At 69.5% G+C, this 55,129-nt stretch carries 53 protein-coding genes (1 of these 53 cut by a window edge); 29 read left to right on the top strand and 24 right to left on the bottom strand.

The window, feature by feature from the left end; translation table 11 throughout:
- Nucleotides 1-366 precede the first annotated feature (366 nt).
- Nucleotides 367-2,325, bottom strand: a complete 1,959-nt coding sequence (locus ACK4S2_RS03960; RefSeq protein WP_409620541.1) for a methylmalonyl-CoA mutase family protein — start codon at nt 2,323-2,325, stop codon at nt 367-369.
- A gap of 196 nt (nt 2,326-2,521) precedes the next feature.
- Here ACK4S2_RS03960 and ACK4S2_RS03965 point away from each other — a divergent pair, with 196 nt between their 5' ends.
- From ACK4S2_RS03965 to clpB, 8 genes are all read left to right on the top strand, one after another.
- Nucleotides 2,522-3,706 carry a 2OG-Fe(II) oxygenase family protein gene (locus ACK4S2_RS03965; RefSeq protein WP_409620543.1) on the top strand — a complete coding sequence of 395 codons (1,185 nt, stop codon included), beginning with the start codon at nt 2,522-2,524 and terminating at the stop codon, nt 3,704-3,706.
- Between the two features lie 16 nt (nt 3,707-3,722).
- Nucleotides 3,723-4,256: a sigma-70 family RNA polymerase sigma factor gene (locus tag ACK4S2_RS03970; RefSeq protein WP_409620545.1), complete on the top strand. Its 534-nt coding sequence runs from the start codon at nt 3,723-3,725 to the stop codon at nt 4,254-4,256.
- Nucleotides 4,246-5,025 carry a hypothetical protein gene (locus ACK4S2_RS03975; RefSeq protein WP_409620547.1) on the top strand — a complete coding sequence of 260 codons (780 nt, stop codon included), beginning with the start codon at nt 4,246-4,248 and terminating at the stop codon, nt 5,023-5,025. Before ACK4S2_RS03970 ends, ACK4S2_RS03975 begins: the two co-directional genes overlap by 11 nt.
- 52 nt (nt 5,026-5,077) lie before the next feature.
- On the top strand, nt 5,078-6,469 hold the full coding sequence (locus ACK4S2_RS03980) for a 1-acyl-sn-glycerol-3-phosphate acyltransferase (RefSeq protein ID WP_409620549.1): 1,392 nt from the start codon (nt 5,078-5,080) through the stop codon (nt 6,467-6,469).
- A 123-nt stretch (nt 6,470-6,592) separates the two neighbouring features.
- Nucleotides 6,593-7,885, top strand: coding sequence for a crotonyl-CoA carboxylase/reductase (gene ccrA / locus ACK4S2_RS03985; protein ID WP_409620551.1), 1,293 nt, complete (start codon nt 6,593-6,595; stop codon nt 7,883-7,885).
- Between the two features lie 111 nt (nt 7,886-7,996).
- Nucleotides 7,997-9,538 (top strand): ATP-dependent RecD-like DNA helicase, encoded by a 1,542-nt coding sequence (locus ACK4S2_RS03990; RefSeq protein ID WP_409620553.1) that lies wholly within the window; start codon nt 7,997-7,999, stop codon nt 9,536-9,538.
- A gap of 73 nt (nt 9,539-9,611) precedes the next feature.
- Nucleotides 9,612-10,379, top strand: coding sequence for a hypothetical protein (locus ACK4S2_RS03995; protein ID WP_409620554.1), 768 nt, complete (start codon nt 9,612-9,614; stop codon nt 10,377-10,379).
- Between the two features lie 234 nt (nt 10,380-10,613).
- Nucleotides 10,614-13,232: an ATP-dependent chaperone ClpB gene (gene clpB / locus ACK4S2_RS04000; protein WP_409620556.1), complete on the top strand. Its 2,619-nt coding sequence runs from the start codon at nt 10,614-10,616 to the stop codon at nt 13,230-13,232.
- Nucleotides 13,233-13,293: 61 nt separating this feature from the next.
- Here the strand turns inward: clpB and ACK4S2_RS04005 are convergent, their stop codons facing one another.
- Entirely contained in the window at nt 13,294-14,904 is a 1,611-nt protein-coding gene (locus ACK4S2_RS04005; RefSeq protein WP_409620558.1) for a GMC family oxidoreductase, read from the bottom strand.
- 141 nt (nt 14,905-15,045) lie between these two features.
- Between ACK4S2_RS04005 and fabA the strand changes: the two genes are divergently transcribed.
- Both fabA and ACK4S2_RS04015 read left to right on the top strand, forming a co-directional pair.
- Nucleotides 15,046-15,579, top strand: coding sequence for a bifunctional 3-hydroxydecanoyl-ACP dehydratase/trans-2-decenoyl-ACP isomerase (gene fabA / locus ACK4S2_RS04010; RefSeq protein WP_409620698.1), 534 nt, complete (start codon nt 15,046-15,048; stop codon nt 15,577-15,579).
- A gap of 25 nt (nt 15,580-15,604) precedes the next feature.
- On the top strand, nt 15,605-16,198 hold the full coding sequence (locus ACK4S2_RS04015) for an NAD(P)H-dependent oxidoreductase (RefSeq protein ID WP_409620560.1): 594 nt from the start codon (nt 15,605-15,607) through the stop codon (nt 16,196-16,198).
- 11 nt (nt 16,199-16,209) lie between these two features.
- Here the strand turns inward: ACK4S2_RS04015 and ACK4S2_RS04020 are convergent, their stop codons facing one another.
- Nucleotides 16,210-18,648, bottom strand: a complete 2,439-nt coding sequence (locus ACK4S2_RS04020) for an FAD-dependent oxidoreductase (RefSeq protein ID WP_409620562.1) — start codon at nt 18,646-18,648, stop codon at nt 16,210-16,212.
- A gap of 151 nt (nt 18,649-18,799) precedes the next feature.
- Here ACK4S2_RS04020 and ACK4S2_RS04025 point away from each other — a divergent pair, with 151 nt between their 5' ends.
- The 3 genes from ACK4S2_RS04025 to ACK4S2_RS04035 all read left to right on the top strand — a co-directional run bounded on the left by ACK4S2_RS04025 (nt 18,800) and on the right by ACK4S2_RS04035 (nt 21,781).
- Entirely contained in the window at nt 18,800-19,669 is an 870-nt protein-coding gene (locus tag ACK4S2_RS04025; RefSeq protein ID WP_409620564.1) for a LysR substrate-binding domain-containing protein, read from the top strand.
- Nucleotides 19,670-19,750: 81 nt separating this feature from the next.
- Complete coding sequence (fabB, locus tag ACK4S2_RS04030; protein WP_409620566.1) at nt 19,751-20,980, top strand: beta-ketoacyl-ACP synthase I; 1,230 nt, start codon at nt 19,751-19,753, stop codon at nt 20,978-20,980.
- A gap of 12 nt (nt 20,981-20,992) precedes the next feature.
- On the top strand, nt 20,993-21,781 hold the full coding sequence (locus tag ACK4S2_RS04035) for an enoyl-ACP reductase (RefSeq protein WP_409620568.1): 789 nt from the start codon (nt 20,993-20,995) through the stop codon (nt 21,779-21,781).
- 97 nt (nt 21,782-21,878) lie between these two features.
- Here ACK4S2_RS04035 and ACK4S2_RS04040 read toward each other — a convergent pair whose 3' ends face one another.
- From ACK4S2_RS04040 to ACK4S2_RS04050, 3 genes are all read right to left on the bottom strand, one after another.
- A complete protein-coding gene (locus ACK4S2_RS04040) occupies nt 21,879-22,313 on the bottom strand; it encodes a lipocalin (protein WP_409620570.1) in 435 nt (144 codons plus the stop codon).
- 71 nt (nt 22,314-22,384) lie between these two features.
- Nucleotides 22,385-22,717, bottom strand: coding sequence for a hypothetical protein (locus ACK4S2_RS04045; RefSeq protein WP_409620571.1), 333 nt, complete (start codon nt 22,715-22,717; stop codon nt 22,385-22,387).
- On the bottom strand, nt 22,717-23,760 hold the full coding sequence (locus ACK4S2_RS04050) for an aldo/keto reductase (protein ID WP_409620573.1): 1,044 nt from the start codon (nt 23,758-23,760) through the stop codon (nt 22,717-22,719). Before ACK4S2_RS04050 ends, ACK4S2_RS04045 begins: the two co-directional genes overlap by 1 nt.
- A gap of 94 nt (nt 23,761-23,854) precedes the next feature.
- Here ACK4S2_RS04050 and ACK4S2_RS04055 point away from each other — a divergent pair, with 94 nt between their 5' ends.
- Nucleotides 23,855-24,484: a hypothetical protein gene (locus tag ACK4S2_RS04055; protein WP_409620575.1), complete on the top strand. Its 630-nt coding sequence runs from the start codon at nt 23,855-23,857 to the stop codon at nt 24,482-24,484.
- On the opposite strand, the gene uvrB is transcribed toward ACK4S2_RS04055, so the two are convergent.
- The 4 genes from uvrB to mnmD all read right to left on the bottom strand — a co-directional run bounded on the left by uvrB (nt 24,481) and on the right by mnmD (nt 29,161).
- On the bottom strand, nt 24,481-26,661 hold the full coding sequence (uvrB, locus tag ACK4S2_RS04060) for an excinuclease ABC subunit UvrB (RefSeq protein ID WP_409620577.1): 2,181 nt from the start codon (nt 26,659-26,661) through the stop codon (nt 24,481-24,483). The genes ACK4S2_RS04055 and uvrB overlap by 4 nt on opposite strands.
- Nucleotides 26,662-26,733: 72 nt before the next feature.
- On the bottom strand, nt 26,734-27,618 hold the full coding sequence (locus ACK4S2_RS04065; protein WP_409620578.1) for a DMT family transporter: 885 nt from the start codon (nt 27,616-27,618) through the stop codon (nt 26,734-26,736).
- Nucleotides 27,619-27,621: 3 nt separating this feature from the next.
- Nucleotides 27,622-28,494 carry a DMT family transporter gene (locus tag ACK4S2_RS04070; protein ID WP_409620580.1) on the bottom strand — a complete coding sequence of 291 codons (873 nt, stop codon included), beginning with the start codon at nt 28,492-28,494 and terminating at the stop codon, nt 27,622-27,624.
- A 1-nt stretch (nt 28,495) separates the two neighbouring features.
- Complete coding sequence (mnmD, locus tag ACK4S2_RS04075) at nt 28,496-29,161, bottom strand: tRNA (5-methylaminomethyl-2-thiouridine)(34)-methyltransferase MnmD (protein WP_409620582.1); 666 nt, start codon at nt 29,159-29,161, stop codon at nt 28,496-28,498.
- Between the two features lie 109 nt (nt 29,162-29,270).
- Here mnmD and ACK4S2_RS04080 point away from each other — a divergent pair, with 109 nt between their 5' ends.
- Complete coding sequence (locus ACK4S2_RS04080) at nt 29,271-30,287, top strand: NAD(P)/FAD-dependent oxidoreductase (RefSeq protein ID WP_409620584.1); 1,017 nt, start codon at nt 29,271-29,273, stop codon at nt 30,285-30,287.
- A 6-nt stretch (nt 30,288-30,293) separates the two neighbouring features.
- Here the strand turns inward: ACK4S2_RS04080 and ACK4S2_RS04085 are convergent, their stop codons facing one another.
- Entirely contained in the window at nt 30,294-31,178 is an 885-nt protein-coding gene (locus ACK4S2_RS04085; protein ID WP_409620586.1) for a cation diffusion facilitator family transporter, read from the bottom strand.
- 67 nt (nt 31,179-31,245) lie between these two features.
- Nucleotides 31,246-31,809 carry an SH3 domain-containing protein gene (locus ACK4S2_RS04090; RefSeq protein WP_409620588.1) on the bottom strand — a complete coding sequence of 188 codons (564 nt, stop codon included), beginning with the start codon at nt 31,807-31,809 and terminating at the stop codon, nt 31,246-31,248.
- 166 nt (nt 31,810-31,975) lie between these two features.
- On the opposite strand from ACK4S2_RS04090, the gene ACK4S2_RS04095 reads away from it, so the two are divergent.
- Entirely contained in the window at nt 31,976-32,962 is a 987-nt protein-coding gene (locus ACK4S2_RS04095) for a 2-hydroxyacid dehydrogenase (RefSeq protein WP_409620590.1), read from the top strand.
- Between the two features lie 4 nt (nt 32,963-32,966).
- Here the strand turns inward: ACK4S2_RS04095 and ACK4S2_RS04100 are convergent, their stop codons facing one another.
- Nucleotides 32,967-33,932, bottom strand: coding sequence for a hypothetical protein (locus tag ACK4S2_RS04100; protein ID WP_409620592.1), 966 nt, complete (start codon nt 33,930-33,932; stop codon nt 32,967-32,969).
- On the bottom strand, nt 33,929-34,690 hold the full coding sequence (locus tag ACK4S2_RS04105; protein ID WP_409620593.1) for a hypothetical protein: 762 nt from the start codon (nt 34,688-34,690) through the stop codon (nt 33,929-33,931). Before ACK4S2_RS04105 ends, ACK4S2_RS04100 begins: the two co-directional genes overlap by 4 nt.
- A gap of 163 nt (nt 34,691-34,853) precedes the next feature.
- Here ACK4S2_RS04105 and dnaN point away from each other — a divergent pair, with 163 nt between their 5' ends.
- From dnaN to ACK4S2_RS04150, 9 genes are all read left to right on the top strand, one after another.
- Nucleotides 34,854-35,972, top strand: coding sequence for a DNA polymerase III subunit beta (gene dnaN, locus ACK4S2_RS04110; RefSeq protein WP_409620595.1), 1,119 nt, complete (start codon nt 34,854-34,856; stop codon nt 35,970-35,972).
- Nucleotides 35,973-36,045: 73 nt separating this feature from the next.
- Complete coding sequence (recF, locus tag ACK4S2_RS04115) at nt 36,046-37,101, top strand: DNA replication/repair protein RecF (RefSeq protein ID WP_409620597.1); 1,056 nt, start codon at nt 36,046-36,048, stop codon at nt 37,099-37,101.
- Nucleotides 37,098-37,523 carry a VOC family protein gene (locus ACK4S2_RS04120; RefSeq protein WP_409620599.1) on the top strand — a complete coding sequence of 142 codons (426 nt, stop codon included), beginning with the start codon at nt 37,098-37,100 and terminating at the stop codon, nt 37,521-37,523. The genes recF and ACK4S2_RS04120 overlap by 4 nt, the downstream gene beginning before the upstream one ends.
- Nucleotides 37,520-38,140 carry a LysE family translocator gene (locus ACK4S2_RS04125; RefSeq protein WP_409620601.1) on the top strand — a complete coding sequence of 207 codons (621 nt, stop codon included), beginning with the start codon at nt 37,520-37,522 and terminating at the stop codon, nt 38,138-38,140. Before ACK4S2_RS04120 ends, ACK4S2_RS04125 begins: the two co-directional genes overlap by 4 nt.
- 80 nt (nt 38,141-38,220) lie before the next feature.
- Nucleotides 38,221-40,665, top strand: a complete 2,445-nt coding sequence (gene gyrB / locus ACK4S2_RS04130; protein WP_409620603.1) for a DNA topoisomerase (ATP-hydrolyzing) subunit B — start codon at nt 38,221-38,223, stop codon at nt 40,663-40,665.
- A 213-nt stretch (nt 40,666-40,878) separates the two neighbouring features.
- The gene (locus tag ACK4S2_RS04135) at nt 40,879-41,997 is read left to right on the top strand and encodes a cupin domain-containing protein (protein WP_409620605.1); all 1,119 of its coding nucleotides are present in this window, start codon (nt 40,879-40,881) and stop codon (nt 41,995-41,997) included.
- 7 nt (nt 41,998-42,004) lie between these two features.
- Nucleotides 42,005-42,925, top strand: a complete 921-nt coding sequence (locus tag ACK4S2_RS04140; protein WP_409620607.1) for a fumarylacetoacetate hydrolase family protein — start codon at nt 42,005-42,007, stop codon at nt 42,923-42,925.
- 87 nt (nt 42,926-43,012) lie between these two features.
- Entirely contained in the window at nt 43,013-43,942 is a 930-nt protein-coding gene (locus tag ACK4S2_RS04145; protein ID WP_409620609.1) for a carbon-nitrogen hydrolase family protein, read from the top strand.
- The gene (locus tag ACK4S2_RS04150; RefSeq protein ID WP_409620611.1) at nt 43,939-44,562 is read left to right on the top strand and encodes a flavin reductase family protein; all 624 of its coding nucleotides are present in this window, start codon (nt 43,939-43,941) and stop codon (nt 44,560-44,562) included. Before ACK4S2_RS04145 ends, ACK4S2_RS04150 begins: the two co-directional genes overlap by 4 nt.
- A 15-nt stretch (nt 44,563-44,577) precedes the next feature.
- Here the strand turns inward: ACK4S2_RS04150 and ACK4S2_RS04155 are convergent, their stop codons facing one another.
- From ACK4S2_RS04155 to ACK4S2_RS04180, 6 genes are all read right to left on the bottom strand, one after another.
- Nucleotides 44,578-45,963, bottom strand: a complete 1,386-nt coding sequence (locus tag ACK4S2_RS04155) for a glutamine synthetase family protein (protein ID WP_409620613.1) — start codon at nt 45,961-45,963, stop codon at nt 44,578-44,580.
- Between the two features lie 4 nt (nt 45,964-45,967).
- Nucleotides 45,968-47,338: an aspartate aminotransferase family protein gene (locus tag ACK4S2_RS04160; protein ID WP_409620615.1), complete on the bottom strand. Its 1,371-nt coding sequence runs from the start codon at nt 47,336-47,338 to the stop codon at nt 45,968-45,970.
- Between the two features lie 68 nt (nt 47,339-47,406).
- Nucleotides 47,407-48,351 (bottom strand): DMT family transporter, encoded by a 945-nt coding sequence (locus tag ACK4S2_RS04165; protein WP_409620617.1) that lies wholly within the window; start codon nt 48,349-48,351, stop codon nt 47,407-47,409.
- Nucleotides 48,348-49,421 (bottom strand): DUF6902 family protein, encoded by a 1,074-nt coding sequence (locus ACK4S2_RS04170; protein ID WP_409620619.1) that lies wholly within the window; start codon nt 49,419-49,421, stop codon nt 48,348-48,350. Before ACK4S2_RS04170 ends, ACK4S2_RS04165 begins: the two co-directional genes overlap by 4 nt.
- A gap of 99 nt (nt 49,422-49,520) precedes the next feature.
- On the bottom strand, nt 49,521-49,868 hold the full coding sequence (locus tag ACK4S2_RS04175; protein WP_409620621.1) for a hypothetical protein: 348 nt from the start codon (nt 49,866-49,868) through the stop codon (nt 49,521-49,523).
- A gap of 136 nt (nt 49,869-50,004) precedes the next feature.
- On the bottom strand, nt 50,005-50,607 hold the full coding sequence (locus tag ACK4S2_RS04180) for a TetR/AcrR family transcriptional regulator (protein ID WP_409620623.1): 603 nt from the start codon (nt 50,605-50,607) through the stop codon (nt 50,005-50,007).
- Between the two features lie 204 nt (nt 50,608-50,811).
- Between ACK4S2_RS04180 and ACK4S2_RS04185 the strand changes: the two genes are divergently transcribed.
- Genes ACK4S2_RS04185 through ACK4S2_RS04200 form a run of 4 tightly spaced genes read left to right on the top strand, consistent with a single transcriptional unit; the run spans nt 50,812 to nt 53,344 of the window.
- On the top strand, nt 50,812-51,030 hold the full coding sequence (locus ACK4S2_RS04185) for a hypothetical protein (protein WP_409620625.1): 219 nt from the start codon (nt 50,812-50,814) through the stop codon (nt 51,028-51,030).
- Nucleotides 51,027-51,281, top strand: a complete 255-nt coding sequence (locus tag ACK4S2_RS04190; protein WP_409620626.1) for a hypothetical protein — start codon at nt 51,027-51,029, stop codon at nt 51,279-51,281. The genes ACK4S2_RS04185 and ACK4S2_RS04190 overlap by 4 nt, the downstream gene beginning before the upstream one ends.
- Nucleotides 51,278-52,519 (top strand): NAD(P)/FAD-dependent oxidoreductase, encoded by a 1,242-nt coding sequence (locus ACK4S2_RS04195; protein WP_409620628.1) that lies wholly within the window; start codon nt 51,278-51,280, stop codon nt 52,517-52,519. The genes ACK4S2_RS04190 and ACK4S2_RS04195 overlap by 4 nt, the downstream gene beginning before the upstream one ends.
- Nucleotides 52,520-53,344: a DMT family transporter gene (locus tag ACK4S2_RS04200; RefSeq protein WP_409620630.1), complete on the top strand. Its 825-nt coding sequence runs from the start codon at nt 52,520-52,522 to the stop codon at nt 53,342-53,344.
- An 11-nt stretch (nt 53,345-53,355) separates the two neighbouring features.
- Here ACK4S2_RS04200 and ACK4S2_RS04205 read toward each other — a convergent pair whose 3' ends face one another.
- The 4 genes from ACK4S2_RS04205 to rnhA form a co-directional block, all read right to left on the bottom strand.
- The gene (locus tag ACK4S2_RS04205) at nt 53,356-53,535 is read right to left on the bottom strand and encodes a CTP synthetase (RefSeq protein ID WP_409620632.1); all 180 of its coding nucleotides are present in this window, start codon (nt 53,533-53,535) and stop codon (nt 53,356-53,358) included.
- 84 nt (nt 53,536-53,619) lie between these two features.
- Nucleotides 53,620-54,111, bottom strand: coding sequence for a transcriptional regulator (locus tag ACK4S2_RS04210; RefSeq protein WP_409620634.1), 492 nt, complete (start codon nt 54,109-54,111; stop codon nt 53,620-53,622).
- 40 nt (nt 54,112-54,151) lie between these two features.
- Nucleotides 54,152-54,772 (bottom strand): trimeric intracellular cation channel family protein, encoded by a 621-nt coding sequence (locus ACK4S2_RS04215; protein ID WP_409620636.1) that lies wholly within the window; start codon nt 54,770-54,772, stop codon nt 54,152-54,154.
- Nucleotides 54,769-55,129, bottom strand: the 3' portion of a protein-coding gene (rnhA, locus tag ACK4S2_RS04220) for a ribonuclease HI (RefSeq protein WP_409620638.1). It continues 104 nt past the right edge of the window; 361 of the gene's 465 nt are visible here — the last part of the coding sequence; its start codon lies off the right edge, out of view — the gene reads right to left on this strand; the stop codon is at nt 54,769-54,771. Before rnhA ends, ACK4S2_RS04215 begins: the two co-directional genes overlap by 4 nt.

The raw sequence follows: 55,129 nt of genomic DNA on the forward strand, positions 1-55,129 counted from the left end.
TGCACCGGCGCCTGCTACCTCGTCGGCCCGGCGGCGGAAACCGCCCTTTCCACCCGCTTCGCCGCCCGCGGCCTGCCGCTGGTGACCGCCGGCCAGGCCATCCGCACCGCGCTCGCCGCGCTGGCACGGGCGCCACGGCCAGCGCTGTCGTCGAACCTGTGCCTCGCCCGGGCGCTGCACCACACCGCCACCGCCACCCTGCCCGAGGCCGCCATGCTGCACGCCTGGCCGACACCCTGCCCGTTTCACCTTGACCCAAATATCCCCGCCGGAGGCCCCGGCCCGCCGCCCCGCGCCACGGCAAGGCCGCCGGTCCGCGGCAGCGGCCGGTGCCGGGGGTTCGATGCCCCCGGCGCCGGCGCCCCCTCAGGCGGCCAGGGGCGCGCGGTCCACGAGGCCCACGATATCCATCATGATCCGGTTCAGCTCGAAATCCTTGGGCGTATAGACCGCGGCAACCCCCATCGCGCGCAGCCGAACCGCATCCTCCTCGGGGATGATCCCGCCCACGACCACCGGCACATGCCCAAGGCCGGCGGCGCGCATCCGCTCCATCACCTCGGCGATCAGCGGCAGGTGGCTGCCCGACAGGATCGACAGCCCCACGACATGCGCGCCTTCGGCCTCGGCCGCCGCCACGATCTCGGCCGGGGTCAGGCGGATGCCTTCGTAGGTGATGTCCATGCCGCAATCGCGCGCGCGCGCTGCGATCTGTTCGGCGCCGTTGGAATGGCCATCCAGCCCCGGCTTGCCGACCAGGAACTTCAGCCGCCGGCCGAGGCGGCTCGATACCGCATCCACCGCGGCGCGGATCGGCTCCAGCCCTTCGGTGCGGTTCGAGGGGTTGCGCGACACCCCGGTGGGCCCGCGGTAAAGGCCGAAGACGCTGCGCACGGTTTCGCCCCATTCGCCGGTGGTCGCCCCGGCCTTGGCGGCGGCGATCGAGGCCGGCATGATGTTGGCGCCCGAGGCCGCATCGGCGCGCAGCCGCGCCAGCGCGGCCTTGACCGCCGCCTCGTCGCGCCCGGCCCGCCAGGCCTGAAGCCGCGCGATCTGGTCGGCCTCGGCCTCGGCATCGACCACCATGATGGCGCCTTCGCCGGTGGTCAGCGGCGAAGGTTCGGTCGAGGTAAAGCGGTTCACGCCGACCACCACGGTTTCGCCCGATTCGATCCGGGCCAGACGTTCGGCATTCGCCTCGACCAGGCGCGATTTCATGTAGTCGATGGCGGCCACGGCGCCGCCCATCGCGTCGATCTGCGCCAGTTCGGCGCGGGCGCCTTCCTTCAGCGCGGCAACCTTGCGGTCGATGGCGGGGTTGCCGTCGAACAGGTCGTCGTATTCCAGAAGGTCGGTTTCATAGGCGAGGATCTGCTGCATCCGCAGCGACCATTGCTGATCCCAGGGGCGCGGCAGGCCCAGCGCCTCGTTCCAGGCCGGCAGTTGCACCGCGCGCGCCCGCGCCTTTTTCGACAGGGTCACGGCCAGCATCTCGATGAGGATGCGGTAGACGTTGTTTTCCGGCTGCGGCTCGGTCAGGCCCAGGCTGTTGACCTGCACGCCATAGCGGAAGCGGCGGTATTTCGCATCCTGCACGTCGTAACGGTGAAGGCAGATTTCGTCCCACAACTCGACGAAGGCGCGCATCTTGCACAGTTCGGTGACAAAGCGGATGCCGGCGTTCACGAAAAACGAGATCCGCCCCACCATGTCGGGAAAATCCTGCGGCGCGACCTTGCCCTTGAGGTCGTCCAGCACCGCCTGCGCGGTGGCCAGCGCAAAGGCCAGTTCCTGTTCCGGCGTCGCCCCGGCCTCTTGCAGGTGATAGGAACACACGTTCATCGGGTTCCATTTCGGCAGGTGTTTCTGCGTATAGGCCGCCACGTCGGTTATCATCCGCAAGGACGGCTTGGGCGGGCAGATATAGGTGCCGCGGCTGAGGTATTCCTTGATGATGTCGTTCTGCACCGTGCCTTGCAGCGCGGCGATGTCGGCGCCCTGTTCCTCGGCCACCGCGATATACAGCGCGAGCAGCCAGGGGGCGGTCGCGTTGATCGTCATCGAGGTGTTCATCTGGTCCAGCGGGATGCCGTCGAACAGCATGCGCATGTCGCCCAGATGCGCGACCGGCACGCCGACCTTGCCCACTTCGCCGCGGGCCAGTTCGTGATCGCTGTCATAGCCGGTCTGCGTGGGCAGGTCGAAGGCGACCGACAGGCCGGTCTGCCCCTTGGACAGGTTGGTGCGGTAAAGCGCGTTCGACTTGGCGGCCGTGGAATGGCCGGCATAGGTGCGGAACAGCCAGGGTTTTTCCTTGTGGGTCATCGCGGGCCTCCGTGCAACCGCAGCGCAATATTGTTGCACAAGACCAATAGGCAGACGAAAGATAATGTCAACCCGAAAATCGCTGCGCTGCGGCGTCGGGCAAGGGCGGCGAAAGGGCGAAAAATCGTGGCGGGCCGGGGGATGCAGGGGGCGGCCGGGTCCGTCTACCCCCGAAACAGCAGATGGCAGGCCCGGCATGACCACCCTTGCGATTCCCCCGCTTTCCCCCTTGCCGATGGCAGGCGACCCTGCCCCCGGTTTCATCCAGCGCAGCCCGCAGAACCCGCGTTACAACTTCGATTCGGCGGCGGGGCGGTATCTGGTGCTGTGCTTTCTGGGCTCGGTCGCCGATCCGCTGGCGCAGGCGGCCTTGCGCGCGGTGGCCGGGCGGCCCGACCTGTTCAACGATGTGCACGCCAGCTTCTTCGGCGTGTCGAACGACCCGGCGGACGAGGCGCAGAACCGCGTGGCCAACCGCGTGCCGGGGTATCGGTTCTTCTGGGATTTCGACCTGACGGCGGCGCGGGCCTGGCGGGCGGTGCCCGACGATGCGGTGCCGGGCGGCAGCTCGCTGGCGCTGGTGCGGTTCTGGGCGGTGATCGACCCGACGATGCGGGTGATCGCCAGCGTGCCCTTCCGCCCCGACGGGTCGGATGCGGCCGAGGTGCTGGCGCTGCTGGCCGCCTTGCCGCCGCCCGACCGGCACGCGGGCTTTGCGGTGCAGGCGCCCATCCTGATTCTGCCGCGGGTGTTCGAGCCCGAGCTGTGCCGGCAGCTGATCGCGCTCTATGAGGCGGAGGGCGGGCGCGAAAGCGGCTTCATGCGCCAGATCGACGGGCGCACGGTGGGGGTCAGCGACAAGTCGTTCAAGAGCCGGCGCGACTGCGACATCACCGACCGCGACCTTGTGGCGGCCTTGCAGGCGCGGTTCATGCGCCGCGTGGTGCCGGAGATCGCCAAGGTGCACCAGTTCAAGGCGACGCGGATGGAACGCTACATCGTGTCGTGCTACGACGCCGCGGAAGGCGGGCATTTTTCGCCGCACCGCGACAACACCACCGCGGGCACGGCGCATCGGCGCTTTGCGGTGTCGATCAACCTCAACGACGATTTCGAGGGCGGCGAGGTGAGCTTTCCCGAATACGGGCCGCGCAGCTACAAGGCGCCGACAGGGGGGGCGGTGGTGTTTTCCTGTTCGCTCTTGCACGCGGTCAGCCGGGTGACACGCGGGCGGCGCTATGCCTTTCTGCCCTTCCTTTACGACGAGGCGGCGGCGCGCATCCGCGAGGCGAACGCAAGGTTTGTCGGCGACAGCGGCATCGGCTATCGTGCGGCAACCGCCGAGCCGCAGGCCCAGGCGCCGCAGGGGGCTGCCGGCTGACGATGGAGCTTGCGCGATGACCCGCCGCCGCCCCGACCTGACCGCGCATCTGGAGGCCCTGCGGCGCTATGCCCGGGTGCTGGCGCGCAACGGAATGGAGGCGGACGACCTGGTGCAGGGCGCCTTGCTGCGCGCGGTGGAACGGCTGCACCAGTGGCGCGAGGACGGCAACCTGCGGGTGTGGCTGCTGTCGATCCTGCACAACCACTTCGTCGATACGGCGCGGGCGCAGGCGGCGGCGGCGGCGCGCGATGGCGCCTGGGCCGGGCTGGCGCCGGCCTCTGCCCCCGCGCAGGGCGAGGATGCGGCGCGGCTGGCGCAGTTGCGCGCGGCGGTGGCGGCGCTGCCCCACGACCAGCGCGAGGCACTGCACCTGGTGGCGCTGGAAGGGCTGGCGGTGGCCGAGGCGGCGGCGGTGCTGGGCGTGCCGCCCGGCACGGTGATGTCGCGGCTGGGGCGCGCCCGCGCGGCCTTGCGCCGGTTCGAGGAGGGCGGCAGCCCGGCGGGGCGGCCGCATCTGCGCGTGGTCGGAGGCAGCGATGGCGCCTGACCAGCCCCCGAGCGCCGCCGAACTGGAGGATTTCGCCAATGGCGGGCTGAGTGCCGCGCGCCGCCTGGCCGTGGCCGACTGGCTGGCGCGCGATGCGGCAGCGGCGGCGCAGGCGATGGCCGACCGGGCACAGACCGAACGGCTGGCGATGGCGATGGCGATGGACGCGCCTCTGCCGCCGGCACCGCCCGGCCTTGCGGCGGCCGCCGACCGGCTGGCCGATGCGATGGCGCAGCGGCATCGGCGCCGGCATGCCGCCGCGCCCTGGGCGGCCGCGGCGGCATGTTTCCTGCTGGGCTGGGCGGGCCATGCGCTGTGGCAGGCGCCGGGGCCTGGCGCCGCCCCTGCCGGAATAGCGCCGCTGGCCGAAGCCGCGATGGATGCCCGTGCGGCGGCCGAAATCGCCGGCAGCCTGGCGCCCTTGCGCGCGCCCCGCCCCGGCGATCTGAGCCGTGCCGCGGCCGAGGTGGGGGTGGAGCTGCCGCCGCTGCCGCCGGACTGGACGGTGCGCGGGGTGCAGGTGGTGGCCACGCCGGGCCGCCCGGCGCTGCTGGTGCAGCTGGAGGCGCCGGGCCTGGGCGACGTGTCGCTGTTCAGCCGCGGCGCGTCGGACCTGGGCCCCGATGCCCCGCCCGAAGCCTTCGACCTCCGCGGTGCCGCGGTGGCGGTGTTCGAGCGGCAGTCGAGCGCCCATGTGCTGATGGACCCGGGCGGCGCGCCCGAGGCGCTGGCGCAGGCGGCGGGCCGCATGGTGCGGCGGCTGAACTGAGCGCGCGCCGCACGGGTGGACGCGCCGCAACCTTGCTGGCAAGGTGACAGCCATGCTGGGCACGGTCGAGATTCCCGTCTGGTTGCTGGTGCTGATTGTGGCCTTTGCCGCGGTCACCTTTGCCAGCCACTTCCTTTTCCCCTCGGTGCGCTGGTTCTTTCGCCGCCGGATGGAAAAGGCGGTGGCGCAACTGAACACCCGGCTGGCGCGGCCCATCGTGCCCTTCAAGGTGCTGGAGCGCCACGACCGCATCCAGCAACTGCTCTATGACCCGCAGGTGCTGGGCGCCGTGCTGGCCCATGCCCGCGAGGCGCAGGTGCCGCGCAACGTGGCCTTCGAGCTGGCCCGCCGCTATGCGCGCGAGATCGTGCCGGGTTTTTCGGCATCGGTCTATTTCGGCTTTTCGGTGCGGGTGGCACGCTGGCTGTCGCGGCTGCTGTATCGGGTGGAGGTCAAGGCGCAGGACGACGACGGGCTGAGCACGCTGGACCCGGAGGCGACGGTGGTTTTCGTCATCAACCATCGCTCCAACATGGATTACGTGCTGGTCACCTGGCTGGTGTCGCGGCGGATGACGCTGTCGTATGCGGTGGGGGAATGGGCGCGGATCTGGCCGCTGTCGGCGCTGATCCGGGCGATGGGGGCCTATTTCATCCGCCGCAGGACGCCCGATGCGCTGTATCGCAAGGTGCTGGAACGCTATGTGCAGACCGCCACCGCCGAAGGGGTGGCGCAGGCGATCTTTCCCGAAGGCGGGCTGAGCCTGACGGGGCGGGTGGGCCCGGCCCGGCTGGGGCTGTTGTCCTATATCCTGACCGAGGCGCGCAAGGGCAGCCGGCCGGTGGTGTTCGTGCCGGTGGGGCTGGGCTATGACCGGGTGCTGGAGGACCAGATCCTGGTCACCGCCGATGCCGCCGGGGTGCGGCGGTTCAAGGCGCGGCTGTCGCTGGTGATGCTGCATGTGGCGCGGATGCTGTGGCGCAGGCTCTGGGGCCGCTGGAACGGGTTCGGGCAGGCAGCGGTCAGTTTCGGCCGGCCGGTGCCGCTGGCGCCCCTGCTGGAGGCCGACCCGGGGCTGGGGCCCGAGGCGCTGGGCGTGCGGCTGATGGCTGCGGTGCGCGCCGTGGTGCCGGTGCTGCCGGTGCCGCTGGTGGCCGCCGCGGTCGAGGACGGCATGGCCGAGGCGGACCTGCCCGACCGGGTCGCCGCGCTGGCAGGCGCGGCCAGGGCGGCGGGGGCCGTGCTGGCCTTGCCCGAAGGCCCCATCGCGCCCTGGGTGGCGGCGGCGCTGGCGCCGCTGCTGGCGCGTGGCATGTTGCGGCGCGAGGGTGCCGGGCTGAGGGTGGCGAATGCGCCCTTGCTGGCGTTTCAGGCTGCGCCGGTGCAGCAAATCCTGGATGCAGTTGCGGCGAAAACGCCACAGGGCGAAACGGCCGGGACATAAAATTACAATTCCGTATCGCCGTGCATTGCAATGTTGCGCGCACCTGCCTATCCCTGTCGGCAAGGCGCCGGGTTGATTCTGCGGCGCGGCAACATTCGGAACCCGCAAGGCAAGGAGGCCCTCATGGCACTCGACACCAACCCCGGCATCGTCACCTACGATGCGCCCAGGAAGGACCTCTACGAGATCGGCGAGATGCCGCCCCTGGGCCACGTTCCGGCCAAGATGTATGCCTGGGCGATCCGGCGCGAACGCCACGGCGCCCCGGAAGACGCGATGCAGCTGGAGGTGGTGGACACCTGGAAGCTGGACAGCCACGAGGTGCTGGTGCTGGTGATGGCGGCCGGCGTCAACTACAACGGCGTCTGGGCCGGGCTGGGCCAGCCGATTTCGCCCTTCGACGGGCACAAGGCGCCGTTTCACATCGCCGGCTCGGATGCCGCGGGCATCGTCTGGGCCGTCGGCTCGGCGGTGAAGCGCTGGAAGGTCGGCGACGAGGTGGTGGTGCACTGCAACCAGGACGACGGCGACGACGAGGAATGCAACGGCGGCGACCCGATGTTTTCGCCCACCCAGCGCATCTGGGGCTACGAGACGCCGGACGGGTCGTTCGCCCAGTTCACCCGGGTGCAGGCGCAGCAGCTGATGCCGCGCCCCAAACACCTGACCTGGGAAGAAAGTGCCTGCTACACTCTGACGCTGGCCACCGCCTACCGGATGCTGTTCGGCCACGCGCCGCATGACCTGAAGCCCGGGCAGAACGTGCTGGTCTGGGGCGCCTCGGGCGGGCTTGGCAGCTATGCCATCCAGCTCGCGGTGACGGCGGGCGCCAATGCGATCGGGGTGATTTCCGACGAGAGCAAGCGCGACTTCGTGATGAGCCTGGGCGCCAAGGGCGTCATCAACCGCAACGACTTCAAGTGCTGGGGCCAGCTGCCCAAGGTGAACAGCCCCGAATACAACGAGTGGCTGAAGGAAGCGCGCAAGTTCGGCAAGGCGATCTGGGACATCACCGGCAAGGGCGTCAACGTGGACATGGTGTTCGAGCATCCGGGCGAGGCGACGTTCCCGGTGTCGAGCCTCGTGTGCAAGAAAGGCGGCATGGTGGTGATCTGTGCGGGCACCACCGGGTTCAACTGCACCTTCGACGTGCGCTACATGTGGATGCACCAGAAGCGCCTGCAGGGCAGCCATTTCGCGCATCTCAAGCAGGCGAGCGCGGCCAACAAGCTGATGATCGAGCGCCGACTGGACCCCTGCATGTCCGAGGTCTTCCCCTGGGCGGAAATTCCCAAGGCGCATACGCTGATGTGGAAGAACCAGCACAAGCCGGGCAACATGGCCGTGCTGGTGCAGGCGCCGCGCACCGGCCTGCGCACCTTCGAGGATACGCTGGAAGCAAGCCGCAACCGCTGAGCGGCCAGCGGCGGAGCGGGGGCTGTCTGCCCCCGCACCCCCGAGGATATTTGGCCAAGGTGAAACACGCGGGGCGTTCCCCTTGGATCGGGGGCAGAGTATGGTCGCGCCATGACCGTGCTGCCCGCGATCCGATTTTCCGAGGACCAGGCCGAAGCCCATGACCGGGTTTCGGCCCTTTTGCTGGCGGCCGGGGTGGATCTGGAGGATGGCATCCTCGGCCCGCCCGATGGCCCGGGCGGCGGGGTGCTGGCGGTGACCGGCAAGGCCGGATCGGGCAAGACCATGCTGCTGGCAGCCCTGGTCAAGGCGCTGGTCGAGGCGGGGGTGGAGCTGGTTTCGGGCGATTACGAAGGGCGGCGCCGCAAGGAGCGGCGCACCCTGGCGGTGCTGGCGCCGACCAACAAGGCCGCCAGCGTGTTGCGGGCGCGGGGCGTGCCGGCGACCACGATCCACCGCATCCTTTACACCCCGATCTATGCGCCGGAATACGAGAAGCTGGCCGAATGGCTGGCCGGCGCCGGCGAGCGGCCGGTGATGGAGGAGTTGACCGATGTGGCGCTGGACCGCGCCAAGGCGTTCTACGACACGGTGAAGTCGATTCCCGGGGCGCTGGCGGCGGCGGGGCTGCGCGGCAGCGACTTCATCAAGGGCTGGAAGCGGCGCGAGGAGCCGCTGGACATCGGGTTCGTCGACGAATCCTCGATGCTGGACGAACGGCAGTTCGAGGATCTGAAGGAAATCTTCCCCAGCCTCGTGCTGTTCGGCGACCCGGCGCAGCTGGCACCCGTGGGGCTGTCGGGCGAAATGGTGTTCGACCGGCTGAAGCCCGAGCGGCGCATCCACCTGAACCGCATCCACCGGCAGGCCGAGGGCAACCCGATTCTGGATCTGGCGCATGCGCTGGCCGACCCGGGGCTGGAGTTCGAGGAGTTCGAGCGCATGGTGGAACGGGCCGCGCGCGCCGACGACCGGGTGGTGCTGGCGCAGCGGGTGGACAGCGATCTGATGGCGCGCTCGCCGGTGCTGGTGTGGCGCAATGCCACGCGCATCCGGCTGATCGGCGCGTTCCGCGCCGCGCATGGCGCGCCCGAAGACCAGTTGCTGCCCGGCGAACCCCTGATCTGCGACGGCATCGAGTTGCCGCTGAAGCACCGCAAGAAGCGGATCGACCTGGAGGCGCGCGGGCTGATCAAGGGGGCGCAGGTGGTTTACCTTGGCCCCGGCAAGCGCGACGGCTTTGCGCGGCTGCACGTCTTTGGTGCCGAGGAGCCGCAGGTTTCGGCCGCCGCCATCATCAAGATCGAGAAGCCCGACGAGGAGGAGCCCTTCATCCCCTCGGCGGCGCGGATGGGGGCGGTGTTCCTGCACGGGGCGGCGGTGACCATCCACAAGGCACAAGGCAGCCAGTGGGACACGGTGCAGGTCTTTGCCCCCGACCTGTGGGCGGCGGCGCAGGCCGGCCGGTCGGAAGCCGGGGTGCCGCTGTGGAAGCGGCTGGCCTATGTGGCGATCACGCGGGCGGAGCAGCGGCTGCTGTGGGTGGTGCGCAACCGGCTGGCGCGCCCGGCGCAAGGGCTGACGGTGGACGACCTGCGCGGCCTGGGGCCCGCGCCGCTGAGCCTGCTGGCCGAGGCCGAACCCGAGGTCTGACCGCCGGCGGGTTGACGGCGCGGGGCCTTTGTTCCAGCATGGTTGCGGCACGTTCCGGGGGGCAGTCTGCGGCATGGAATTCAGCATCAACATCCTGCGCCCCGAAGGCGACCCGAAGTCCGGGCCGGTCACCGTGGGGTGGTTCCTGCATGCCGACAAGGGCGCAGTGATGTATTACCCACCCGAACGCGTGACCTTTCGCCAGACCAACCGCACGCATGCGAAATCGGCCGCGCGCTGCCCCGGCGTGATCCAGCTGGAAAGCCGCTATTTCATGGTGCGCTGCCCGTTCGACCTGCATATCGGCTTTGGCCGCGACGAAAAGGGCGTGCCGCATCTGATCAACCGGGCCGGCGTCGCGGGCAGCATCCGGTCGAACAAGCTGGGGCAGGTGCTGACGCTGGTGTCCGAGGTGGAGTGGCGCTATCCCGACCGGCCGACGGTGCAGCTTTCGCTGCCCTACTGCTTTCTGGCCGAGGAGATGTGCTATATCACCCAGCTGGATGCCTTTGCCCATTACCGGCCCATCCCGCTGCCCGGCACCATCTTCGGCGGGCGCTTTCCCATCCATTCGTGGGTGCGCCCGCTGATGTGGGCATTCGAATGGCACGACACCAGCAAGGATCTGATCGTCAAGCGTGGCGACCCGCTGTTCTATGTGCAGTTCGAGGCCGAGGGGCCCGACCGCCCCATCCAGGTGGTCGAGGTGGAGCGCACGAAGGAAATCGAGACCTGGATGGAGCAGATGTCGGGCGTGGTGAACTATGTCAACCAGACCTTCAGCCTGTTCAAGGCGGCCGAGGCGATGCGGCCCGCGGAGTTGCTGAAGGTGAAGAAGTAGGACACCCGCCCCGGCCTTGCGCCGGGGCCTCGCCCGCCACCCCGCGCGCACCGCTGGACAGAGGTTCCGGGTCGAGACCGGGACGGGGCCTTCCCCCGCCAGGATCCCGTGTCGCCTGCCCCCGGGGGTGTTGCATTTCCGCCGATCACTTCCCAAGTGTAGCTCAAGGCCGCGAGGCCCCGTGCCGGGCAACCCGGGCGGGCGAGGGCGGCGCTTCATGGCAAGGAGAACCCGATGAACCTGGAAAAGTTCACGGAACGGTCGCGTGGCTTTCTGCAGGCGGCCCAGACGATCGCAATGCGCGAGGGTCACCAGCGGTTGGTGCCCGAACATCTGCTGAAAGCCCTGATGGATGACGATCAGGGGCTGGCCTCGAACCTGATCCGTCGGGCCGGCGGCGCGCCCGAACGGGTGGCCGAGGCGGTGAATGCCGCCGTGGCGAAGCAGCCCAAGGTGTCGGGCGGCTCGGGCGAGGTCTATACCGAACAGTCGCTGGTCCGCGTGCTGACCGAGGCCGAGGCGCTGGCGAAGAAGGCCGGCGACAGCTTCGTGCCGGCCGAACGCATCCTGATGGCGCTGGCCATGGTGCCCAGCAAGGCCAAGGAGGCGCTGGATGCCGGTGCCGTCACCGCGCAAAAGCTGAACGCCGCCATCAACGACATCCGCAAGGGCCGCACCGCCGACAGCGCATCCGCCGAAGAAGGCTACGAGGCGTTGAAGAAATACGCCCGCGACCTGACCGAGGCCGCGCGCGAAGGCAAGATCGACCCGATCATCGGCCGCGACGAGGAAATCCGCCGCGCCATGCAGGTGCTGTCGCGCCGCACCAAGAACAACCCGGTGCTGATCGGCGAACCCGGCGTCGGCAAGACCGCCATCGCCGAAGGTCTGGCCTTGCGCATCGTCAACGGCGACGTGCCGGAATCCTTGCGCAACAAGCGGTTGCTCGCGCTGGACATGGGCGCGCTGATCGCCGGTGCCAAGTATCGCGGCGAGTTCGAGGAACGGCTGAAATCCGTGCTGTCCGAGGTGACGGCCTCGGCCGGCGAGATCATCCTGTTCATCGACGAGATGCATACCCTGGTCGGCGCCGGCAAGGCCGATGGCGCGATGGATGCCGCCAACCTGCTGAAACCGGCCCTTGCCCGGGGCGAACTGCACTGCATCGGCGCCACCACGCTGGACGAATACCGCAAGCACGTGGAAAAGGACGCAGCCCTTGCCCGCCGCTTCCAGCCGGTGATGGTGTCGGAACCCACGGTCGAGGATACCGTGTCGATCCTGCGCGGCATCAAGGAAAAATACGAACTGCACCACGGGGTGAAGATCGCCGACTCGGCGCTGGTGGCGGCGGCGACGCTCAGCCACCGCTACATCACCGACCGGTTCCTGCCCGACAAGGCCATCGACCTGGTGGACGAGGCCGCATCCCGCCTGCGCATGGAGGTGGACAGCAAGCCCGAGGAGCTCGACGCGCTGGACCGCGAGATCCTGCAAAAGCAGATCGAGGCCGAGGCGCTCAAGCGCGAGGATGACCAGGCCAGCCGCGACCGACTGGAAAAGCTCGAACGCGAACTGTCCGAACTTCAGCAGGAATCGGCCGAACTCACCGCCCAGTGGCAGGCCGAACGCGACCGCCTGGAAGGCGCGCGCGAGCTGAAGGAACAGCTCGACCGCGCCCGCGCCGATCTGGAAATCGCCAAGCGCGACGGCAACTTCGCCAAGGCCGGCGAATTGCAGTATGGCCGCATCCCGGAACTGGAACGCAAGCTGGCCGAGGCGGAATCCCACGGCAACGCCAAGCTGGTGGCCGATGCCGTGCGCCCCGAACAGATCGCCGAGGTCATCGAACGCTGGACGGGCATTCCGACCTCCAAGATGCTGGAAGGCGAGCGCGAGAAGCTTCTGAAGATGGAGGAGGAACTCGGCAAGCGCGTCATCGGCCAGCGCGAGGCGGTGGTGGCCGTGTCCAACGCCGTGCGCCGCGCCCGCGCCGGCCTGAACGACGAAGGCCGCCCGCTGGGCAGCTTCCTGTTCCTCGGCCCCACCGGCGTCGGCAAGACCGAGCTGACCAAGGCGGTCGCCGAATACCTGTTCGACGACGACAGCGCGATGGTGCGCATCGACATGTCCGAGTTCATGGAGAAACACTCCGTCGCGCGGCTGATCGGCGCCCCTCCGGGCTATGTCGGCTATGACGAAGGCGGGGTGCTGACCGAGGCGGTCCGCCGCCGGCCCTATCAGGTCGTGCTGTTCGACGAGGTGGAAAAGGCCCACCCCGACGTGTTCAACGTGCTCTTGCAGGTGCTCGACGACGGGATGCTGACCGATGGCCAGGGCCGCACGGTGGATTTCAAGCAGACGCTGATCGTGCTGACCTCGAATCTCGGGTCGCAGGCGCTGTCGATGCTGCCCGAAGGCACCGAAAGCCGCGCCGCCAAGGCCGAGGTGATGGAGGCCGTGCGCGGCCACTTCCGCCCCGAGTTCCTGAACCGGCTGGACGAGATCATCATCTTCGATCGTCTCACCCGGGCCGACATGTCGGGCATCGTCGATATCCAGCTGCGCCGGCTGGCCAAGCGGCTGGAAGGGCGCAAGATCGTGCTGGAGCTCGACCAGTCCGCCCGCGACTGGCTGGCGGATGCCGGCTACGACCCGGTGTTCGGCGCGCGCCCGCTCAAGCGCGTCATCCAGCGCAGCCTGCAGGATCCGTTGGCGGAACTGCTGTTGTCGGGCGCAGTGCTGGATGGGGCGACCGTGCCGGTCACCGCCGGCCCCGATGGCCTGATCATCGGCGACCGGCTGGTGCCGGGCCGCGGCGCCGACCGGCCCGCGGCCGCCCCGTTGCACTAGGCGAGGCCCTTTGCCCCCGCCCCGGCCGCCGCGCCGGGGCGGGGCAGCACATCGCCGGCCGTCAGGCCCGCGCCGCGCGGCGGATCATGTCGGCCGCGCGTTCGGCAACCATGATGGTCGGCGCATTGGTATTGCCGCCCACCAGCGTCGGCATGACCGAGGCATCGACCACGCGCAACCCTTCCATCCCGTGCACCCGCAAGGCCGGGTCGGTCACCGCCATCGGGTCGCGCCCCATGCGGCAGGTGCCCACGGGGTGATAGATGGTATCGGCGCGGGCGCGGATGTCGGCCTCCAGCGCGGCATCGCTGCCGTCATGCGGATAAAGTCGCCGTCCGCGCCAGGGGGCCAGCGCCGGCGCCTGCAGGATACGCTCCATCGCGCGCGCGCCTTGCATCAGCAGCGCCAGGTCGCGCGGGTCCGACAGAAAGGCCGGGTCGATGCGCGGCGGCGCGCCCGGATCGGCCGAGGTCAGGCCCACCCGGCCGCGGGAATGCGGCCGCAGCACGCAGACATGGCAAGACCAGCCATCGGCCAGGTGCAGCTTGCGCAGGTGGTCGTCGACGATGCCCACCACGAAATGCAGTTGCAGGTCGGGTCGCACCACCGCCGGCGACGACCGCAGGAAGGCCCCCCCTTCGGCCATCGGCGAGGCGAAAAGCCCCTCGCCTGTCCGCCGCCAGTCGAGCCCGGCGCGGATCAACCGCGCAATCCCGGCCGGGTTCAACCCCACCACATCGGCGCGCGGCGAGGTATAGCCGATGATGTAATCGAGGTGGTCCTGCAGGTTCGCCCCCACCCCCGGCAGGTCGGCCGCCACCGGCAGGCCATGCGCGCGCAACTCGGCCTCGGGCCCGATCCCCGACAGCATCAGCAGCTTGGGCGAGCCGAAGGCCCCGGCCGACACGATCACCTCGCGCCGCGCCCGCACCAGCTGCGCGCGGCCCCGGTGGCGAATGGCCACCCCCACCGCGCGCCGCCCCTCCAGCACCACACGGTCGGCGCGGCTGCGGGTCAGCACCGTCAGGTTGCGCCGCCCCAGCACAGGAAACAGATAGGCGGCCGCGGCCGAACAGCGCTCGCCCTTCTGCGGGCCGGAATGGAACTGGGTCACCTGGTAAAGCCCCGCCCCCTCCTGCGCGGGGCCGTTGAAATCGGGGTTCGCGGCGATCTGGCTTTCGGCGCAGGCCTCCACAAAGGCGCGCGAAATCGCCCGCGGCTGGCGCTGGTCGCCCACCTGCAACGGCCCATCGGCGCCATGCAGGGCATCGGCGCCACGTGCATTGCCTTCGGCGGCCTTGAACCAGGGCAGGCAACTGGCCCAGTCCCAGCCCTCGGCCCCCGCGGCCGCCCAGTCGTCGTAATCCGACGGATGCCCGCGCACATAGAGCATGGCATTGATCGCCGAAGACCCGCCCAGCGCCTTGCCCCGCGGCTGAAACCCGCGCCGCCCGTTCAGCCCCGCCTGCGGCACCGTGCGCAAGGCCCAGTTGTTCAGCGGCGGCCGGCCCGACACCATCGCCGCCACCAGGGCCGGCGCCCGCACCAGCAGGCTGTCGCCGCCGCCCCCCGCCTCCAGCAGGCAGACGGTCACCCCCGCATCTTCGGAAAGCCGCGCCGCCAGCACCGCCCCGGCCGACCCGCCGCCCGCGATCACATAGTCGAATTCCACGCGAATCGCCCTCCGTTTCACCTTGGCCAAATATCCCACGGGGGTGCGGGGGTGTGAAACCCCCGCGGCACCGGCTGCCGCAGCGCCACGCCCGCCGGCCTGGCCCGCCCCCTTGCCCTTGCGCGCGGGCCGGTGCTAAGGCTGACCGACCGGGCAAGGGGGGCCAAAGCCGTGTATCCGACGAGTTTCGACAAGGAAGACCTGCTGAAATGCGCACGGGGCGAGCTGTTCGGCCCGGGGAACGCGCAGCTTCCGGCACCGCCCATGCTGATGATGGACCGCATCACCGACATTTCCGGCGACCGCGGCGAACACGGCAAGGGGCATGTCGTGGCCGAATTCGACATCACCCCCGACCTGTGGTTCTTTGCCTGCCACTTTCCCGGCAACCCGATCATGCCCGGGTGCCTCGGGCTCGATGGCCTGTGGCAGCTTACGGGCTTCAACCTCGGCTGGCGCGGCTGGCAAGGGCGCGGCTACGCGCTCGGCGTGGGCGAGGTCAAGCTGACCGGCATGGTCCGCCCCGACCGCAAGCGGCTGACCTATTACGTCGATTTCACCAAGGCCATCCAGACCCGCCGCCTGACGATGGGCGTGGCCGATGGCCGGGTCGAGGCCGACGGCGAAACGATCTACCTCGTCAAGGACATGAAGGTCGCGCTGAGCGAGGCCTAGGCACGGCAACCGAAAGGGGGCACCGATGCGGCTTCTGTTCGTGCAGGCGCATCCGGTGCCCGAAAGCTTCTGCGCCGCGCTGTGCCGCGCAGCGATGGACGAGGCCGGCGCCCGGGGCCATGCCGTGCGGCTGATCGACCTTCATGCCTGCGGCTTCGATCCGGTGCTGCGCGCCGCAGAGCACCGCAGCTACGCCGACCCCGCGCAACTGCCCGCCGATCTTGCACCGCATGTCGAGGCGCTGCGCTGGGCCGAGGGGGTGATCTTCGTCTACCCGACCTGGTGGCAGGCGCAGCCCGCCATCCTGAAAGGCTGGCTGGATCGGGTGTGGCGCCCCGGCGTGGCCTTTACGGCACCTCCGGGCGGCGGCTTGCGGCCGGGTTTGCCGCAACTGCGGCTGATCGGCGCCATCACCACGCTGGGGGCGCCGTGGTGGGTCTGGGCGCTGCTGATGGGCGCGCCGGGGCGCAAGATGCTGTTGCGGGGCCTGCGCGCCTGCACCGCGCCGCGCACGCGCAGCTTCTGGCTGGCCTTGCACGACATCGACACCCGCCCCGAAGCCGACCGCCGCCGTTACCTCGACCGGGTGCGGGCGCGGGTCGCCCGCATCCCGGTCTGAGCGGCCGGGGGCTACATCCGCAGCCGGCGGCCTTCGGGGTCGAAGGGCGGGGCGGCCAGCACGGTGGCGCGATGCGGGCGGCCCAGCACCATCACCTCGAGCCCGGTCCCCGCCGCAATGTCGGGGCGCAGGTAGGCCAGCGCCAGCGACCTTTCGACGTGATAGCCATAGGCCCCGGACGAGACCTTGCCCGCAGGCTTGCCGGACAGATCGAAGATCGGCTCGTTGCCGGTGGCATCCGCGGTGGTCGCCTCGATCGCCAGCATCCGCAACACCTCGCGCGGCGGGCGCGCCATGACCTCGGCGCAGGCCTCGCGGTTCAGGAAGGGCTTGTCGAGCTTGACAAGGCCCGCCAGCCCCGTTTCCTGCGGCCAGTATTCGGGGCTGTAGTCGCGCCCCCAGCTGCCATAGCCCTTTTCCACCCGCAGGCTCATCAGCGCGCGGCTGCCCACGGGGCCGACGTTCAAGGGCTTTCCGGCCTCCAGCAAGGCGGCGTAAAGCCGGGGCTGGTCGGCCTCGGTGCAGTGCAGCTCCCAGCCCAGATCGCCGGTGAAGCTGACGCGCAGGGCGATGCAATCGACCCCGGCGACCTCGATCCGGGCCGAGCGCATGAAGGGGAAGGCCGCATTCGACAGGTCGGCATTGGTCAGCCGCCCCAGCACCTCGCGCGCCAGCGGCCCGGCGATGTTGAAGCCCGCCATCGCCTCGGTCACGCTGCGCCAGGTGGTGCCGGCAGGCAAGGGCACGGCATCGAAGAACCGCTTGTGATAGCGTTCCGCCATGCCAGAACCGACCATGAAATAATCGTCCGGGGCAAGGCAGGTCACGGTGAAATCCCCCGCAATCCCGCCGCGCTTGCCGATCAGCGGGGCAAGGCAGGACCGACCCGGCACCGCCGGAATGCGGTTGGCCAGCAGCGCCTCGAGCCAGTCCTTCGCCCCCGGCCCGGCGATGCGGTAGCGGGCGAAGTTCGAGATGTCGATGATCCCGGCCCGGTCGCGCAACATGCGTGCCTCGCGCCCCACGGGGGCCCACCAGTTCTGCCGCTCGAACCCGATGGTCTCCTCGGTCGGCTCGCCGGGGGCGGAAAACCACAAGGGGTGTTCCCAGCCGAAGTTGAGCCCGAACACCGCGCCCATCGCCTTTTGCCGCTCATACACGGGGCGCACCCGCACCGGGCGGCCGGCGGCGCGCTCCTCGTTCGGGAAATGGATCTTGAAGCGGTTGGCATATTGGTCGCGCACCCGTTCGCGGGTGAAATCGCGCCCAGCCCAGGCGCCGAAGCGCGCCAGATCCCAGCCGAACATGTCGAGCTTGGGTTCCCCGGTGACGATCCATTCGGCGGACAACAGGCCGAGCCCCCCCGATTGCGAAAAGCCGGGGATGATGCCGTTGCAGCAGAAATAGTTGCGCAGTTCCGGCACCGGGCCGAACAGGGCGGCGCTGTCGGGCGACCAGATCATCGGGCCGTTGATGACGCGCTTGATGCCGGCGGTGCCCACCACCGGCACCCGGGCAATGGCGCGCAGCATGTTGGGTTCGATCCGGTCCAGATCGTCGGCGAACAGCTCGTGCCCGAAGCCCTGCGGTGTGCCGTCCTCGGCCCAGAAGCGCATGTCGCGCTCATAGGCGCCGACCAGCAGGCCCAGCCCCTCTTGCCGCAGGTAATATTCGCCGTCGCGGTCGGCAACCGAAGGCAGGCGGCGGCCCATCGCGGCAACCTCGGGGATGGTCTCGGTGACGAAATACTGATGTTCCGTCGGCATCAGCGGCAGGGTGATGCCGGCCAGCGCGGCCACTTCGCGCGCCCAGAGGCCGGCGGCGTTCACCACCCAGCCGGTGCGCACCTCGCCCAGCGGGGTTTCCACGATCCAGGTTCCGTCGGGTTGCGGGCGCGTGGCGGTGACGGGGCAGTTGCGCAGGATCTGCGCCCCGCGCGCCCGGGCGCCGGCGGCATAGGCCATCGTCACGCCCGAAGGGTCCACGTTGCCGCCTTGCGGTTCGTGCATGATGCAGCGGATGCCGGTGAAATCCACCAGCGGGTGCAGGCGTTCGGCCTCGTCGCGCGAGATTTCGTAGAACTCCATCCCGTAGTAGCGCGCCTTGGCGGCTTGCAGGCGCAACTGATGCTCGCGCGCCTCGGTCTGGGCCAGATACAGCGAACCGGGCTGAAAGATGCCGCAGCCCTGGCCGGTTTCGGCCTCCAGATCCTTGTAAAGGCCCATCGTGTAGTGCTGCAGCCGACTGATGTTGGTGCTGTCGTGCAGGCCGTGGATATTGGCCGCCGCGTGCCAGGTGCTGCCCGAGGTCAGCTCGCTGCGTTCCAGCAGCACGACATCGGTCCAGCCCAGTTTGGTCAGGTGATAGAGGATCGAGCATCCGACCAGCCCGCCGCCGATGACGACAGCCTGGGCATGGGATCGGGGTCTTGCGGGTTCGGTCTGGGTCATGGCGGTCTTTCGGGGCGCTGGCGGCCGGGGGGCAAGGGTCGGGTCGCAGGGCAGACTAGACGAGCGCCGCGAAGATGACACACAAGGAAAACGCGGGTCTGGACCCCGCTTTTGCGATGCCATCCGCCGTGGCCGAACCGGGAGAGCACCGATGCAACACCTGCCGCCGCTGAACTACATCCGCTCGTTCGAGGCGGCGGCCCGGCACCAGAGCTTTACCCGCGCGGCGCAGGAACTGGGCCTGACGCAAGCGGCGGTATCGGCCCATGTGCGCGCGCTGGAAACCTGGGTCGGGCGGCCCTTGTTCCGGCGCGGCCCGCGCAGCCTGACCCCGACCGAGGTGGCCGAGGCCTGGCTGCCCGCCTTGCGCCAGGCGCTGGCGCAGATCGAGGCGGCGACCGGGCAGATCCTCGCCGTGCCGCACCGGCAGGAGGTGACGCTGGCCTGCCCGGCCAGCCTGGCTGCCAACTGGCTGCCGCGGCGGCTGGCCGCGTTTCGCGCGCGGCACCCCGATATCGGGATCACCGTCCACGCCACGATCTGGGCCGAAAGCGGAGACCAGATAGCCGACCTGCGCATCGTGCCGCGCCATGCCGGCCAGCCGCCCCTGGGCCTGCCGCTGGGCGAAGACCGGCTGGTCGTGGTTTGCGCGCCCGGGTTCCTGCACGGCCCCGATGCCTTGCGCACCCCCGCCGACGTTGCGCGCAAGGGCCTGATTCACGTGCTGGGGCGCGAGGAACACTGGCAGGCCTTTGCCCGGCATCACGGGCTGGCCGGCCTGCCGCTGGCCGAGGGGCCGCGGACCGACAGTTCCAACGTGGCGCTGGAAATGGCCGCCGCCGGCATGGGCTGCGCCATCGCGCAAGAGTCGCTGGCCGCCTTGCCCATCGAACGCGGCACGCTGGCCGCCCCCTTTGCCGACCGCATCGCCAGCGGCTGGGGCTACGAGGTGCAGACCGGCGACCTGGCCCCCAGCCGCGCCAGCGAAAGGTTGCTGCAATTCCTTCTGGCGGCGCGCTGAGCCGGCCGGCCGCGCCCTACCGGCTTGCCCCGTAGGGCCTGACGCCTTACACAAGCCAAGACCAGAAGAAGGGAGCCCCCCATGCGCCGCGTCGTCATCACCGGGATCGGCATCGTCTCGCCCATCGGCAATACCGCCGCCGATGTCAGCGAAAGCCTGCGAACCGGGCGGTCGGGCATCGTGTTCGCGCCGGAATACGCCGAACACGGCTTTCGCAGCCGGGTGCATGGCCAGCCGCAGATCGTGCTGGAAGACCACATCGACAAGCGCGACCTGCGCTTCATGGGCGATGGCGCCGCCTACAACTTCATCGCCATGAAACAGGCGATCGAGGACAGCGGCCTGACCGAGGCCGAGGTTTCGAACGAACGCACCGGCATCATCGTCGGGTCCGGCGGGCCTTCGACCAAGTCGTTCTACAAGGCGCACAACATCGTGCGCGAAACCGGCAGCCCGAAACGGATCGGGCCGTTCGGGGTGACCAAGGGCATGTCCTCGACCACCTCGGCCTGCCTGGCCACGCCGTTCAGGATCAAGGGCGTGAACTACTCGATCACCTCGGCCTGCTCGACCTCGGCGCATTGCATCGGCAACGGCACCGAGCTGATCCAGTTCGGCAAGCAGGACATCGTCTTTGCCGGCGGCGGCGAGGAACTGGACTGGACGCTGTCGTGCCTGTTCGATGCGATGGGCGCCATGAGCAGCAAATATAACGACACGCCGGAAACCGCGTCGCGCGCCTTCGATGCCACGCGCGACGGCTTCGTCATTGCCGGCGGCGGCGGCGTGGTGGTGCTGGAGGAGCTGAACCACGCCCTGGCCCGCGGGGCCAAGATCTATGCCGAGGTCACCGGCTATGGCGCCACCTCGGACGGGCACGACATGGTGGCCCCCTCGGGCGAAGGCGGCGAACGGTCGATGCGGGCCGCGCTGGCCACCCTGCCCCGCGACCGCAAGATCACCTACATCAACGCCCACGGCACCAGCACGCCCGCCGGCGACGTGACCGAGGTCAAGGCCATCCGCCGCGTGTTCGGCGAAGGCAAGGTGCCGCCGATCTCCTCGACCAAGTCGCTGACGGGGCATTCGCTGGGCGCCACCGGCGTGCACGAGGCGATCTACAGCCTGCTGATGATGCAAGGCGGGTTCATCGCCGCCTCGGCCAATGTCACGCAGCTCGACCCCGAACTGCACCCCGACGAAATCGCCACCACCCTGCGCGAAGGCGTGGAATTCGACAGCATCCTGTCGAACAGCTTCGGCTTCGGCGGCACCAACGCAACGCTGGTGATGAGCCGGTATCTGGGCTGAGCGGAGGCAGGCATGGGCGAACTTCTGAAAGGCAAGCGCGGGCTTGTCATGGGTGTGGCGAACGAACGCTCGATCGCCTGGGGCATCGCGCGGGCGATGGCCGGCGAAGGGGCGGAGCTTGCGTTTTCCTATCAGGGCGAGGCCTTCGGCAAGCGGGTCGAGCCGCTGGCGGCCTCGGTCGGGTCGTCGTTCCTGGTCGATGTGGACGTGACCGACGAGGCAAGCCTTGACGCCTGCTTTGCCCGGCTGACGGCGGAATGGGGCCGGATGGACTTTCTGGTCCACGCCATCGCCTATTCCGACAAGACCGAGCTGACCGGTCGGTTCATCAACACCACCCGCGGCAACTTCCTGCATTCGCTGAACATCTCCTGCTTCAGCTTCATCGACGTGGCGCGCCGGGCCGCCGGTCTGATGCCCGATGGCGGGTCGCTGATCACGCTGACCTTCCAGGGCTCCAACCGGGTGACGCCGAACTACAACGTGATGGGCGTGGCCAAGGCCGCGCTGGAAAGCGCAACCCGGTATCTGGCCAACGATCTTGGCCCGCAGAAGATCCGGGTGAACGCGATTTCGCCGGGCCCGATGAAGACGCTGGCCGGCGCGGCCATCGGTGGCGCCCGCGCGACCTATCGCCATACCGAGGCGAACGCGCCCTTGCGGTCGAACGCCACGCTGGAGGCGGTGGGCGGCACGGCCGTATGGCTGGCGTCGGACTGGGGCGCCTGCACCACCGGCGAAGTGGTGCGGGTGGACGGCGGCTTTCATGTGCTGGGGATGCCGCAGGCGGAAAACCTGTAACATTCGGATTGCAGGGTTCGGGCACCGGGCGCGCGGCAGCGGCCGGCGGCGGGGGTTCGATGCCCCCGCTGCCGGCGCCCCCTCCCTGCCCCCGGCCCTACTGCCCCGCCTGGCGCAAGGCCGAAACGGCGTAACCGTTGAAGGCCAGCACCTGGCGCGCGGCCGCCAGCCGGTCGGGGGCGATGCGGCCGCGGTCCAGCACCACGGCAAAGGCGCCCGAGGGTGCCGCCAGCACGGCGGTGCGGGCGCCATCGTCGGCCCAGATCAGCCACCAGGGTTCGGCAAGGCCCGAAACCGCCAGCCGCCCCGGCCCGGCCGGCACCGCCTGCGCCGCCAGCGGGCGCGCCACGCCGCCCAGGCACAGCACCCCGTCCAGCCGCAGCGCCGCCCCTTCGGGGCGCACGGAAACCCGCCCGGGCGCGCAGGGGGCGGTTCCGGGAGGGGCCAGATGCGCCACCTCGGCCCAGTCGCCCGCGAGGCGGCCGAGGTCGAACGCGGCCAGCGACCGCACCGGCACGGCCGGATCGCGCATCAGGGCCCGCGGTGCCGGCCCGGCGCAGGCGGCAACCAGCAGGAGGGTGCAAAACCCGGCGAAGGCGCGGGTCAATCGCGGCACAGCACGGCCTTCTGGCCCTGATCCATCAGGATCTCGTGGCACCCGAACAGCGGCACCACCGGGGCGCAGGTGCCGCTGCGCGCCAGGCAATCGCCTTCGCAGTCGCCGGCCCTGCGGCATTGCTTGCCGGAATCGCGCGTCTCGCGGATACAGGTCATGGCGCCGGCGATGCCGGCCTTGACCATGCGCCCGCCCGTGCGGGCGCAATCCTGCGTCGCCTGTTGCAGCAGGTCGGGCAACAGCGGCTCGGGCTTGGGCGCCTCCTCGCGGCAGGCAGCCAGCGCCAGAACGGCCAGCAGCAGGACCGACGCCGCCCGCATCAGAACGGCATCGGGTGATCGCGGCGCACCGCGGCCAGGTCGGCCTGCACCTCGGCGCTCAGCACCAGGCCGGCGGCGCCGAGGTTGGTGCGCAGCTGCGCCAGGCTGGTGGCGCCGATGATCGGGATGGTCGGCACCGGACGCGAGCGCACGAAGGCCAGCGCCATCTGGCACGGGTCCAGCCCATGCGCCGCCGCGACCCCCAGATAGGCCGCAACCGCCGGAAACACCTGCGGCGTGATGCGCCCGCCCAGGTCGGGCGTGGCCGCGCGGCGGGTGCGGTCGGGGGTGACGTCGCCGGCATACTTGCCCGACAAGAGCCCCGCAGCCAGCGGCGAAAAGGCCAGCAGCGTCACGTCCTCGTTGTGGCAAAGCTCGGCCATGTCGGTATCGAAATGGCGGCACAGCAGCGAATATTCGTTCTGCACCGAGGCCACGCGGGGCCAGCCGTTCAGGTCCGACAGCCGCAGCCATTGCGCCGTGCCCCAGGCGGTTTCGTTCGACAGGCCGAAGGCGCGGATCTTGCCTTCGCCGACCAGCTTGCCGGCCTCGACCAGCACGTCCTGCATGTGGGCGATGGTGGCGGCGCGGTCCTGGCCGGTGGGGTCGTAGGTCCAGTTGCGGCGGAAATGATAGCCGCCGCGGTTGGGCCAGTGCAGCTGGTAGAGGTCGATCACCTCGGTGCGCAGGCGGCGCAGCGAATCCTCGACGCAGGCGCGCAGGTTGGCGGCGGTGATCGGCTCGCCCCCGCGGACCGCAGGTTGCCCGACGCCGGTGATCTTGGTGGCGATCACCAGCCCGTCGCGCCGCCGGCGCGCCGCCAGCCAGGCGCCGATGATTTCCTCGGTGCGGCCGACGGTTTCGGGGCGCACCGGGTTGGTCGGATACATCTCGGCCGTGTCGAGAAAGTTGATGCCGTGGTCCATCGCCATGTCGATCTGGGCATGGGCCTCGGCTTCGGTGTTCTGGCTGCCCCAGGTCATGCTGCCCAGGCACAATTCGCTGACCTGGATGCCGGTGCGGCCAAGCGGCAGTTTCTGCATGGCGGTCTCCTTTGCGTGGGCGCAGACTAGCCATGATGGCGCCGGGGGCAAGCAGGCAGTTGAGAACGAAAAAGGAACATGGCACCATGCGGGCATGACGACTCATCCTTCCCCGCTGCCGGGCCTGCCTGCCCGGCCCGATATCGTGCTGGCCGAGGGTATCGGCTTTCGCCCCGGTCGGGTGCACGAAGCCTGCGGCCGCGCGCGCCGGGTGCTGGCGGCCATGCTGGCGGGGGCGACGGGCGGGCCGGTGGTCTGGGCCCAGCCCGCGTGGGACCGCGACCGGCTGTATCCCCCCGGTCTGGCCGCGTTCTGCGACCCGGGGCGCATCGTGCTGGCGCGTGGGCGCAGCCCTGCCGACCTGCTGTGGGTGGTGGAAGAAAGCCTGCGGTCGGGGGCAGTGGCGCTGGCGGTGGCCGAACTGGCCGAACCGCCGGGGCTGACGCCGGTGCGCCGCCTGCATCTGGCGGCCGAGGCCGGCGGCGGGCGGGCGCTGGGGCTGCTGCTGACGCCGGGCACAGGCGGGGCTGCGGGGGTGGAAAGCCGCTGGCACCTGTCGCCCGAGCCGGGCGGCGGCTGGCTGGCGCACCGGCTGCGCGCCCGCATGGCGCCCGAGCTGCGCCTGCGGTTGCGGCCGGGGCCGGGCGGGCTGCGCAGCGACCGCGCCGAAGGGGCCGCGGCGGTGCAGCCGAACACCGGGCAGGACGAGGCGCGCGCGCCCTAGCGGCCGCGGCGTTTCACCCCGCCGCGCTGGCCCGGGCGGCCGGCGGTGGAGCGGCCCTTCATGCGCTGCGCTTCTTCCACCGCCTCCTCCACGACCGACTGGCGGGCCAGCGGATCGTCGGCGATGGCCAGTTCCACGGCCTCCAGCCGCTTGATTTCGTCGCGCAGGCGGGCGGCCTCCTCGAACTCCAGGTTCTCGGCGGCCTTGCGCATCTGCACCCGCAAGCCTTCCAGATGCGCGGCCAGATTGGCGCCGACCATCGGCTTTTCCACCTTGGCGGTGACGCGCGACATGTCGGTGTCGCCTTGCCACAGGCCGGCCAGCACATCCTCGACGTTCTTCCTGACCGTGGCGGGGGTGATGCCGTGCTCGCGGTTGTAGGCCATCTGCTTTTCGCGGCGCCGGTTGGTTTCGGCCAGCGCGCGTTCCATGCTGCCGGTGATGCTGTCGGCATACATGATGACGCGGCCTTCGGCGTTGCGCGCCGCCCGCCCGATGGTCTGGATCAGCGAGGTTTCGCTGCGCAGGAACCCTTCCTTGTCCGCATCCAGAATCGCCACCAGCCCGCATTCGGGGATATCCAGCCCCTCGCGCAGCAGGTTGATGCCGATGAGCACGTCGAAGGCCCCGAGCCGCAGGTCGCGCAGGATCTCGATGCGTTCGATGGTGTCGATGTCGGAGTGCATGTAGCGCACGCGCACGCCCTGTTCGTGCAGGTATTCGGTCAGATCCTCGGCCATGCGCTTGGTCAGCGTGGTGACCAGCACGCGCAGGCCGCGGGCGGCGACGCGCCTTACCTCGTCCAGCAGGTCGTCCACCTGGGTCTTGACGGGGCGGATTTCCACCTCGGGGTCCAGCAGGCCGGTGGGGCGGATGACCTGTTCGGCGAACACGCCGCCGGCCTGTTCCATTTCCCATTTCGCCGGGGTGGCCGACACGAACACCGATTGCGGGCGCATCGCGTCCCATTCCTCGAACTTCAGGGGGCGGTTGTCCATGCAGCTGGGCAGGCGGAACCCGTGTTCGGCCAGCGTGAACTTGCGCCGGAAGTCGCCTTTGTACATGCCGCCGATCTGCGGCACCGACACGTGGGATTCGTCGGCAAAGACAATGGCATGGTCGGGGATGAACTCGAACAGCGTGGGCGGCGGCTCGCCCGGCGCCCGCCCCGTGAGATAGCGCGAATAGTTCTCGATTCCGTTGCAGACGCCGGTGGCCTCCAGCATTTCCAGATCGAAGTTGGTGCGCTGTTCCAGCCGCTGCGCCTCCAGCAGCTTGCCTTCCTCGGTCAGTTGCTTCAGCCGCTGGTGCAGCTCGGCCCGGATGCCCTTGATCGCCTGTTGCAGCGTCGGGCGCGGGGTGACGTAGTGGCTGTTGGCATAGATGCGGATCTTGTCGAAGGTGTCGGTCCTGGCCCCGGTCAGCGGATCGAATTCGGTGATCGCCTCCAGCTCCTCGCCAAAGAACGAAAACCGCCAGGCGCGGTCTTCGAGGTGGGCGGGCCACAGCTCGACCACATCGCCGCGCACGCGGAACGCCCCGCGCTGGAACCCGGCATCGTTGCGACGATAGGCCTGGGCCACCAGTTCGTTGATGAACTTGCGCTGGTCGTAAAGCTGGCCCACCGCCATGTCCTGCGTCATGGCCGAATAGGTTTCCACCGACCCGATGCCGTAGATGCACGACACCGAGGCCACGATGATGACATCGTCGCGTTCCAGAAGCGCCCGGGTGGCCGAGTGGCGCATCCGGTCGATCTGTTCGTTGATCTGGCTTTCCTTCTCGATGAAGGTATCGGTGCGCGGGACGTAGGCCTCGGGCTGGTAGTAATCGTAGTAGCTGACGAAGTATTCGACCGCGTTTTCGGGAAAGAACCCCTTGAATTCGCCATATAGCTGCGCCGCCAGCGTCTTGTTGGGCGCCAGGATGATCGCGGGGCGCTGGGTGGCCTCGATCACCTTGGCCATGGTGAAGGTCTTGCCGGTGCCGGTGGCGCCCAGCAGCACCTGGTTCTGTTCGCCGGCCAGGATCCCGGCGGAAAGCTCGGCAATGGCGGTGGGTTGGTCGCCCGCCGGCTGAAAGGGGCTGTGCATGACGAAACGCCGCCCGCCTTCCAGCTTGGGGCGGGTCAGCACATCGGGGCGGGGGGCAGGCGCGTTGGTGTTGTTGTGCGGCATGGACGATTCCCTTCGGCGCCCAAGGTCGGTCGCTTTTTGTTCCCGTTCAAGGGGCGACAGCGCGGCGCCCTGTCACGGCTGCTTGCGCGCCTGTTCCACCTTGCGCGCCCGGATCAGGGTAAAGACCCCGGCGCCGACGACGATGGCCGTGCCCAGCATCACGTTGGGGCGCAGCACCTCGGCAAACAGCACGACCCCCAGCACCGAGGCGAAGGCCAGTTGCAGATAGGCAAAGGGCTGCACGGCGCTGGCCTCGGCCACCTCGTAGGCGCGGATCATCAGCCAGTGGCCCAGGATTCCGGTGCAGCACAGCACCGTCATCCAGCCCCAGTCGGGGGCGCGCATCGGCTCCCAATACCAGATGCCGATCAGGGTCATCACCACCGCGCCGGCGGTGCCGGTCCAGAACAGGCTGACGGACGAGCTGTCGTGTCGCCCGACATAGCGCGTGAGCAGACCATAGAGCGCGAACATGAAGGCCGCGCCCACCGGCACCAGCGCAAAGGGCGAAAACACCCCCTGCCCCGGTTGCAGGATGACCAGCACGCCGGCAAAGCCGATGGCAATGGCCGTCCAGCGCCGCCAGCCCACCCGCTCGCCCAGCACCGGGCCCGACAAGGCGGCGATCAGCAGCGGATAGACGGCAAAGATCGCGTGGCTTTCCACCAGCCCCAGCGTGGCGAAGGACAGCACCGCGACGCAGATTTCCAGCGCCAGCAACACCCCGCGCCCGACCTGCAACCACGGATACCGGCTGGAAACCGCCGCCCGCAAGCCCCCCGGCGCGCGCGCCGCAAGCGCGATGACGAAGGCGGCAAAGAACCAGTAGCGGATCATCACCACCATCAGCACGTTGTATTCGCTGGCCAGGTGGCGCGAAATGCCGTCCTGCGCGGCAAAGACCGCGGTGGTCGCAACCATAAGCCAGATGCCCAGCCGGGTGTTCTGAACCGCCATGTCCTATGCCTCCTTGCGTGCCGGCAGGCGCAACAGCGTGACCAGCCCCGCCGCAACCACGATCGCCGCCCCGATCACCACCGGCGCCTCCAGCGGCTCGCCGAACACCGCCACCCCCATGCCCATCACGAACACCAGTTGCAGATAGGCAAAGGGCTGCACCACATTCGCCTCGGCCCGGGTGTAGCAGCGGATGATGAGCCAGTTCGACAGGATGGCAAAGGCCCCGTTGGCCAGCGTCAGGCCCCAGTCGTCCAGCGGCATCGGTTCCCAGAACCAGATCCCGATTGCCGTCATCAGCACGCAGCCGAGGATGCCCGACCAGAAGAAGGCCACGAAGGTCGGCTCGGCCCGCGTGGCCAGCCGGGTCAGCACGGAATACAGCGCAAACAGCGCCGCCGAGGCCAGCGGCAGCACCGCCAGCGGGGTGAACAGGTCCGACCCCGGCCGCAGGATCACCAGGATGCCGCAGAACCCCGCCCCGATGGCCAGCCAGCGCGCGAGCCCCACCTTTTCGCCCAGCACCGGGCCCGACAAGGCGGCGATCATCAGCGGGCAGACCGCGAACAACGCATGGGTGTTGATGAGGCCGATCAGCGTGAAGCTGGCCACGATGACGCAGATTTCCGCAATGTGCAGGCTGGCGCGCGCCAGGTGCAGCCCGGGTCGCACCGTGGCCACCGCCTTGCGCAACCCTTGCGGCTGGCGCCAGCCCAGCACCAGCACGAAGGCAGCAAAGAACCAGTAGCGGATCATGATGGTCTGCCAGACGGTGTATTCCCCGGCCAGGTGCCGCGAAAGCCCGTCCTGCACGGTAAAGCTGGCCACGGCCCCGATCATCAGCCAGATGCCTGCACGATTGTCCGCAGCGGTCATGTCACCCCAGCCTGCCTGCGCTCATGTGCCGCTTGGCCCCGAATCCCGCCGAACGGGTGACCTGAAACCCCGCCGCCTGCAAGGCCCTGCGCACATGTCCGGCGGCGGTATAGGTGGCGAAGGTGCCGCCGGGCGCCGTATGGGCCGCCACCTCGGCCATCAGCGCCGCGCCCCAGATCTCGGGGTTCTTCGCGGGGGAAAACCCGTCCAGGAACCAGGCGTCGGCGCGCCCGGGCCAGGCCGGCAAGGTCTGGCGCACGTCGCCCACGATCACCTCGGCCTCCAGCCCTTCGGCCCGGATGTGCCTTGCCCCCGCGGCCCATTGCTCCAGGAACGGCCCTGCCACCGCCTCTGCCTCGGGGAACAGCGCCAGAGCCCGGGCGATGTCGGGGGCAGGCAGCGGCCAGGCCTCGAAACTGGTAAACCGCAGCGGCCCCGCGACCCCGGCCGCGCGCCACGCGATCAGCGCGGCCAGCATGTTCAATCCGGTGCCGAAGCCCAGTTCGGCTATGTGGAACCCCAGCCGGAACCGCCCAGGCAACCCGTTGCCCGCCAGAAACACGTGCCGCGTTTCCGCCAGCCCGTTGCCCAGCGAAAAATACGGGTCGTCGAACCGGCGCGCCACGGGCACGCCCTCGCCTGTCCAGTCCAGCGCATCCTGCGGCATGCGGCCTCTTGCCCCTTCACCTTGCCGCAAATATCCCGGGGGGCGCCGCCTTGGGCGGCGGGGGGCGGCGCCCCCCTCTTTTCGGGTTGCGCCAGGCGAAAGGCAAGCCATGCAGGACATCACCGTGATGGGCGCCGGCATCTTCGGCCTCTCGCTCGGGTGGGAGGCAGCGCGCCGCGGCGCCCGGGTGCAGGTGATCGACCCGGCAGGGCCCGGCGCGGGTGCCTCGGGCGGGCTGGTGGGGGCGCTGGCCCCCCACGCGCCCGAGGCCTGGACCCCCGCCAAGGCGCTGCAACTGCAAGCGCTGATGCTGGCCCCCGACTGGTGGGCCGGGGTCGAGGCGGCCGGCGGGCTTTCTGCCGGCTTCGGCCGCACCGGCCGGGTGCAGCCCCTGCCCGATGCCCGCGCCGTGGCGCAGGCCCGCGCCCGGGCCGAAGGCGCCGCAGCGCTGTGGCAAGGCGCCGGCCATTGGCAGGTGCGGCCCGCACAGGCGGGCGACCCCGTCAGCCCCTCGGGACTGGTCGCCGAAGACACGCTGAGCGCCCGGCTGCACCCGCGCCGGGCGCTGGCCGCGCTGGTGGCGGCGATCCGGGCTCGCGGCGGCGTCGTGGCGCAGGACGGGCCCGCGAAGGGGCCGGTGGTCTGGGCCACCGGCGCGGCTGGGCTGCGCGACCTTGGCGCCGCGCTCGGCCGCGATGTCGGGCGCGGCGAAAAGGGCCAGGCGCTGGCCCTGCGGCACGCCGCCCCCGAAGCGCCGCAGCTTTATGCCCCCGGCCTGCATGTCGTGCCGCATGCCGATGGCACCGTGGCGGTCGGCTCCACCTCGGAGCGCGACTACGACCGGCCCGACAGCACCGATGCACAGCTTGACGCGCTGCATGCCCGCGCGGTGGCACTGTGGCCCGTGCTGGCCGCGGCGCCGGTCGTGGCCCGCTGGGCCGGCGAACGCCCGCGCAGCGCCAGCCGCACGCTGGTGCTGGGGGCATGGCCCGGCCGGCCCGGGCATTACGTCGCCAACGGCGGGTTCAAGACCGGCTTTGCAATGGCGCCGCTGGCCGCGCAGCTGATGGCCGACCTCGTGCTGGACGGCCGCGATGCGCTGCCCGCGCCTTGGCGTCTGGGCTGAACCCGATCAGGTTTCGCGCACCACATCCTTGTGGATGATGACATCGGCCTGCGGATAGGCCTCGATGATCGCGCGGCGCAGGCCGGCACCGATGGCATGCGCCTCGCGCAGGGTCTGGTCGCCATCGAGTTCGATGTGCAGGTGCACGAAGATCCGGCTGCCGGCGGTGCGGGTCTTCAGGTCGTGCCAGCCGCGCACGCCGGGCCAGCTGCCGGCGATGCGCCCGATGCCCTCGACGATGGCCGGGTCGGCGCGCCGGTCCATCAGCGCATCCCAGGCACCGCGCCCGATGGTCAGCGCCCCGCGCGCCAGCACGACCGCCGCCACCATCGCCACCACCGCATCCAGCTGCCAGACCCCCCACAGGTGCGAGGCCGCCAGCGCCGCAATGGCCCCCAGTGCCGGCAGCAGGTCGGCCATGTAATGCAGACGGTCGGCCGCGATCACGCGGTTGCCGGTCAGCCTGGCCACGCGCCCTTGCCAGGCCACCAGCGCCAGGGTAAGCACGATGGACAGCCCCATCGCCACCAGACCCGGCCCCTCGGACCCCATCCGCGGCGGCTCGGGCGCCACCAGTCGGGCGACGGCCTGCCAGATCAGCCCCGCGGCCACCACCGCCAGGAACAGCGACTGCGCCAGCGCCGTCAGATCCTCCACCGAGGTGTGGCCGAAATGGTGGTCGTCGTCGGCGGGCCGTGCGGCATAACCGATTGCCGCCATCGCGGCCAGCGACATCATCACATCCATCGCCGAATCCGCCAGCGAGGCCGCCACGGACAAGGCCCCGGTGGCCCACAGCGCCCACAGCTTGACCGCCACCAACACCACCGCCACGGTCACCGAAGCGACGGCAGCCGAGCGGTTCAGGGCGTGCAGATCGACATGGGCCATGACACGGCTCCGGCATGGGACAGGAAGGGACGCGCCCCATGCCATGATGCCGCGAGTCGGGCAAGTTTCAATCGAAGGTTTCCTGCGGATCGACGCCCCAGAGCGCGGTTTTCGGCACCCATCCGCGCAAACCGTCGCGGCTGATGCGGCACCAGTCGGGGCGGCATTCGTGAATGCGCGCGATCACGCCGGTTTCGGCCCGGGCCAGCACGGCGGCGCCCGGATCGGGCGCGGATCGCAGCTCGGCCAGATCCTGCACCACCATCGCGGTGCGGGTGGGCGACAGCAGGGCATAGTGCATCCAGCCGCCGACGCCTTCGGCATCCTCGACCCGGCGCCAGTTTTCGTATTCCGCCGTCACCTTCAAAGGCAGCCCGGGGCGCTGGTAGATCCAGTCGACGCGGTGGTCGGCGCCGGGGCCGCGGCGGGCGCGCGCCTCGGCCCCTTTCAGCGACACGTAGCGCGGCAGCGGGCGGCGCGTGACGCAGCCCAGCCCGGGCGGGCAGTCCTTGCCCGCAGGGCGGGCGGCAGCCGGAACCGCGGGCGGTTCCTCGACCGTCTGCGCCGGCGCGACGCCGCCGGCGAACCCTGCCCATGCCATCGTCATCAGCGCGAACATCGCCTGTCGCATCGGGTCTGCCTGTGTTGGGGCGCCACGGGGGCGCGGCCATCCTCGGGGTTTCGCGGTCTTTTTGCCGCGCTGTTGCTCGGGCGCGCTGCGGGGTGCTTGTGCCGGCCGCGCGCTTGCGCCACCTTGCCACCGAAGGCCACGGTTTGGAAGTGCAGGGAGGAAGACCATGCCCGCGAAAAGGCTGAGTGTTGTCGTGACGCGACGGTTGCCCGAGGCGGTCGAGACCCGCATGACCGAACTGTTCGACGTGTCCTTGCGCGACCCCGACGTGCCCATGACCCGCGACGAACTGCTGGCCGCAATGAAGACCGCCGATGTGCTGGTGCCTTGCGTGACCGACCAGATCGACGCCGGCATGCTGGCCCAGGCCGGCGAACGGCTGAAGCTGATCGCCAGCTACGGCGCCGGGGTCGACCATATCGACGTGGCCACCGCGCGCAGTCGCGGGATCATCGTGTCGAACACGCCGGGCGTGTTGTCGGAAGACACCGCCGACATGACCATGGCGTTGATTCTGAGCGTGCTTCGGCGCATTCCGCAAGGCATGGCCGAAATGGCCGGTGGGCAATGGAAAGGCTGGGCGCCGATGGCGAACCTGGGCCACCGCGTGGGCGGGCGACGGCTGGGCATTCTGGGCATGGGGCGCGTGGGCCTGGCGGTGGCGCGGCGGGCGCGGGCGTTCGGCATGCAGATCCATTACCACAACCGCCGCCGGCTGCGCCCCGAAACCGAGGCCGAGGTGGAGGCGACCTACTGGGAAAGCCTCGATCAGATGCTGGCGCGGATGGATGTGATTTCGGTCAACTGCCCGCACACGCCCAGCACGTTCCACCTGCTGAACGCCCGGCGGCTGAAGCTGCTGAAACCGACGGCGGTCATCGTGAACACCAGCCGCGGCGAGGTGATCGACGAAAACGCCCTGGTCCGCGGCCTGAAAGCCGGAGAGATCGGCGGCGCAGGGCTGGACGTTTACGAACACGGGCACGAGGTGAACCCGGCCTTGCGCGAACTGCCCAACGTGGTGCTGCTGCCGCACATGGGTTCGGCCACCATCGAAGGCCGGGTGGAAATGGGCGAAAAGGTGATTCTGAACATCAAGACCTTTGCCGATGGCCACCGCCCGCCGGACCGGGTGGTGCCGGGGCTGCTATAGGCCCTCAGGGGCGCGCGCCGGCCTGTTCGCGCAAGGTCGCCGTGGCGCCGTCGAAGGCCGCCGCCTTTTGCTGCAGGGCCGCCAGCGCCTTTGCCTCGATGTCGGCGCGCAAGGCATCGACCATCTCGGCCAGGTCGCGTTCGAAATCGGCACGGTTGAAATAGGCGTCGATCCGCACCACCGCGCTGTCGACGGCGATCCAGGTCACTACGCCCCCTGCGGCACCGCACAGCACCGCCGCAGGCCCCGCCCAGGAACAGGCCAGCGCCCCGGTGCCGGCGCCGGCCAGAACAGTGCCCATCTTGCCGGCCGCCTTGGCCGCCGATTTCGCGGCAACCTTGGCGGCAAGCTTCTTGGCCACCACTGCCGAGGCCGTCTTGGCCACGCCGGCTGCCACCGCCGTGGTGGCCACCAGATTGACCGGCAGCGTCACCTTGAAGCGGTCTTGCGCATCGGCAATGGCGGCCTGGGTCAAGGGCCCGAAACCGAGGTCGGGGTCGTTCAGCGTGGCGCGCAGCTCGTCCAGCCGGGCTTGCAGCACGGTCGCATACGTTTCGCCCAGCCTCTGGTCCAGTCCGGTCAGTTCGGCCTGCAGCCGGGTTTCGAAGCCAGCGAACATCTTTTCCAGAATCGCCGCCGATGCTTGCCCGAGTGCGGCATTCGCCAGCTCGGTATATTCGCCCGGCACCGAATAATGGAAATCGGCATAGGCCGGAACCGCCGCGTGAACCGGGGCAAAGACCCGGTCCAGGGCAGGCCCCAGATGTTCGGCACGCACCTTGTCCACCGTTTCGGCGGCAGCGTCGGACAGGATCTCCTGCAGCGCGTCGGGTTCGACTTCGACCGCGTGCCGGGCGGGCCCACGCAAGGCGGCCACCGCCAGCGCCAGCAACACCGTTGCGGCCATCAGCAGGATCACGCCCCAGAAGCCGCGGGAAAAACCCTGCGACGGCGCTGCGGTTCGGGTCATCGGATTCTCCCTGCAATGTGGCGCACCAGATCGAGAACCGCGACGAAGCTGCGCACGAAAACCAGCCCGACCAGGGCCGCATCCAGGCTGTAGACCAGCCCCGGCACCGCGGAACCGGCAAAACGGTGCACCAGCCAGAGCTTGAGCGATTCGGCCAGCTGAAACCCGCGCATCAGGGCGGCATCGGCGCCGGATGCGGCCGGCGCGCTGTCCAGCCCGAATTGCAGCGCCTCCAGCAGCCCCATGTCGGCATAGGCGACCGGGTGCTGCACCACTGCCCAGTTGACCCAGGCCAGGATCGGCACGAACACGGCCGCCGGCAGCCAGGTGGCCAGGGCCACCGTCCAGCCCCGCACGTAGGCGGGCCGGAAATGCCGCGCCGCGGTGCCGCCGGCGCCAAGGCAGACCACCCCGCCGGCAAGGCACAGCGCCGCCAGCACCAGCGCCTCGGGCCGGGTCGCCGACAGCGCGGTCCAGGCCATGACCGGCACGGCCACGGCCGCCAGTGCCAGCGCCGCCAGAAGGGCGGCGAACCGCCCTTGCAGCACACCGTTGAGCCAGGATTCGGGCAACAGCGCCGCCGAAAGCCGCGCCCGGTTCAGCGCCAGCCGCTGGGACGCGACCGCCGACACGATCACCAGCGCCAGCCCCAGCAAGGGCAGGCCGGCCAGGCTCGCCTCGGGATAGGTCAGCCGCGAGGCGGCCAGCGGCGCCAGGAATACCGCTGCCGCGGCAACAAGGATCAGAACGGTCGGCACGGCGGTTTCCCCGGAACGGTGCCAGTGACGCGGCAAAGGGCGGCAAAGTCAACCGCCGTGCGGGTTTCGCGCGCGCGCCCTCTTGCCTGCGCGAGGAATCCGGGTAGTTTCGGGTTCCCTGACGGGCCGGTTTCCGCGCGGGGCAAGAACAGGGAGTTCCGGTATGAAATTCAGCATCGAGCGCGCGACGCTTCTGAAAGCCGTGGCACAGGCGCAGTCGGTGGTCGAACGCCGGAACACCATCCCGATTCTGGCCAACGTGCTGATCGAGGCCGAAGGCTCGGGCGTGTCGTTCCGCGCCACCGATCTGGACATCGAGGTGGTGGACAAGGCCGTAGCCCATGTGGACCGCGCCGGGGCGACCACGGTTTCGGCGGTGATGCTGCACGAGATCGTGCGCAAGCTGCCCGATGGCGCGCTGGTCACCCTGACCGACGAGGCGACGCAAGGCCGGCTCGTCATCAACGCCGGGCGATCGACCTTCAACCTCGCCACGCTGCCGCGCGAGGATTTTCCGGTGATGGCCAGCTCGGAATACGTCTCGAACTTCTCGGCGCCGGCCCCGGTGCTGCGCCGGCTGTTCGACAAGGCGAAGTTCGCCATTTCCACCGAGGAAACCCGTTATTACCTGAACGGCGTCTACATGCACACCGCGCAAGGCGAAGGCGGGCCGGTGTTGCGCTGCGTGGCGACCGACGGGCACCGCCTGGCGCGCATCGATGCGCCCCTGCCCGAAGGGGCGCAGGGAATGCCCGGCGTGATCGTGCCGCGCAAGACCGTGGGCGAGCTGCGCAAGCTGCTGGACGACGACGAAGCGCAGATCGCCGTGTCGGTCAGCGAAACCAAGGTGCGGTTCGCAACCCCCGGCGTGACGCTGACCTCGAAGGTGATCGACGGCACCTTCCCGGATTACACCCGCGTCATCCCCACCGCCAACAGCCGGCGCCTGGAAGTGGACGCCGGCGACTTTGCCAAGGCGGTGGACCGGGTGGCAACGGTTTCGTCCGAACGAAGCCGGGCGGTGAAGCTGAGCCTGGACGAGGATCGGCTGGTGCTGTCGGTCAACGCGCCCGATTCGGGGGCGGCCGAGGAGGAACTGGTCGTGGCCTATGGCGACGAGCGGCTGGAAATCGGGTTCAACGCGAAATACCTGCTGGAAATCGCCAGCCAGGTGGACCGCGAGAATGCGGTGTTCCTGTTCAACTCCTCGGGCGACCCGACGCTGATGCGCGAAGGCAACGACAATTCGGCGGTCTATGTCGTGATGCCGATGCGGGTGTGACCCGCGTTGCCGCGGGGGCTGTCTGCCCCCGCACCCCCGAGGATATTTTGGCAAGGTGAAAGCCGGAGACGGCATGTTGACCGAATTGCGCCTTGCCCTGTTCCGGTCGCACCGCGCGGTGCGTCTGGCCTTTGACGGCCGGCCGGTGGCGATCTGGGGGCCGAACGGGGCGGGCAAGACCAATATCCTGGAAGCGGTGTCGTTGCTGTCGCCCGGGCGCGGTCTGCGCGGTGCGGCGGCCGAGGAGATCGGGCGCCGGCCCGATGGCGCAGGCTGGAAGGTGGCGGCGGTGCTGGACGGGCACGAGCTGGAAACCTGGGCCGAGGGGCCGGGGCGGCTGGTGCGCATCGACGGCAAGACGGCCTCGCAGGCGGCGCTGGCAGGGATTGCGCGCGTGGTCTGGCTGGTGCCGGCGATGGATCGGCTGTGGATCGAGGCGCCCGAAGGGCGGCGGCGGTTTCTGGACCGGCTGGCGCTGAGCTTTTTCCCCGGCCATGCGGAAACCGCGCTGGCCTATGAACGCGCGATGCGCGAGCGCAACCGGCTGTTGCGCGACGGGGTCGCGGATGCGGGCTGGTATGGTGCGCTGGAGGCGCGGATGGCCGAGGCGGGGGCGGCACTGACCGCCGCGCGGGCCGCAACGGTGGAGCGGCTGATGGCCGCGCAGGTGGAGGGGGCCTTTCCTGTGGCTGCCTTGTCGCTGGATCCGGGCGAAGGCGCTGCGGATCTGGCCGCGGCGCTGGTGGACGGGCGGCGGCGCGACATGGCCGCGGGGCGCACGCTGGCCGGGCCGCACCGCGCCGACCTGCGCGCGGTCTGGGCGGCCAAGGGCATGGATGCGGCGCTGTGTTCCACCGGCGAGCAGAAGGCGCTGCTGATCGCTCTGGTGCTGGCCAATGCCCGCGCGCTGGCCGCCGAAACCGGCGCCCCGCCCCTGGTGCTGCTGGACGAGGTGGCGGCGCATCTGGACCCGGGGCGGCGCGCGGCGCTGTTTGACACCTTGTGCGGCATGGGGGTGCAGGCCTTTCTGACCGGAACCGAGGAAGCGCTGTTTGACAGTCTGGGCACGCGGGCGCAAAGGATGACGGTCGCCGACGAGGGCGGCGCATCGGTGGTGAGGCCGGCATGACCCCGCAGCGCGTGAGCCTGATCACCGTGGGTCTGGCCGATCGGGCGGCGGCGCGGACATTCTTCGCCCGGCCGGCTTCGGTGGAACATGGGCTGAGCCAGTCGGGGGTGGCGTTCCATCAGTTGCAAGGCGCGGTGCTGGCGCTGTTCGGGCGCGCGGAACTGGCTGCCGATCAGGGGCGCGCGGGGGCCGATCCGGGCGCGGGCGCGGTGACGCTGGCGCAGAACCTTGCCACCGCGGCCGAGGTGGATGCGGCCTTTGCCGCCGCGCTGGCGGCCGGGGGCACGGCGCCGAAGGCCCCGGAACGGGTGTTCCGGGGCGGCTATTCGGGCGATCGGGCCGATCCCGATGGCCATGTCCGGGAGGTTGCGAAGAACGCGTTCTGGCCGCGGGGCGAAGATGGGAGCCTGACCCTGCCATGACTGTGACCCTGCACCAGTTGCTGCTTTACACGCTGGGCATGATCGGCCTGTGGGCCGTGCCCGGCCCGGTCTGGGTGGCGCTGACGGCGCGGGCGCTGTCGGGCGGCATGGCGGGGGCCTGGCCGCTGGCGGTGGGCGTCGCCCTGGGCGATCTGGTCTGGCCGCTTTGCGCCATCCTGGGCCTGGCCTGGGTGCTGTCGCTTTATGGCGATGCGCTGGCGGTGCTGCGCTGGGTGGCGGCAGCGGTGTTCGTGGCCATGGGTGTGCTGTTGATCCGCAAGCCCGCGGCCGCCCCCGGCACCGACAGCCGCCTGACGCGACCCGGCATCTGGGCCGGGTTTTCGGTGGGGGTCGCGGCAGTGATCGGCAACCCCAAGGCCATCCTGTTCTACATGGGGTTTCTGCCGGGGTTCTTCGACCTGAGCCGCGTCACCGCCCCCGACATCGCCGCGATCCTCGCCATTTCCGCGCTGGTGCCGATGCTGGGGAACCTGGGGCTTGCGCTGTTTCTGGACCGGGCGCGGCGGCTGCTGCAAAGCCCTGCGGCGGTGCGGCGGCTGAACATCGGCTCGGGCGTGCTGCTGGTGCTGGTGGGGCTGGTGATCCCGTTCACCTGACCCCAAATATGGTGGCCAAGGCGTGACATTCCCGGGGCTTGCCGCTATAAGTCGCGGGCAACGTGAAGGACAAGGCAGGCATGGCCGAAGCAGCGCGGAAAGCCGATTCGTACGGCGCCGATTCCATCAAGGTTCTCAAAGGGTTGGAGGCGGTGCGCAAACGCCCCGGCATGTACATCGGCGATACCGATGACGGCTCGGGCCTGCACCACATGGTCTACGAGGTGGTGGACAACGGCATCGACGAGGCGCTGGCCGGCCACGCCACCGCGGTGCAGGTGAAGATTCACGCCGATTCCTCGGTTTCGGTGCGCGACAACGGCCGCGGCATTCCGGTGGACATCCACGAGGAAGAAGGCGTCAGCGCCGCCGAGGTCATCATGACCCAGCTGCACGCCGGCGGAAAGTTCAACAACACGGACGAAGGCGGCAACGCCTACAAGGTTTCGGGCGGGTTGCACGGGGTCGGGGTTTCGGTCGTGAACGCGCTGTCCGACTGGCTGGAACTGACGGTCTGGCGCAACGACACCGAATACCGCGCCCGTTTCGAAAACGGCGAATGCGTGGTGCATGTGCATCCGGTCGGCCCGGCGCCGGGCATGCGCGGCACCGAAGTGCGGTTCCTGGCCTCCAGCAAGGTCAACCGGGCGGACGGGACGTTCTCGAACCTCGATTACAGCTTCAAGACGCTGGAAACCCGGCTGCGGGAACTTGCGTTCCTGAACTCGGGCGTGCGCATCATCCTCGAGGACGAGCGCCCGGCCGAACCCTTGCGCACCGAACTGTTCTACGAGGGCGGCGTCAAGGAATTCGTGAAATACCTCGACCGCTCCAAGACGCCGGTCATGCCGGAACCCATCTACATGCTGGGCGAAAAGAACGGCATCGGGGTGGAAGTGGCGATGTGGTGGAACGATACCTACCACGAAAACGTGCTGCCCTTTACCAACAACATCCCGCAGCGCGATGGCGGCACCCATCTGGCCGGGTTCCGCAGCGCGCTGACCCGCACGATCAACGCCTATGCGCAATCCTCGGGCATCGCCAAACGCGAGAAGGTGGATTTCACCGGCGACGACGCGCGCGAAGGGCTGACCTGCGTGCTGTCGGTCAAGGTGCCCGACCCGAAATTCTCCAGCCAGACCAAGGACAAGCTGGTCAGCTCCGAGGTGCGCCCGGCGGTCGAGAACCTGGTGAACGAAAAGCTGGGCGAGTGGTTCGAGGAAAACCCGGGCCCCGCCAAGATCATCGTCGGCAAGATCATCGAGGCCGCGCTGGCGCGCGAGGCCGCGCGCAAGGCGCGCGAGCTGACGCGGCGCAAGACGGCGCTGGACGTGGCGTCGCTGCCGGGCAAGCTGGCCGATTGCCAGGAACGCGACCCGGCAAAGTCGGAGCTTTTCCTGGTAGAGGGCGACAGCGCCGGCGGCAGCGCCAAGCAAGGGCGCAGCCGCGCCAACCAGGCGGTGCTGCCCTTGCGCGGCAAGATCCTGAACGTGGAACGCGCGCGGTTCGACCGGATGCTGGCCAGCCAGGAAATCGGCACGCTGATCACCGCGCTTGGCACCGGGATCGGGCGCGACGAATTCGACATCTCGAAACTGCGCTACCACAAGATCGTCATCATGACCGACGCCGATGTGGATGGCGCGCATATCCGAACGCTGTTGCTGACGTTCTTCTTCCGGCAGATGCCGCAGCTGATCGAAGGCGGCTACCTGTATATTGCGCAGCCGCCGCTCTACAAGGTCAGCCGCGGCAAGTCCGAGGTCTACCTCAAGGATCAGGCCGCGCTGGAAGACTATCTGATCGCCATGGGCACCGAAGGCGCGGTGCTGCGGCTGGGCACCGGCGAGGAGATCGCCGGCGCCGACCTGAACCGGGTGATCGAAGGGGCGCGTCAGTTCCGCCGCATCCTCGATGCCTTTCCGACGCATTATCCGCGCACGATCCTGGAACAGGCCGCCATCGCCGGGGCCTTCGACGCCGGGCAGACCGACCTGCAGGCGATCGCGGACCGGGTGGCAACCCGGCTGGATGCCGTGGCGGTCGAATACGAACGCGGCTGGCAAGGGCGGATCACCCAGGATCACGGCATCCGCCTTGCGCGGGTTCTGCGCGGGGTGGAGGAGATTCGCACCCTCGACGGGGCCGTGCTGCGATCCGGCGAGGCGCGGCGGCTGGCCCAGGTGGCGGCCGGCACCCGCGATGCCTATGGCGCCGGCAGCCGGCTGGTCCGCAAGGACCGCGAGACCCCGATCCAGGGGCCGCTGGACCTGTTGCGCGCCGTGCTGGCCGAAGGCGAAAAGGGCCTGACGCTGCAACGCTACAAGGGCCTGGGCGAGATGAACCCCGAACAGCTGTGGGAAACCACGCTCGACCCCGACGCGCGCACCTTCCTGCAGGTGAAGATCGACGATCTGGCCGAGGCCGACGACATCTTTACCAAGCTGATGGGCGATGTGGTGGAGCCGCGGCGCGAGTTCATCCAGCAGAACGCGCTGAGCGTGGAGCATCTGGATTTCTGATGCGGGCCGAAGGGCCGCCCGGAAAAGGGGGGCGCTGCCCCCCTGCCTGATCGTGGCGCCTTGGCTGGCCTTGCGCCTGCCCCCCGGGATATTTGGGGCAAGGTGAAAGGCAGCGCGGCGCCGCGCGATTCCGCTGCAGGATTTTCGAAAATCCTGTTGCATCTGCTGGCGGCTGACCGCACACTCCGCCCCGAACCCGGAACGGAGGAAGCCATGGCCCGCCCGCACGAGAACCACCGCGAAGATGTCGCCGGCCGCGCGAATGTCGAGGATACGCCGGAACTGCTGGCCTATTACGACGACCTGGACCGTTTCGGTGCCGGGGCGCTGTGGACGGTGGCCAACAAGATCGAACCCTGGGAGCCGAAGTCGACCTCGGTGCCGATGCTGTGGCGCTACAACGACCTGCGCGGGCATGTGCTGCGCTCGGTCGATCTGGTGACCCCGGAAAAGGCCGGGCGGCGGGTGATCTACCTGCGCAATCCGGGCCGCGACGATGTGGCGGCCGCGGTGGGCTGGCTTTACTCGGGCCTTCAGGTCATGCACCCGGGCGAAGCGGCCAGCGCCCACCGGCATTCGGCCTCGGCGGTGCGCTTCATCCTCGAAGGGGCGGGCGCCTATACCGTGGTCGATGGCCACAAGATGACCCTGGGCCGCAACGACTTCGTGCTGACCCCGAACGGCACTTGGCACGAACACGCCGTCGCCGCCGACGGGTCGCCCTCGATCTGGCAGGACTGCCTCGACATTCCTTTCGTCAATGCGATGGAGGCGAACTTCTACGAGGTGCACCCCGACCTGAGCCAGGGGGTTGCCTATACGGTCGACGACATGACCAAGACCTGGGGCAACGCCGGGCTGACGCCTTCGACCCAGTGGTCCAAGCCCTACAGCCCGATGTTCAAATACGAATGGGAGCCGACCTACGAGGCGCTTTGCCGCTATGCCGCCTGCACCGAGGGTTCGCCCTTCGACGGTGTACTGATGGAATACGTGAACCCCGCCACCAACGGCCCCGTCATGCGCACCATGGGCGCCAGCATGCAGATGCTGCGCCCCGGCGAGGCGACCAAGGCCCACCGCCATACCGGCAGCTACCTTTACACCGTCGCCAAAGGGTCGGGATACAGCATCATCAACGGCAAACGCTTTGACTGGACCGAGCGCGACATCTTCTGCGTGCCGTCCTGGGCCTGGCACGAACACGCCAATGCCAGCACCACCGAGGACGCCTGCCTGTTCTGTCTGTCGGACATTCCGGTGATGCGCGCGCTGGGGCTCTACCGCGAACAGGCCTTTGGCGACAACGGCGGCCACCAGCCCATCTTGTGAGGAACCCATGAAACTTGTGACCTACCGCGCCTCGGTCGAGGCGGCGGCCCGCCTTGGTGTCGTCAGCCACGATCACGTGGTCGATGTGGCCCGCCTCGGTGCGGCCTTCGACGAACCGCTGCCCGACTCCATGCTGGGGCTGATCGACTTGGGCAAGCCGGGGCTCGACGCGCTGGCGGCGATTCTGGGCGAATGCGACGGCGTCTTTCCCCCCGGCACGGCCACGCATCAGGCCAATGTCCGCCTGCTGGCGCCCATTCCGCGGCCGCGCAAGAACATCTTCGGCATCGGCCTGAACTATCTGGACCACGTCGCCGAAAGTGCCGCGGCGCTCGATACCTCGGCCGACCTGCCGCGCCAGCCGGTGATCTTTTCCAAGCCGCCGACCGCCGTCATCGGCCCGGGCGAGCCGATCCGCCACGACAAGACCATCACCCGCCAGCTGGACTGGGAGGTGGAACTGGCCGCCATCATCGGCACCACCGCATCGCGGGTGGCGCGGGCCGATGCCTTGTCGCATGTCTTCGGCTATTCGGTGATGATCGACGTTTCGGCCCGCGACAACCGCCGCGCCGGGCAATGGATCGTGTCCAAGGGGATGGACAGTTTCGCCCCCTTCGGCCCCTGCATCGTGACCGCGGACGAAATCGAAAACCCGCAGTCGCTTGACCTGTGGCTGACGGTGAACGGCGTGGAAAAGCAGCGCTCGAACACCGCAAAGATGCTGTTCAAGGTGGACGAGCTGATCGCCGACATTTCCCGTGTCATCACGCTGGAACCCGGCGACATCATCGCCACCGGCACGCCGGAAGGCGTCGGGGCCGGGCGCACCCCGCAGGAATGGCTCTGGCCCGGCGATACCGTGGTGGCCTGCGTCGAAGGCATTGGCACCATCCGCCACCCCGTGATCGACGTCTCGGGGGATTGACGCGCCGTCCTTCTTCATTTTCTGTCCACAAGTATCCCGGGGGTCCGGGGGCAGCGCCCCCGGCGCTCTCGCATCAGGAGCCGCACCATGAACGCCCCCTTCAAGGTCGCCGTCGCCCAGATCGCCTCGATCCCGACCGACAGCCTTGCCACCGCGCGCAAGGCCGCGGCCACCTTGCGCGAGGCGGCCGGCCAGGGCGCGCGGCTGGTGGTGTTTCCCGAAGCATTGATCGGCGGTTACCCCAAGGGCGCCAGCTTCGGCGCGCCGATCGGCATGCGCAAGCCCGAAGGCCGCGAGGCTTTCGCGCGCTACCACGCCGCCGCCATCGACCTTGACGGGCCCGAGGTTGCGGCCCTGACCGAAGCCACCGCCGAAACCGGCGCCTTTGCCGTGGTCGGCGTGATCGAGCGCGACAAGGGCACGCTCTATTGCACGGTGCTGTATTTCGATGGCGCCAAGGGGCTGGTCGGCAAGCACCGCAAGTTGATGCCCACGGCGGGCGAGCGGCTGATCTGGGGCTTTGGCGACGGGTCTACCCTGCCGGTGTTCGAAACCGATTTCGGCACCGTCGGCGCGGTGATCTGCTGGGAAAACTACATGCCGGCGCTGCGGATGCACATGTATCATCAGGGCGTCACCCTGTATTGCGCCCCCACCGCCGACGACCGCGACACCTGGATTGCCACCATGCAGCACATCGCGCTCGAAGGGCGCTGCTTCGTGCTGACCGCCTGCCAGCACATCACCCGCGCCGCCTATGGCCCCGATCACGAAAGCGCCCTGGGCGACGCCCCCGAAACGGTGATGATGCGCGGTGGCTCGGCCATCGTCTCGCCTTTGGGGCGGGTGATTGCGGGGCCGGATTTCTCGGGCGAAACCGTGCTTTACGCCACGCTCGACCCCGCCGACATCGCGCGCGGCAAATACGATTTCGACTGCACCGGGCATTACGCCCGGCCCGATGTCTTCCAGCTGACGGTGGACACCAACCCCAAGCCCGCAGTGCGCAGGGCATGAGGTTCGATTACGACAAGCTGGGCCCGGGCATCGGCTACAAGCTGATGACCGCCACCATCACCCCGCGCCCGATCGCCTGGGTTTCCACGCTGGGCAAGTCCGGTGTGGTCAACGCAGCCCCCTACAGCTTTTTCAACGCGATGGGGCATACGCCGCCCACCCTGGCGCTGGGGCTGCTGGCCGACCCGGCGCGCGGCTACAAGGATACCGCGCGCAATATCCTCGATACCGGGGAATTCGTGGTGAACCTGGTGCCCGAGCGGCTGGCCGAGGCGATGAACCTGACCTGCATCGACGCGCCACCCGACGTATCGGAACTGGACCTCGCCCGGCTGACCCCGGCCCCGAGCACCCATATCCGCGCCCCGCGCATCGCCGAAAGCCCGGTCAGCTTCGAATGCGTGTCGCTTTCGACCATCGTTACCGGGCCGCACCAGACGGTGGTGATCGGCCGGATCCTCGCGGTGCACATCGACGATGCCTATGTCATCGACGGGCCGCGCGGCCATATCGACACGCCGGCGCTGGGGTTGATTGCGCGGATGCATGGCGCGGGCTGGTATGCCCGCAGCACCGACCTGTTCCAGCTCGACCGTCCGGTGTGGCCGCCCAAGACCTGAGCGGCCGCCCCCGGTTCAGACCGTGTGCAGATACAGGTCGTAATCCACATCGGCGATGGTGCGCGCCACCCGGGCATATTCCGCCGCCTTGATCGCGGTAAAGGTGCGGTGCATTTCCTCGCCCAGCGCGGCTTTCAGAAAGGCCGATCCAGTTGCCGCCCGGATCGCCTCGCGCCAGTCGCGGGGAATGGTGTCGGACCCCGGCGCATCATAGCCGTTGCCGGTGACCTCCGGCCCCGGGTCGATGCGGTGCGCAAGCCCATGCCGGATACCCGCCAGCACCGTGGCGCCCACCAGATAGGGGTTGGCGTCCACGCCGGCGGGCCGATGTTCGATCCGCCGGGCCTGGACGTCGCCGGCCGGGATGCGCAGCGCGACCGAGCGGTTGTTGACCCCCCAGGTCGGCGCCACCGGCGCATAGCTTTGCGCGGCAAAGCGACGCCAGCTGTTGGCATGCGGCGCAAAGACCAGCATCGATTCGCCCATCGTCGCAATCAGCCCGCCCAGCGCATGCAGGAGCGTGGGCGACCAGCGGCCTTCTTTGGCCTCGACGAACAGGTTGCGTCCGGCGGGGTCTTGCAGCGAGACGTGAAAATGCATGCCCGAGCCAGCATAATCCTCGACCGGCTTGGCCATGAAGCAGGCGGTCACCCCGTGGCGCCGCGCCTGCATCCGCACGATGCGCTTCAGCCGGAACAGGTCGTCGGCGGCCTGAAGCACATTGGTGCGGTAATGCAGCGTCAGCTCGTATTGCCCGGGGGCATATTCCGAAATCATCGTCTCGGCCTGCACCCCGGCCAGTTCTGCCGCCGCATAAATGTCGGAGAACAGCGGCTGCATGCCGTGCAGGTGATCGACCGAATAGACCTCGGTCTTGCTGGAGGGACGGCCATCCAGCACCGCGCGGGCGGGTTGCACGCGGCCGTTGCCGTCGCGTTCGTTGGCCAGCAGAAAGAATTCCAGCTCGAAGGCGCCGGCGGGGTGCATCCCTTCGGCTTCCATTGCGGCCAGTTGCCGGGCCAGTGCATGCCGCGGGTCCGACCCCATCGGCACGCCGTCCAGCGAATACATCGACATGAACACCTCGGCCCGCGCGGGGTTGGTGCCATGCAACCGCTTCAGCGTGCCCGGCACCGGCCAGGCGCGCAGGTCGCCATCGCCCTGATCCCAGATCAGGCCGGTTTCGTGCACATCCTCGCCGCAGATGTCGAGCCCGAGAATGGAAATCGGCAGATGCCGGCCCGAGCGGTAAAAGGGCAGCAGCTCGTGCCGCCGGATGATCTTGCCGCGCCCGATGCCGTTGGCATCGTGCAGCACGATGTCGATGGCCTCGACATCGGGGTGGGCGGCCAGAAAGGCCTCGGCCTCGGCGACCGAGGAACCGGAAGGAGAGGTGGTCATGGGGTTATCCGAACAATTCCGTCAGCACTTCGTCGAAGGCCGCGATCAGACGATCGATCTGGCGCTTCTTCGTGGCCGGGCTGACCAGCATCATGTTGTGGAACGGCGCGATCAGGCAACCGCGGTTGAGCAGCATGGTGTGCACGACGGCTTCGACCTGCGGCTGGTGCGCCGCCGCCGCCTCGGTGCCGTTGCGCAAGGGGCCCGGCGCGCAGATGAATTCCACCCGCGCACCGACCCGCACCACATGCCAGGGCGCCCCGTGTTTCGACAAGGCGGCGGACAGACCCGCCGCCAACCGTTCGGCCCCCTTTTCCATATGGGCATAGCTTTCCGCCGTCATCACCTCGGCCAGATTGGCGACAAGGCAGGCGAACTGCATCGGGTTGGCCGACAGGGTGGTGCCCATGCCGGAATGGCCGGGGGCGCGCGTGACCTCGTAGTCGGCAAAGCGGGCGGCCACTTCGGGTGTCAGGCCCCAGACGGCAGTGGGCATGCCGCCGGCGACGCATTTTCCGGCGACGAAGATATCGGGCTCCAGCCCGTGCACCCGGGTATAGCCGCCCAGACCCGACGACAGGGTGTGCGTTTCGTCGATAATCAGCAAGGCACCGTGCCGCCGGGTCGCCGCGCGCAAGGCGGCGTGAAACCCGGGTTCGGGCAGCACCATGCAGGAATTGGTCATCACCGGCTCGGTCAGCACGGCGGCGACATCGCCGGCGGCCAGGGCCGCCTCGACCGCGGCCATGTCGTTGAATTCGACACAGACGGCCAGCGCCGACAGGTCGGCCACCTGCCCGACCAGACCGGGGCGATTGACGGTGCGGCCCTGATCCAGCGTGACCATGCAGTCATCGACCGTGCCGTGGTAGCAGCCGTTGAACACCAGAACCTTCGGCCGCCCCGTCACCGCCCGCGCCACGCGCAGGGCAAAACGGTTGGCGTCGGTCGCGGTGGTGGCGATCTGCCAGCGGAAATCGCCGAAGCGTTCGGTCAGCAGTTGCCCGGCCTGAAACGCGGCCTCGGTCGGCAGCATGTAGGTCAGGCCGCGCCGCGCCTGGCGGCGGATGGCGCGGGCCACCGGCGCCGGCGAATGGCCGAACATGCTGCCCGTGTCGCCCAGGCAGAAATCGTCGATGCCGAAACCGTCCAGGTCCTCCAGCCGCGCGCCTTCGGCCTTGGCGACCACCAGCGGAAACGGCATCGGCCAGTCCTTCATCCAGTGCATCGGCACGCGGTCGAGGAAGGGCGCCGCCCCTGCCTCCAGCGCGGCACGGGTTCGGGGGCGCGATGCGGCAAAGCGGCGGGCTTCACGCTCGGCGATCAGGGCGAGGCGCGCCGAGGGCACGCCGGCAACGAGTTCGGGGGCAGACATGAGGCTTCCTTGCGGTTTGCCTTGTCATACCTGCACGGCCGCCGGGCGTCCACACCCTGCCCGGGGGGTCATTCCGCCGGGGTTGCGTGGGCCGGCGGCGCAGCCGACGGGCGCCGGGCAGGCAGTTCGCCCCGGGCGCGGGCCTGTTCCACCACCAGGAAGCACCCGGCACCGATGATGCAGGCCGCGCCGATCAGCGTGCCGAGGGCCGGCACCTCGCCAAAGGCAATCCGCCCGATCCCCACCATCCACAGGAATTGCAGGTTCATCAGCATCATAGCCACATGCGCCCGCAGCCGCAGCAGCGCGGGCACCATCAACCAGCGCGCCAGAAACACGGCGCTGGCATAGGCCGCGACCAACCCGGCATCGGCCAGCGACATCGGTTGCCAGACAAAGGGCAAGGCCGCCCCCATCACCACCACCATCGCCGCATGGGGCCAGAACACCTGCGCCAGCGTGTTCGGCTCTTGCTTGGTCATGCGGCGCATCAGAACCAGCGACAGCGTGCCCGACAGCACCCCGAAGGCCGCCATCAGGTGCCCCCAGCCGATGCCCGCCACCCCTTGCGGAAACAGGAACAACACCCCGCAGGCGCCTGTGGCCAGCGCAACCCAGGCCGCCGGCGCCACAGGCTCGCCCAGCACCGGGCGGGACAGGATGGCGGCCAGCAAGGGCATCATGCCGATGAAGACGAACACCTCAGCCAGCGGCAGATTGGCAAAGGCATGGTAGTAGCTGACCACCGACACCAGCACCAGGACCGTGCGCAAGGCGAGCAGGCGCCCGAACCGCGTCCTCAGCCGCCCGGTCGGGCCAATCGAAGGTGTGGCGCGGTTCATCAGCAGGCTCATCCCGGCGACGACCAGACCGCAGAAGAAATAGAGCTGCGGCGGGGCGAAACTGCCGGTCAGGTGCTTGGTCAGGCCATCGGCCGCCGCCGACACCAGGGTGGTGGACAGCACAAGTCCCACCCCGATTACCACCGCCATATCCCAGCCATCGCGCTTCATGCGGCAAATCCTTTCGGGGTGGCCCGCACGAAGCGGGCAAAGAAGGGTTCGAATGCCGGGGTCGATGCCGCGGCACGGTCGAGAACGGCCAGCGCCGGCACCGACAGCCGCGGTGCCAGGCGCCGCCGCATTACAGGCCAGTCGGGGGTGCGGGCCAGGTCGAGCTCCAGAAGTGCCGCCGAAATCTCGGACAAGGCCGAGGGGCGGCGCGGCGCGGCAAACCCGAGCGTCCCGGCGGGCAAGGTCCGCGCCAGCGGCGCCCCTCCCGCGGCCGCAACCGACCAGGCCGCCATCAGCCAGGCATGATAATCGTCGCGCCCGGCGGCGCCTTCGGCCGGAGCCACGCGGAACGCGGCCAGATCGGCGGCCACGGCATCTTCCCAGGCGGCAGGCGGCGGCGCCCCGCAATAGCGCAGCGCCACGCAGATTTCCGCCAGCAGGTCGGTGTTCTGTTCAAGGCAAGCCACCAGGCCGGCGAAGGACAGGCTTTCGCACAGCCGCTCGGCCCCGTCAAAGGCATGGCGCCCGTAATCGGACAGGTAGAAGGCGATGTGCGTCAGTTCGTAGGCCGCCTTCTTGTTGGGCAGCGCGAAAGTGGCGGCGCGCGACCCGAACCGCAGCAAGCGGTCGGTCAGCGATGCATCCCCCGGCATCGTCAGGCCGACACGCTGCGCGAACAGCCGCGCTTCGGCCCGCTGAAGATCGGACAATTCGGCTTCGGGAAGGCCGTCGGCGATGGCCTGCGCCACCAGCGCATCGGCGCGCAAGCCCGGCAGGCCAAGGGCCACCAGATCCAGCGCGATCGAGAGGTGGAAACGGTAGTATTGCGGAAAGAAGGCCAGCCTGCGTGGCAGGTCGCGCGCCGTGCCGCCGTGGACGCGCGACACCACCTCGGGCGAAGGGCCTTGGCCGGTGGTCACCAGCAGGCGCAGCGCCTCGGCGTTTTCCTTGAGCCAACGGGCATCGTCGGCAGGGTGACGGTGATTCGCAAACAGATCGACCAGCCGTTCCGCACCCGGAACGTGGGCGCGGGTGCGCGCGGTCTGAGGCAGTGCAACGACGTTCGACATGGGTCCGCTCGGCTCCGGTGCTTCCGGCACCCCTCGGTCAGGATACCGGGCCTGTCTTGGCGGGCCGGGTCGCAGGACAAGCCTGCGACCCGTGGCGCCTCAGCGTTCGGACGCCGACGAGAACATCTGCACCGCTTCGCCGCGCTGCAAATCGCGGCCGGCCGGCAGCGATGCCGACGAGAACATCTCGACCGCGTTGCCGCCGGCCATACCGTGCCCCACCGGAGCGGAGGCCGACGAGAACATCTGCACGGCACCGCCATCGGCAAGGTCGAACGCCACCGGCAGCGAGGCGGACGACATCATTTCCACCGCGTCGCCGCAGTTCAGGTCGAAGGCCACCGGCATCGACGCCGACGAGAACATCTCGACAGCTTCGCCGCCGTGCAGGTCGGCGACGCGGGCCAGAGCTTCAGCGTTTTCTTTGATTTTCAGAGCGTTGTTCACAGATATCCCCCAGGATTGGCAAGTTCAGCAAAGAAACGCTAACAACCTGGAGATGATTCGGAAATAGAAATCCACTACCTTTGAGAGATAAAAATGCAAAAACTCGCCCTATGCGCGAATCGCTCGGCCAGCGATGTCAGAAAGAAGCGCCGTTCAGCACCCGCAAGACCGCCTCGGCACCGTTGAGGCCGGTCAGCGCGCGGGTATCGGTCAGGATTTCGGCGTAGTAGGGCACGTTGCGCAACCGCTGCTCGCGCGGTTCGCGCACCCGCATCGCGTTGTAGCCGACCTGATGGTAATAGGCGACGCGCGCGCGGATCTCGGCGGTGTGGCCCTGAAAGCCCAGCGCCAGGAACACACCGCGCAACTGCGCGATGCGGAATGCCTCGACCTCGGCCAGAATCGCGGCGGTACGCGGGGCGTGGTGCGCCCAGTCGCGGATCGCGTTGTCGTAGCCGGGGTCGAACTCGTCCTCCATCACCACCACGCGCACCCAGGCCAGGTATTGCCGCAGGCCTTCGGGGCCGGCGGCCCCGATGGCGCGCGTGAACGGTGCGGTGTTCCGGTCGGCCCAATCGGCGCGCAACGCCTCGTGCAAGGCTTCGAGGTTGCGAAACTGCCAGTAGAACGCGCCGGGCGTGACGTTCATCTCTGCGGCCAGCGCCCGCACGCCCAAGGCGCCGATGCCCCGTTGCACCAGCACCGCACGCGCCGCCGCCACCCAGTCGGCGCGGGTCAACTGGCCGGATCGGCCAACGGGGTCTGGGCGGGGCGAGACGCTGTCCATGCCGCCAAGGCTGCGGCAAAGCGGACAAAGGCGCAAGGGCGGGTTGCAGGGCTTGCCGATACCGCACCGGCGCCGCAGAATGCAGCCCGATCCCGACTGGAAGGAGCCCGGCATGCCCCCCCTGCCCGCCTGCCCCGCAGACCAGAGCCGCAACCGATGGCTGTAGACCCGAAGAAATTCGGCCCGACCCGGGGCGAGCTGTGGTTTCGGTTGGGGTTCAGCCTGTGCGGGCTGGCCTTGCTGGCGGTTGCGGTGGCCCTGCGCGGCTTTCCGGCCGGGCCGGCGATGGTCGAGGTGGGCGGCATTGCCGGCCTGTTCCTCGGGGGCACGGCGATCTGGTCGGCGCGGCGGCTGATCCGGCAGTTGCACCCATGACCGCGCTCGGGCTGGTGGTGCAAGGGCTGGTCTTTGCGGTTTGGGCAGCCCTGGCCTTTCGCACGCTGTTTCGCCTGCGTGCGCGGGCGGTCGCGCAGTCGGGGCAGGCCTTTCCGAGGCTGCGGGCAACCCTTGCGGCCTTCGCCGGCTTCTGGCACGCCCCCGACCATGCCGCCGACCGCAAGGCGATGGGCTGGAGCTCGGCCCTTCTGGCGGTCGTCATGCTGGTGAACCTCGGGGGAAATCCGTGACCGAACGGCAGCGGGCCGAAATTGCCGTGATCGGCGGCGGCGTGGTGGGAATGACGATTGCCTTGCGCCTGGCGCGCGCCGGGCGCGAGGTTGTGCTGATCGAGCCGGGCGTTCCGGGCATGGGTGCAAGCTTCGGCAACGCCGGCACCATCGCCGACTATGCGGTGATGCCTGTGGGCACGCCTTCGGTGCTGCGGTCGCTGCCGTCGCTGCTGTTCGACCGCAACTCTCCGCTGGCGATCCGGCGCGCGGCCATCCTGTCGCTGGCGCCGTGGTTGCTGCGGTTCTTGCGCGAATCGTTGCCGGACCGCGCCCGGGCGAATGCGGCGGCGCTGGCCAACCTGCTGGCCGATACCACGCCGCTGTGGCTGGAACTGGCCGCCGAGGTCGGCGCGACCGATCTGCTGCGCCGCTCTGGCGCGCTTTACGTCTACGACAGCACGCAGGCGGTGCAGGACGCGCGGGCCGACATGGCGGCAAGGCGGGCACTGGGCGTTGCGGTAGAGCTGCTCGACGCCGCCACCCTGGCCACGATGGAGCCGCGGTTGCCGCCCGCGGCGGGGGGCGCGTTCTTTCCGCAGGCGGTCTTTCTTTCCGACCCGGGGCAGATGATGGCGCGACTGGCCGCTGCGGTGGCTGCTGCCGGTGTCGTGCACCTCCAGACCCGGGCCGACCGGCTGGAGCGCGGCCCGCGCGGCGTGCGCCTGACCGGCCCCGGGCTGGATCTGACCGCCACCCGGGTGGTGATCGCCGCCGGCGCCCGGTCGCGCGACCTCGCGCGGCAGGCGGGCGACCGGGTGCCGCTGGACACCGAACGCGGCTATCACCTGGAATGGGACATGGCCGAGCCGCTGCTGGGCCGCCCCTGCTGCCCGACCCGGCTGGGGTTCTACCTGTGCCCGATGGCGGGCCGGCTGCGCGCGGCAGGCACCGTCGAACTGGGCGGGCTGACCGCGCCGCCATCGCCGCACCGGCTCGCGCGGCTGGAACAGGGTGTCCGGTCGGTTTTTCCCGATCTGCCGCCGCCCGACCGCAGCTGGATGGGGTTTCGCCCCTCGATGCCCGACAGTCTGCCGGTGATCGGGCCGTCGCAAGCGGGGGCCGAGGTGATTCATGCCTATGGGCACGGTCATATCGGGGTGACGCTGGCCCCGGCCACCGCGCGGCTGGTCGAGGCGGTGATCGCCGGCAACCATGCCGACCCCGGCCTGTCGCCCTTGTGCCCGGGGCGGTTCTGAATGCGGCTGATGCTGCTGACGACGCTGGCGATGGCGGCCTTTGCCGGCAATTCGCTGCTGAACCGCTGGGCCGTGGGCGCAGGGCATGCCGATGCCTTCGGCTTTGCCGCGCTGCGGGTGGCCTCGGGGGCGCTGATGCTGTGGCTGCTGGTGCGGATGCGCGGGGCCAGCCCCGCGTGGCGGTCGAGCCGGCGGATGCAGGCGGTGGTGGGGCTGGCCGCCTATATGCTGGGGTTCTCGGCCGCCTATCTTGCGCTTGATGCCGGCACCGGGGCGCTGATCCTGTTTGCCACCGTGCAGGTCACCATGTTCACCGGCGCCGCCCTGGCGGCCGAACCGCTGCCGCCGCGGCGCTGGCTGGGCGCCGGGCTGGCGCTGACGGGCCTTGCAGTGCTGCTGTGGCCGGGGGCCGGCGCGGTGCCGGCCGCCCTGCCCGCGCTTGCGATGATGCTGGCCGGGGTGGGCTGGGGCGTCTATTCGCTGGGCGGGCAGCACGAGGCGGACCCGCTGGCCGCCACGGCCGCCAATTTCGCGCTGTGCCTGCCGGTGGTGCTGGTGCCGCTGATGCTCTGGCCGCCGCAGGTCGATGCCGTTGGGCTGGCGCTGGCCGTGGCCTCGGGGGCGGTCACCTCGGGCCTGGGCTATGCGCTGTGGTTCGCCGTATTGCCGGCGCTGGGGGCGGGGCGGGCCGCAGTGGCACAACTGGGGGTGCCGGTGCTGGCCATGCTGGGCGGCGCCGCCATTCTGGCCGAGCCGCCCAGCATGGCCGCGATTCTGGCCGCAGCCGTGGTGCTGGGCGGGGTGGCGCTGGGGCTGCGGCGCTGACGCGCGGTGCTTCAGCCTGCGAGGCGCCGCGCGATGATCCATGCCACCGGCAGCGCCAGCACGAACCCGGATGCTGCCGCCAGCAAAATGGCCTTCAGAGTGACAAACCCTGCGGTCAGCGCCACCACCACACCGCTGCCCATCAACGCGGTGGACACCAGCGAAAACATCAGCCCGAACAAGCGCGGCATCTCAACCCCCCGAATGGAACCGGCCGCGACTGTAGAACCCGCGCGCACAGCCGCCATGATCGGGATCAAGTCGGCGGCGCGACGTCAGGCACCAAGCCGGCGCAGCGCATCCTTCAGCCGGGCGGTCTTGGGCCCCGCGGCATCCCAGGCCAACTGCCCTTGCCAGAAGGCGAACAGGATCGCGGCGGCCTCTCGGCCTTTCGGCCCGTCGCCCAACCGCGCGGCAAGCCCCGACTCGATGCTGCGGCGCCATTCGGCCGCGCGGGCCGGGTCGGCCGCGACCGGCGCGGGGCCCTGCGCCGACAGCGCCTTGAGCAACCCGATCGCCCCCTTCGCCGTCATCGGCGCCTCGGCCAGGGCGGCGGCGGTTGCGGCCTCGATCTCGTCCCAGGCGCCCTTGCGGGCGTCAGCGATCATGCCCGCCACGCTGCCGTGCCGTTCGGCCAGCGAGCTTGCCGCCAACCCGGCCCGCGCAGCGACGGCCGAAAAGGTCACCGCCTTTTCGCCGCCTGTGCGGATCAGCGCCAGGACGGCCTGATGCACCACGGTATCGGGAACGCTGCGAGGTCTGGCCATGCGCGCAGCATAGCGCAAGCCGCACGCCGCGAAAGGGGGATCAGCGCCGCGGCGGCCGCGCCTTGTAGACCGGCAGCCGCCAGCCGAAGGCCAGCGACCCGGCGCGCAAGGCCAGCGTCACCCCTGCGCAGATCAGCAGCGCCACCGGCTCGGGCTGGCCGGCCTGCAAGGCCAGCAGCGCCGCCCCGGCGCCGGCCAGCGCGCAGGTGACGTAAAGCTCGCCTTGCTTGAGCACCAGCGGCACCTCGTTGCACACCACGTCGCGCATCAGCCCGCCCATGCAGCCGGTGACGATGCCGGTGACCAGCACGATCGGCCAGGGCTGGCCCAGCCCCAGCGCCACGCCGGTGCCCGCCGGCACCGCAACCGCCAGCGCGCAGGCATCGAGCCAGGCCAGCGTGCGGATGCGGCTTTCCAGCAGATGCGCGGTCAGGAACACCAGCACCGCGGCGCTGGACGCGACGCCCAGATACAGCGGTTCGGCCACCCAGATCACCTTGCGGTCCAGCAGCAGGTCGCGCAGCGTGCCGCCGCCCACCGCCGTCAGGCAGGCGACGAAGACAAAACCCACGATATCCAGCTGCGCCCGGCTGGCGGCCAGCGCCCCGGTCAGCGCAAAGACAAAGACCGAGGCCAGATCCAGCGCCTGAACCAGCGTCATTGCGGCTTTCCGCGCTTGTGCGGCGCCATGCCGGCCCGGGCCAAAGCGTCGGCGCGTTCGTTTTCGGCATGCCCGGCATGGCCCTTGATCCAGCGCCAGGTCACCTGATGGCGCGCCTGCGCGGCATCCAGGCGTTGCCACAGGTCCATGTTCTTGACCGGCTTGTTGTCGGCGGTGCGCCAGCCGTTGCGCTTCCAGCCGTGGATCCAGCCGGTGACGCCGTTCTTCACATAGGCGCTGTCGGTCACCAGCGTGATCGCCGAAGGCCGGCCCAGGCTTTCCAGCGCCGAAATGGCCGCCATCAGTTCCATGCGGTTGTTGGTGGTTTCGGGCTCGCCACCGCTCAGCTCGCGTTCC

The organism is Gemmobacter sp. (assembly GCF_046292685.1).
In the GTDB taxonomy this organism is placed as follows: Bacteria; Pseudomonadota; Alphaproteobacteria; order Rhodobacterales; family Rhodobacteraceae; genus Wagnerdoeblera.

What these genes read in the sequence shown, in the direction of transcription:
- ACK4S2_RS04065 (WP_409620578.1), bottom strand. Translation starts at nt 27,618, where the DNA reads ATGGCGGTTCAGAACACCCGGCTGGGCATCTGGCTTATGGTTGCGACC.
- ACK4S2_RS04155 (WP_409620613.1), bottom strand. Translation starts at nt 45,963, where the DNA reads ATGACCACCTCTCCTTCCGGTTCCTCGGTCGCCGAGGCCGAGGCCTTT.
- ACK4S2_RS04090 (WP_409620588.1), bottom strand. Translation starts at nt 31,809, where the DNA reads ATGCGACAGGCGATGTTCGCGCTGATGACGATGGCATGGGCAGGGTTC.
- ACK4S2_RS03965 (WP_409620543.1), top strand. Translation starts at nt 2,522, where the DNA reads ATGACCACCCTTGCGATTCCCCCGCTTTCCCCCTTGCCGATGGCAGGC.
- recF (WP_409620597.1), top strand. Translation starts at nt 36,046, where the DNA reads ATGTTGACCGAATTGCGCCTTGCCCTGTTCCGGTCGCACCGCGCGGTG.
- ACK4S2_RS04200 (WP_409620630.1), top strand. Translation starts at nt 52,520, where the DNA reads ATGCGGCTGATGCTGCTGACGACGCTGGCGATGGCGGCCTTTGCCGGC.
- ACK4S2_RS04040 (WP_409620570.1), bottom strand. Translation starts at nt 22,313, where the DNA reads ATGCGCGATCCGGCCGTGCCGGTGCGGTCGCTGGCCGCGTTCGACCTC.
- ACK4S2_RS03975 (WP_409620547.1), top strand. Translation starts at nt 4,246, where the DNA reads ATGGCGCCTGACCAGCCCCCGAGCGCCGCCGAACTGGAGGATTTCGCC.
- ACK4S2_RS03960 (WP_409620541.1), bottom strand. Translation starts at nt 2,325, where the DNA reads ATGACCCACAAGGAAAAACCCTGGCTGTTCCGCACCTATGCCGGCCAT.
- ACK4S2_RS04050 (WP_409620573.1), bottom strand. Translation starts at nt 23,760, where the DNA reads ATGCAGAAACTGCCGCTTGGCCGCACCGGCATCCAGGTCAGCGAATTG.
- uvrB (WP_409620577.1), bottom strand. Translation starts at nt 26,661, where the DNA reads ATGCCGCACAACAACACCAACGCGCCTGCCCCCCGCCCCGATGTGCTG.
- ACK4S2_RS04205 (WP_409620632.1), bottom strand. Translation starts at nt 53,535, where the DNA reads ATGCCGCGCTTGTTCGGGCTGATGTTTTCGCTGGTGTCCACCGCGTTG.
- ACK4S2_RS04080 (WP_409620584.1), top strand. Translation starts at nt 29,271, where the DNA reads ATGCAGGACATCACCGTGATGGGCGCCGGCATCTTCGGCCTCTCGCTC.
- ACK4S2_RS04165 (WP_409620617.1), bottom strand. Translation starts at nt 48,351, where the DNA reads ATGAAGCGCGATGGCTGGGATATGGCGGTGGTAATCGGGGTGGGACTT.
- ACK4S2_RS04095 (WP_409620590.1), top strand. Translation starts at nt 31,976, where the DNA reads ATGCCCGCGAAAAGGCTGAGTGTTGTCGTGACGCGACGGTTGCCCGAG.
- ACK4S2_RS04210 (WP_409620634.1), bottom strand. Translation starts at nt 54,111, where the DNA reads ATGGCCAGACCTCGCAGCGTTCCCGATACCGTGGTGCATCAGGCCGTC.
- ACK4S2_RS04135 (WP_409620605.1), top strand. Translation starts at nt 40,879, where the DNA reads ATGGCCCGCCCGCACGAGAACCACCGCGAAGATGTCGCCGGCCGCGCG.
- ACK4S2_RS04125 (WP_409620601.1), top strand. Translation starts at nt 37,520, where the DNA reads ATGACTGTGACCCTGCACCAGTTGCTGCTTTACACGCTGGGCATGATC.
- ACK4S2_RS04185 (WP_409620625.1), top strand. Translation starts at nt 50,812, where the DNA reads ATGGCTGTAGACCCGAAGAAATTCGGCCCGACCCGGGGCGAGCTGTGG.
- ACK4S2_RS04190 (WP_409620626.1), top strand. Translation starts at nt 51,027, where the DNA reads ATGACCGCGCTCGGGCTGGTGGTGCAAGGGCTGGTCTTTGCGGTTTGG.
- ccrA (WP_409620551.1), top strand. Translation starts at nt 6,593, where the DNA reads ATGGCACTCGACACCAACCCCGGCATCGTCACCTACGATGCGCCCAGG.
- ACK4S2_RS03970 (WP_409620545.1), top strand. Translation starts at nt 3,723, where the DNA reads ATGACCCGCCGCCGCCCCGACCTGACCGCGCATCTGGAGGCCCTGCGG.
- mnmD (WP_409620582.1), bottom strand. Translation starts at nt 29,161, where the DNA reads ATGCCGCAGGATGCGCTGGACTGGACAGGCGAGGGCGTGCCCGTGGCG.
- ACK4S2_RS03990 (WP_409620553.1), top strand. Translation starts at nt 7,997, where the DNA reads ATGACCGTGCTGCCCGCGATCCGATTTTCCGAGGACCAGGCCGAAGCC.
- ACK4S2_RS04085 (WP_409620586.1), bottom strand. Translation starts at nt 31,178, where the DNA reads ATGGCCCATGTCGATCTGCACGCCCTGAACCGCTCGGCTGCCGTCGCT.
- ACK4S2_RS03995 (WP_409620554.1), top strand. Translation starts at nt 9,612, where the DNA reads ATGGAATTCAGCATCAACATCCTGCGCCCCGAAGGCGACCCGAAGTCC.
- ACK4S2_RS04215 (WP_409620636.1), bottom strand. Translation starts at nt 54,772, where the DNA reads ATGACGCTGGTTCAGGCGCTGGATCTGGCCTCGGTCTTTGTCTTTGCG.
- ACK4S2_RS04070 (WP_409620580.1), bottom strand. Translation starts at nt 28,494, where the DNA reads ATGACCGCTGCGGACAATCGTGCAGGCATCTGGCTGATGATCGGGGCC.
- clpB (WP_409620556.1), top strand. Translation starts at nt 10,614, where the DNA reads ATGAACCTGGAAAAGTTCACGGAACGGTCGCGTGGCTTTCTGCAGGCG.
- ACK4S2_RS04140 (WP_409620607.1), top strand. Translation starts at nt 42,005, where the DNA reads ATGAAACTTGTGACCTACCGCGCCTCGGTCGAGGCGGCGGCCCGCCTT.
- ACK4S2_RS04020 (WP_409620562.1), bottom strand. Translation starts at nt 18,648, where the DNA reads ATGACCCAGACCGAACCCGCAAGACCCCGATCCCATGCCCAGGCTGTC.
- ACK4S2_RS04025 (WP_409620564.1), top strand. Translation starts at nt 18,800, where the DNA reads ATGCAACACCTGCCGCCGCTGAACTACATCCGCTCGTTCGAGGCGGCG.
- ACK4S2_RS04120 (WP_409620599.1), top strand. Translation starts at nt 37,098, where the DNA reads ATGACCCCGCAGCGCGTGAGCCTGATCACCGTGGGTCTGGCCGATCGG.
- ACK4S2_RS04055 (WP_409620575.1), top strand. Translation starts at nt 23,855, where the DNA reads ATGACGACTCATCCTTCCCCGCTGCCGGGCCTGCCTGCCCGGCCCGAT.
- ACK4S2_RS04015 (WP_409620560.1), top strand. Translation starts at nt 15,605, where the DNA reads ATGCGGCTTCTGTTCGTGCAGGCGCATCCGGTGCCCGAAAGCTTCTGC.
- dnaN (WP_409620595.1), top strand. Translation starts at nt 34,854, where the DNA reads ATGAAATTCAGCATCGAGCGCGCGACGCTTCTGAAAGCCGTGGCACAG.
- ACK4S2_RS04145 (WP_409620609.1), top strand. Translation starts at nt 43,013, where the DNA reads ATGAACGCCCCCTTCAAGGTCGCCGTCGCCCAGATCGCCTCGATCCCG.
- fabB (WP_409620566.1), top strand. Translation starts at nt 19,751, where the DNA reads ATGCGCCGCGTCGTCATCACCGGGATCGGCATCGTCTCGCCCATCGGC.
- ACK4S2_RS04160 (WP_409620615.1), bottom strand. Translation starts at nt 47,338, where the DNA reads ATGTCTGCCCCCGAACTCGTTGCCGGCGTGCCCTCGGCGCGCCTCGCC.
- ACK4S2_RS03980 (WP_409620549.1), top strand. Translation starts at nt 5,078, where the DNA reads ATGCTGGGCACGGTCGAGATTCCCGTCTGGTTGCTGGTGCTGATTGTG.
- ACK4S2_RS04100 (WP_409620592.1), bottom strand. Translation starts at nt 33,932, where the DNA reads ATGACCCGAACCGCAGCGCCGTCGCAGGGTTTTTCCCGCGGCTTCTGG.
- ACK4S2_RS04150 (WP_409620611.1), top strand. Translation starts at nt 43,939, where the DNA reads ATGAGGTTCGATTACGACAAGCTGGGCCCGGGCATCGGCTACAAGCTG.
- ACK4S2_RS04170 (WP_409620619.1), bottom strand. Translation starts at nt 49,421, where the DNA reads ATGTCGAACGTCGTTGCACTGCCTCAGACCGCGCGCACCCGCGCCCAC.
- ACK4S2_RS04045 (WP_409620571.1), bottom strand. Translation starts at nt 22,717, where the DNA reads ATGCGGGCGGCGTCGGTCCTGCTGCTGGCCGTTCTGGCGCTGGCTGCC.
- gyrB (WP_409620603.1), top strand. Translation starts at nt 38,221, where the DNA reads ATGGCCGAAGCAGCGCGGAAAGCCGATTCGTACGGCGCCGATTCCATC.
- ACK4S2_RS04035 (WP_409620568.1), top strand. Translation starts at nt 20,993, where the DNA reads ATGGGCGAACTTCTGAAAGGCAAGCGCGGGCTTGTCATGGGTGTGGCG.